This is a genomic window from Methylobacterium sp. J-001 (assembly GCF_022829565.1).
In the GTDB taxonomy this organism is placed as follows: Bacteria; Pseudomonadota; Alphaproteobacteria; order Rhizobiales; family Beijerinckiaceae; genus Methylobacterium.
On sequence record NZ_JAKSYN010000116.1, the window covers coordinates 1 to 50252 of the forward strand.

Here is a 50252-nt window from a genome sequence, read left to right on the forward strand (position 1 = left end):
TCGTCGATCTACAGGCAGCCATCAACCGCTACCTCGCCGAACATAACCTCGACCCGACCCCCTTCCGCTGGAAAGCCGACCCAGACACCATCATCGCGGCCGCAGCACGGGGGCATCAAACGTTGGATTCAATCCACTAGCGGGACAATGCCGGAGAAGGACGTTCGGGCTGCGCCTCACTCTGCTGCGGTCGCGGAAACCTCATCCTGACCGGTCGAACCGAATTGTGCGGCGTGCAGGCGGCGGTAGACACCGTCGGCATCGAGCAGCGCTGCGTGTCGCCCCTGCTCCACGATACCGTCCTCGCCCAGGACGACGATGCGGTCGGCGTCGCGGATGGTCGCGAGCCTATGGGCGATGATTAGGGTGGTGCGCCCCCGGGCGAGGTCGGTGAGCGCCTGTTGGATCTCGCGCTCGGTCTGCGTGTCGAGGGCGGAGGTGGCCTCGTCGAGGATCAGGATCGGCGGGTTCTTGAGGAACACGCGTGCGATGGCGATGCGCTGCTTCTGACCACCGGACAGACGCACGCCGCGCTCGCCCACCACCGTATCGAGCCCCTCAGGCAAGCTGTCGATCAGCTCCCCGAGCCGGGCACGCCGGGCAGCCTGATCGATCTCGGCCTCGGTCGCATCGAGACGGCCATAGGCGATGTTCTCGCGGATCGTGCCGGCGAACAGGAACACGTCCTGTTGAACGATGCCGATCTGCCGCCGCAGCGCCGAGAGGCTGAGGGCACGCACGTCGATGCCGTCGATCGTCACCCGGCCTGCTTCGACTTCATAGAAGCGGGGCAGCAATGCGCAGAGCGTCGTCTTACCGACGCCCGACGGACCGACGAACGCGACCGTTTCCCCGGCCGCGATCGCCAAGTCGAGGCCGGCGAGGATCGGCCGGCCGCGATCATAGCCGAACCTCACCCCCTCGAAGCGAATGTCGCCGCGTAGGGTTCGTGTCTCGATCGCATCCGGACGGTCAACGATGTCGGGCGCAGTGGCGAGCAATTCCTGGTAGCGGCGAAAGCCTGCGACACCCTTGGGGTAGGTCTCGATCACCGCGCTGATCTTCTCGAGCGGGCGGTAGAACACGCCAACCAGCAGGAGGAAGCCGACGAAGCCGCCGGCCGTGAGGTCGCCCCGGACCACGAAAGCTGCGCCGCCGAGCAATACCGCGATCTGGACCAGACGTAGGCCGAGGTAGTTGATCGACAGGCTGGCCGCCATCAGCCGATAGGCTTCGAGCTTGGTGTCGCGATAGCGGGCATTGTCGCGAGCGAACAGGGTGCGCTCGTGCTGCTCGTTGGCGAAGGCTTGGACGACCCGCATCCCGCCGACATTCTCCTCGATGCGGGCGTTGAACGCGCCGACCCGGCCGTACTGAGTCTGCCAGTTGCGGGTCAGACGCCCGCCGTAGCGCAGGCTCACGAAGGCGATCACCGGCAGGATCGCGCCGGTGATCAGCGCAAGCGTCGGATGGACCCAAACCATCAGCGCGAAGGCGCCGATGAGCGTCATCACGGCGATGAACAGATCCTCGGGCCCATGGTGGGCGACCTCGCCGATCTCCTCGAGATCCTTGGTCACCCGGGCGACGAGGTGGCCGGTCTTCTGGCCGTCGTAAAACCGAAACGACAGCTTCTGCAGGTGGTCGAACGCGCGAGCCCGCATCGTGGTCTCGATGTTGATGCCGAGCACATGGCCCCAATAGGTCACCACCACCATCAAGCCGGCATTGGCCACGTAGACCAGGGCGAGGCCACAGGCCGCCAGCACGATCAGGCCCCAATCCTGCTGCGGCAGGAGCCGGTCGACGAAGGTTTTCACCGCGATGGGAAAGCCCAGTTCCAGCAGGCCGGAGAGCACGGCGCAGCCGAAATCCATCAGGAATAGAGCCCGATGCGGCCGGTAATAGGCGAGAAAAGCCTTCAGCATGGGAGCGGATCAGCGATCCTTGGCGCATTCGATGGGGCAGAGCGCCCCGCACGATGGAACGCCCGGAAGGCGATGACGCAGGCAGCAGGCCCGCCGCCGCCGGCAGCCCGATGCGTCCGCACACAGAGCCTGGGCGAGAGGGTTCCTACCGCAGGCGAGCGCGCCGCGCCATCCGAGCCGCATGGCACCGGCCGCGCAAGCCCTCTCGTCCCCGCAACCCAATTCCCCGGCGACGTAGTCGAGAATCACCGCGGCGTTGCCCCAGAGGACCCGGGGGGCGATCCCGCACCGGGCGTGACACATCTCAACGAAGGGGCGCAGATGATCCTCGACCAGCCCAGCGAGTCCGAACGCGCACCCGGACCGGCAGTCCGGCATATCCGCCGGCACCAGCAGACGGACGGGGCGTCCGGCGGCGTCGAGTTCGAGACGTGTCGTATCGAAGGCGAGCGGCAGGGGGCGCCCGAGGAACACCAGGGCGGTCAAAGCCGGCGTGGCGAGCGCAGCCAGATAGAACTGGCTCCAGTAGGAGACGAGGACGCGGCGGTCGACCGGCCCGTACCCGGCCCCGAAGGCCGACAGCGTCGCATCGAACACCGACGGATCGCGCAGTCTCGCTACGGGCAATGCCGAGGCATCTCCTGGACCGACGGCGACGCCGCCCCGGTAGGCCGCCAGCGAATCGGGAACGCGCGCGGCGACCTCAGCGATCATCGCGGACGCCCTTCATCGGCACGCAGGGTCCGATCCACCGCGATCACCAGCCACGCTACCGCCGCCGCGTAGAACGGCAGCGTCGCCCCGAAATAGCTCGGCCAGCCAACCCATCCGGCCAGCGCCGGGGCGGCAACCCGCAGAGGCATCGCTGCGAAGAAGGCTGCGCCGAACAGCAGCGCGTAGTCCGTGGCCGGCCTCGGCCCCTGCGCCCAACGGTAAATCATGTTGAACACGGGCACGCCCAGGATCCCGCCGCAGACGAAGTTGAGGATGGTTGCGGCGACCGCGAGTTCGATCGCGCCGGCAGCGCAGGCTGCCGCCATCAGGCCACCGGAAACGAGGACGCCGAATGCCCCGCTGGCAATCAGCCGCACCGTGCCGAAACGCGCAGCGAGGCCGCCCGCGACCAGCGCCATGACCAAATTGACCGCCGGCAGGACGGTTCCGGTCAGGAAGCCGACCTGCGCGAGCGAGACGCCGAGGTCGAGCAGGGCCAAGGTGTTCGGTCCCGACAGAAGATAGGCGGCCGCGAAATAGGCACCGAGCACCAGAATGCGGGTTGCGAGGGCTCGCAAGCGCGCGAACGACCCCGACCATCTCTCCGGTGCCCCACCGACCCCGCGCAGTCGCGCCTCCGGGTAAGCGAGGATCGGGAGAAGGCACAGCGCGTCGAGGGCCGCACAGGCGAGGACCGCCACGCGCCATCCCAGCCAATCGTAGGATCCGACCAGAACCCCAACGCCCAGGATGCCGCCCAGGGACGCGCCGCAGAGCTTGGCCGATGCGACGAAGGCGCGCCGCTCCGCCGGCACGGTCTCCACGACCAGAGCTTCCAGCGCGATGTCCATTGTGGCGACGCAGGCACAAGCCGCGACCGCCAGCAGGAGCAGCGCCGCTAAAGGCCATTGCTCGCCGAAACTCAGGATCCCGAGCAGCAGCACCGTCATGCTCTGCGCCGCGACGATCCAGCCGATCCGGTGATCGAGGTACGGCAGGCGGATCCGGTCGAGGGCTGCGGCCCAGAGGAAGGTCAGCCCCACCGGCAGGTTGATGAGCTGCAGCAGGCCCACCTCGGCCAGTTCCAGGCCCCGGACCCGTAGGATCAGCGGTGCTCCCCCAGACAGGAAGCCCAGCGTCGCGCCAAAGGTCATGTACAGGCAGAAAAACGGCGCCAACGGCCGCATGCCGGATAGGGATGCGGCGAGATGCACGCCGATATAGCCGACAGCTGACCGGCTCAGCGCCTGCAGCATCGTCTGCCTCGTGGCGGCGCGGGACACCGGCCCGTTACACGGTGCCGCTCGGGTTCCGATGCGTTCCAGTCATTCCAGTTTATAATCAAACTAACTCAATATTCTACTTCCGCTTATCGATTTTAGACCTCATGCAGGCCATCGATCAAGGCACAAGACACCGGCAAATCCATAGCAACCGGCCTCCAGAAACAGGCCCTCCGTTACCGGTCATCTCGTGCAAAGACGGCTGTGTATCGGAGTACCCTGAGCGGCCCGGCTGCGACGGAATACCGGAGGGCGGAAAACGATCCGTGGCCTGCGGGCCAAGGCGGCTATGATTGGTGGCGTCAAAAAAACGCCGCCACGGTTCACGCCGTGCAAGTCCATCCGCGACGAGATTGAGGGTGAAACAGGCCCGTCGAACCGGTTTTCAAAGGACCTCGACGCGGGTTCCGACCGGTACGCGGTCGTAGAGGTCCACCACATCCTCGTTCATCATCCGGATGCACCCCGAGGATACCGATTGGCCGATCGTCCCCGGCTCGTTGGTCCCATGGATGCGGTAGAGCGAGGAGCCGAGATAGAGGGCGCGCGCCCCCAGAGGATTGGCCGGGCCGCCGGCCATATGCCGTGGCAAGTCAGGGCGGCGGGCGAGCATCTCCGCCGGCGGCGTCCAATCAGGCCATTCGGCTTTGCGGCTGACTGTCTTGAGGCCGCTCCAGGCAAAACCCGGACGGCCAACGCCGATCCCGTAGCGTAGCGCCCGCTGACCGGGCTGCACGAGATAGAGGTGCTTGGCGGAGGTATCGATCACAATGGTTCCGGGCCGTTGCGGCCCGGCAAACGCGACCTCCTGGCGACGGTATTCCGGACCGACCTCCTGGGCGATGCGGGTTGGATCCGCCTGCCCCAGTCCATAGACCTGTTGCAGCGGGGCGGCCTGGATCGGCTCCGGCTCGGCCGGCAGCAGGTCACCGGAATATGCGGCCACCCGCTGCGGAGCTGTCGCGCGCTGCGGCCAGCCGCGGCCCCCTCCCCTGGCTTGGCCGGTCATGAGATATTCGATCAGGCCGCCGCCATAGCCACCGTCTTCGGCGTAGCGTGCCTGTTGTGCCGCGGCGGGGCCACAGAGCAGACCCGCCACGAGAGCCGTACACAGACTGAGACGGACCGGACCACGCATCGTCGAACGCTCCCTCGAGGATTCAGACCCCGATTCGCGTAAGATCCACCGACAACCGGCCATTCCCGTGAATCAACGTGGTGAATCACGTCCGATGCCGATCACATGCGCCGACGACGCTGGGTTAGCGTGAATCGTTAGTAAAGCCGGGGGCTCCGCAACCTCTGATAGGTCAAATGCCCCCAGTGCATACGATTTTGCGACAGACGAGCTTGGCAGTCACAGTCCGCTAACCGATTGTGATAGAGAGTCGCCACCAACGATCCTTAAGGCTCACGCCCCGACGATGACCCAGAAGCGCTATCGCATTGAAGACAGCCTCGGGCTTCCCGGGGTTTTGCCCGCAGCACCGGGTCCGGACGTTTCGAATGAGCGGCTGGACCAGATCCTGAACGCGATCCTTGACCTGCGCCGCATCACCCAGATGAGCGCGGATGAGACGATCGAGACGTGCCGGCGCGAGTTGCATGACGCTCTGGCGATGCGCTCCGAACTCGATTTGATGAAGGAGGCGATCACCCGGACCAAGTCCGAGCTGGCGACGCTCCATCGCTCGGAGAATAGCGGCAAGGGCATGCGCCGGGCAGCGGACGAGCTCGACGCCGTGGTCGAATCGACCGAACGCGCCACGACGCAGTTGCTCAACGCGGTCGAAGAGATCGAGACGAATGCCGGCATGCTGTACACGGCGAATCTGCCGCCGGGCATGAAGCAGCACGTCGATATCATCCAGGAGCGGGTGATCTCGGCCTACGAGGCCTGCAACTTCCAGGATCTGACCGGCCAGCGGATCAACAAGATCGTCGGCGTGATGAAGTTCATCGAGGAGCACCTCGATCGGCTGATCACGGCCTGGACGCAGCTGGACAGCTTCCGCGATCTCATCACCGTCATGCCGGTCCCGACCGCGCTGGACGACGAGAGCAGCCTGCTCAACGGGCCGAAGCTCGACGACGATCCGGGACACGTCGACCAGAACGACATCGATTCGCTGTTCGACTGATTCGGCCAGGCGGGTTCGGCGCGGCAATTTTGTCGGACGACCCGGTGCCGCTCGGGGCCAGGAACGCTTAGATCTGCGGTATGAACCGCAGAGCCCTCTCAGACCTGCCCCCCGACACGTTCGACGACGGCCGCGACGCCGAGCGTGACGAGAACGCCGGCGAGGTCGAGGCTGCGCTGCCCGCCGAGGATTCGCCGGAGATCGATTTCGATTTCGATCCGGGGGCGGTTCAAGCCGGCACCGAAGTGATCCGTCGCTTCTGGTCGACGCTGCCGAACTCGCCCGGCGTCTACCGGATGTTCGATCATCGCGGCGACGTCCTCTATGTCGGCAAGGCTAAGAATCTGAAGGCGCGCGTCGGCTCCTACGCACGGGGCCAGGCGCATTCGAACCGTATCGCCCGGATGATCTCCCAGACGGCGGCGATGGAGTTCGTCACCACCGCCACCGAGACCGAGGCGCTGCTCCTCGAAGCCAACCTGATCAAGCAGCTCAAGCCCCGTTTCAACGTGCTGATGCGGGACGACAAGTCCTTTCCCTACATCCTGGTCACCGCCGACGGCCCGGCGCCGCAGATCGTGAAGCACCGGGGCGCACGGCGTCGGAAGGGCAATTATTACGGTCCCTTCGCCAGCGTCTGGGCGGTCAACCGCACGGTGAACGCCCTGCAGCGGGCCTTCCTGCTGCGCACCTGCACCGACAGCTATTACGAGAACCGCAGCCGGCCGTGCCTGCTGTTCCAGATCAAGCGCTGCTCCGGCCCCTGCACGGGCGAGATCGGGACCAACGATTACGCCGCGATGGCGGATGCCGCGCGGGCGTTCCTGGCGGGCAAGTCCAACGCCGTCAAAGATCGGATGCGCACCGAGATGCAGGAAGCGTCCGAAGCGATGGAGTTCGAGCGCGCCGCCCGGTATCGCGACCGGATCGCGGCGCTGTCGGCGATCCAGGGGGTGCAGGGCGTCAACACCCAGGGCGTGGAAGAGGCCGACGTGTTCGCCCTCGACGAGCAGGCCGGGCAGTTCTGCATCGAGGTGTTCTTCTTCCGAAATTTCCAGAACTGGGGCAACCGCGCCTACTTCCCGAAGGCCGATCGGTCGATGACCCCGGAGGAGGTGCTCGGCTCGTTCATCAGCCAGTTCTACGACGACAAGCCCGCGCCCCGCACGGTCCTGACCAGCCACCCGATCGAGGACGCCGAGCTGGTCGCCGCCGCCCTGTCGAGCCGCGTCGACTACCGGGTCGAGATCCACAAACCGAGCCGCAGCGAGCGCAAGAATCTCGTCGAATACGCCCAACGCAATGCCAAGGAGGCGCTGGCCCGGCGGCTGGCCGACACGGCGTCGCAGGGCAAGCTGCTGACGGCCCTGGGCCAGGCTTTCGGCATGGACCGGACCCCGCGACGCATTGAGGTTTACGACAATTCGCACATCATGGGCACGAACGCGGTGGGGGGTATGATCGTCGCTGGCCCGACGGGGTTCATGAAGACGCATTACCGCACGTTCAACATCAAGTCGGAGGAACTCACCCCGGGGGACGATTACGGCATGATGCGTGAGGTCCTTCAGCGGCGCTTCAAGCGCCTCGTCAAGGAAGCGCCGCGCACGGAGCGCGAGGCTGCCGCGGCAAGCGCAGAGGGCGACGCGCAGGAGCCGATTCCCGCCCCGGCCGAGGAGGGTGAGGCGTTTCCCGCTTGGCCGGATCTGGTGCTCATCGACGGCGGCAAGGGTCAGCTCGACGCTGCCCGCACGGCGCTGGACGAGATCGGCGTGTCGGGGGTTTCGTTGATCGGCATCGCGAAGGGCCGCGACCGCGATGCCGGTCGTGAGACGTTTTTCGTGCCGGGCCGGCCGCCGTTCAAGCTTCCACCGCGCGACCCGACCCTCTACTTCGTGCAGCGGCTGCGCGACGAAGCCCACCGCTTCGCCATCGGCAGCCACAGGGCCAAGCGCAAGCGTGAGATGATCAAGAATCCCTTGGACGAGATCGCCGGCATCGGGCCCAGCCGAAAGCGCGCGCTACTCCACCATTTCGGAACCGTGAAGGCGATCGAGCGCGCCGCCTTCGAGGACTTGGCCAAGACTCCCGGGGTGAATGCCGCGACCGCCCGCGCGGTCTACGATTTCTTCCATGCCGGCGCCTGAGGATCACGCCGTCACGGCCGTGCCCGCGGTCGAGACGTTGACGCACGGGCCAAGCTCTGATTTCACCCCGGCCATGAACGCCGTCCTTCCTCGACGCCGGTCGCCGGCCTGGACGCTCGCGAATTGCCTGACCTACGGGCGCCTCGTCGCGGTGCCGGTGATGGTCGCGTTGCTGTTCTGGCCCGACTCGCACACCGCGCGTTGGACAGCCCTGGGTGTCTTCGTCGTGGCGGCGATCACCGATTACCTCGACGGGTATGTCGCGCGGACCTACCATCAGAGCTCTGCCCTCGGCCGGATGCTTGACCCGATCGCGGACAAGTTGCTGGTCTCGGCCTGCCTGCTGATGCTGACGGCCGATCATACCATCGTAGGCTCGTCGATCTGGGCGGCGATCGTGATCCTGTGCCGGGAGGTGCTGGTGTCCGGCCTGCGCGAATACCTTGCCGAGCTGAAGGTCGGCGTGCCGGTCAGCAAAATCGCCAAGTGGAAGACGACGGTGCAGCTCGTTGCCATCGGCTTCCTGGTGGCCGGTCCGGCGGGCGAGCGAGTTCTGCCCGGCACCGAGCCGATCGGCCTTGCTCTACTGTGGCTTGCCGCCGCCCTCACGATTTGGACCGGCTGGGACTACATGAGAGCCGGGATCAAGCACGTGATCGACGACCCGCGTTAGAGCATCATCCCGAGCGCCGGCTTCCGGCATTCGGACCATGACGATGCTCTATGGACGCGATCGACGATCCCCTTCTGGCACGGGGACACGATGAAGCTCGTCTATTTCGCCTGGGTCCGCGAGCGGATCGGCCGCGCCGAGGAGGAGCTGGCCCCGCCGCCGGAGGTCGCCACCGTCACCGATCTGGTGACCTGGCTGCGCGGGCGCGGCGAGGAATATGCCTACGCGTTCGAGGATCCAGGCGTGGTCCGCGCCGCAATCGACCGGGCGCATGCGAAGCCGGACGCGACGATTGCAGGCGCCCGTGAAATTGCGTTCTTCCCACCGATGACCGGCGGTTGAGAGTTCGGAAAGCTCGGCACGTAGTCCGCCGGTCTTGAAACCGGGGCGATCCCGCGCTTTTTGGCAACGTCGCTCCGGCCGCGTTCCAAGCCGAACGGCGCGTGGGCCGAGCCGCGTTCGCTTACGGGTTCGGCCCGCTTTCCGGCACATCGTCCGCCGAGCTGGAATTCACCGCTCAGGTCGGTGTTTCAACCACCAGAAATTGCGGAACGCTCAAGCTGGGGCCGCCGTTACTCGGGACCGAAATCGGAACCGGAGTTCTCCTATGCGCACCGCCCTCCTCACAGCCGCTGCCCTACTCAGCCTCGGCGCGGCCGCCCAAGCCCAGACCACCGTGATCGAACGCGACCGGCCCGCCGTCGTGGTCGACCGTCCGGCCTCCGAGTCGAAGTCCGTCACCGTTCACGATCACGGCGACGGCTGCGTTACCAAGACGGTGCGCAAGGAAAACGATATGGGGGATTCCAAGACCGTGAAGAAGGAGAGCTGCGACTGAACGGGCTTCGTTTCCCGGTGATCGCCGGCTGAAGAGCGTCGTCTAACCCGCAAAGCCGGCCCTGCTGAAAGAACGCAGCGGAACAGTAACTTGGGACTGTACTCGATCGGATTGCGATCGAGTACAGCGCTCGGTAGCGGGCGACGCCGTCCGCCCCAGCCGGGAAGGATACGCGGATGTCGAGCGACGCCCAGATCGTCGAGACCCTCTCGAAGGTCACCACCGCCACGATCACAACGATCCTGTTGAAGAAGGGGCTGCGCAATGTCTGGCTGCGCGGCACGCGGCCTCTCAGGCCCGGCCAGCCCCGGATCGTCGGCCGCGCCTTCACGTTGCGCTTCGTCCCGGCGCGCGAGGATCTTGCCACCCCGGAATCGTGGTCGTCCCCGACCTCCACCCGGGCCGCGATCGAGGCGATGCCGTCCGGCTGCATCGCGGTCGTGGATGCGATGGGCGTCACCGATGCCGGCATTTTCGGCGATATCCTCTGTGCCCGCATGGCGAAAAAGGGCGTCGCCGCCTTGGTTACGGATGGCGTCGTCCGGGACGTCGCGGGCGTCCTGGGCACCGGCTTGCCGGTCTGGTGCCAGGGCGCGGCGGCCCCGCCCTCCGTGGCCGGTCTGACCTTCGTCGCTTGGCAGCAGCCGATCGCCTGCGGCGGTGTCGCGGTGTTCCCCGACGATGTGATCGTGGTGGACGAGGACGGCGCCGTACTGATCCCGGCGGCCTTGATCGACACCGTGGTGGAGCTTGCTCCCGAGCAGGAGCGCTTCGAGGGCTGGATCATGGAGGAGGTCGGTAAGGGCGCGGCGCTTCCGGGCCTCTACCCGCCGAACGCCGAGAATAAGGCGCGCTACGAGGCCAGCAAGGCCTGATCTACGAGGCTTTGCCACGGGCACCGAGCGGACGGATCGCCCGTCATAGCTCTACCATGACGAGGCCCTTAAGGCGGCCTTCACAGGCGTCGTGCAGGGCGCGGGGCGCATTCTCCAGCCCTGCGACCTTCGAACAGGCGAAATGGAGCCCCGCCTTTCGCTGCCAGGCGATCCAGTCCGGGAACGCCTCGGCGTGGTCCCGGTCGGCGCTGTATCCGCGTAGCGTGACATCCTTCAGGATCAGCTGGAACGAGTCGAGCTGCACCGGGGCGACGATGCTGGCGCCCGCGACATTCAACTCGGCGGTAAGCGCGCCGAGCAGAACGAACCGCGCCCCCTCGCTCGCAGCTTCTGCCGCGGCAGCGAGCTGCTCGCCGCCGACCATGTCGACGAACACATCGACGCCCTCCGGCGCGGCCGCTCTCAGCTGATCCGCGATCAGGCCGCGGTCCCGCAGGATCACGGCGTCGTAGCCGAGATCGCCCGTCATCCAGTCGGCCTTCGCCTGACTGCTTGTGCTGCCGATCACCCGCGAAGCACCGAGCCTGCGGGCGATCTGTCCGGCCATCGACCCGATCGCTCCAGCGCCGCTCGACACGAAGACCGTGTCGCCCGTCCGAACCCGGATGCCGCGCGTTAGAGCGGCGTAGGCCGTCCAACCATGGCCGAGATAGGCCGCCGGTTCGATCGGCCCCCGGTCCAACGCCATGCAGCGTCCTGCATCGACGACGGCATAATCCCGCCAGCCGAGGGGATGCGAAACGAGCGCGCCGATCGCGAAGCCGCTCCCGGTTGGGCAGGCCACGACCTCACCGATGGCGCCGTCTGCCAGCGCATCCCCAGGCTTGAGCGCAGGGAAGGGAATGCCCTCGACGGCCTGCGCATCCGGGTTCGCCATCAGCCGAGTCGAGATGGAGATGCGGAACCAGCGATTGCGGACGACCAGATCGTTCGGGCCGGCTTCGGGTAGGGCGGTCTCCACGATGCTGAGATCGCGCGGCTGGATCATTCCGTTAGGATAGGCGTGGAGCCGGACTTCGCGGCAGCGCTTAACTGTACGGTCCATGGCGTGTTCCAGGATGCGGTTTACTGGCCGCGTGCAAAGCAGCGGCAACCAGACCTAACAAAATGACTGGCGGTCAGTCAATTTCGATTTGTCAGCTTCCGCTTGGCGTTATCCTTGCCGCTACCAGACCACACCCAGCCCCTTTCAATCCCGGCGATATCGGGTCAGGCAGGGGGCGAACGCCCGCCCGTCATGAGATCGCTGCGTGCCAACCAAGCCCAAGCCCAGGACCACGTCCAGGACCAAGCCTCCCGAGGAACGGCGCGAGGATCTGATGAACGCGGCGGAGCGCATGTTCCTCGATCAGGGCGTGGCCTCAACCACGATCGAACAGATCACGACCGGGGCGGGCGTGGCAAAGGGCAGCTTCTACCTACACTTCGACTCGAAAGAGGATGTGGTCGAAGGTCTGCGCCGGCGCTTCGTCGGGCGATTGCTGGACGCGATCGAGGCCGCGGTCGAAGAACAGCCGGATGAGGACTGGAGCGGGAAGCTCGCGGCCTGGGCGACAACTTGCGGCAGCGTATACGCCGAATGCGTACGCCTGCACGACATCGTCTTCACCGACGTGCCGCCCCCTACCCAGGACGGTTTGGCCGATAACGTCCTGATCGACAACCTGGCGCAGCTGCTCGCCGATGGCGGCGCCGCGAAAGCCTGGGCGATCGACGATGTGCGCTTCACCGCCGTCTTCCTGTTCAACGCCCTTCATGGCGTCATCCTCGACGCCGCCAGGACAGGGCGGGCAGACGCGATCCAGCGCAAGATCGTGGCGCATTGCTTTCGGCTGGTGGGCCTGGAAACCGCGTGATCGGCGCGTTGTGATCTGCCGGCTGACGAGCCCTCCTCGCGATCCAAGGCGCGCGCACCCCTCGGCGGTGGAGTCCAGAGAACGCATCGCCGGCCGGCGGGCTTCTCCGAAGCCTTCGTTGCGCCCAAGTCTTTCATGACGCGTTCGAAGTCAAAGGGCCTTCGTGTTAGTCGTTATAACAAAATATCGCATCAATGATTTTGCCTCTAAGTGAGGAGCGATCTTATCCGATCAAAAATCGATCAATTGGTATCTTGAGAAGGATAAATTCAACAGCAAGAAACGGGTTGCCCGCCCCAGAAGCGGAACACTAGGCTTGGATCAACCTGTTGGAGATCCGCCATGTCGCCCGCCGGGAACCGGTCCATGTCTGCGCCCGAATGGGCGATGCTGCTCATCCTGTCCGTCCTGTGGGGCGGCTCGTTCTTCTTCACCGGCATCGCGCTCTCCGGGCTGCCCCCCCTCACCCTGGTGGTCCTGCGGGTCGGGCTCGCCGCGCTGATCCTGAACCTCGTCCTGCCGTTGAACGGGCTACGCCTGCCCCGCGGACTCAGGATCTGGACGGCCTGCCTCGGCATGAGCTTGCTGAACAATGTCCTGCCCTTCTCCCTCATCGTCTGGGGGCAAACCCATATCGCGTCCGGCCTCGCCGCCATCCTCAACGCCACGACGCCGCTCTTCACCGTGGTCGTCGCCCACCTGCTCACCATTGACGAGCGGATGACCGGCAACCGGCTCGCGGGGGTGCTCGTGGGCTTGGGCGGCGTCGCCGTGATGGTCGGGCCAACGGCGTCGGCTGGACCCAGCGCCAGCTTCTTGGCGCAGCTCGCAGTGCTCGGTGCTGCCCTGTCCTATGCGTTCGCGAGCGTGTTCGGGCGGCGCTCCCTGAGTCTGGGCGTCCCGCCGCTCGCATTGGCGGCCGGACAGGTCACGATGTCTACGCTGGTGTTACTGCCTGTGGCGCTGACGATCGACCAGCCCTGGACCCTGCCGATGCCGAGCGCGCTCGTCTGGGGAGCGGTCTTCGGCATCGCGTCGCTGTCCACGGCGCTGGCCTACGTGCTGTACTTCCGGATCCTGGTGCGGGCGGGGGCGACCAACCTCTCGCTCGTCACCTTCCTGATCCCGGTCTCGGCGATCCTGCTCGGGGCGCTGGTGCTGGGCGAGCGTCTCGAGCCGCGGCACTATCTCGGGATGGCCCTGATCGGCGGCGGCCTGGCGGCGATCGACGGCCGGCTCCTGCGCCGCATCTCGCGGGCCACGCAGGAGCCGGCTGAACCCAATTCACGTGTCAGCGCCAGCCGGCATCGATGAAGTAATTGTGCCCGGTGCACATCCGGGCATCGTCGGAGGCGAGGAAGAGCACCAGCGCCGCGACGTCGGAGGGCTGGATCCGGCCGTCCAGGCACTGGGAGGCGACGATCTCGGCCTCGCCCTCCGGGGTGTACCAGCGCTCCTGGCGGGGCGTCTGGACGTTGCCGGGCACGATGGCTGAGACCCGGATGCCGTCGCGGCCGAGGTCGCGGGCGAGCACCCGGGTCATGCCCTCGATCGCCGCCTTGGCGGTCTGGTAGAGCGGCATGTCCTTCAGCCCGAGATGCCAGCTGATCGAGCCGAAGTTCAGGATCACGCCGCCGCCGGCCCGGCGCATCGCCGGCACCGCGGCCTGGGCTGCGAAGAACAGGTGACGCAGATTCACCGCCATCCGGTCGTCCCAGTAGGCGGGCGTGACCTCGTCGAACTTGTGGCGGTCATCGTTGCCGGCGTTGTTGACCAGCACGTCGAGGCCGCCGAGCGCCGTTTCCGCCTCCGCCACCAGGGCGCGGACCGCCTCGACATCGGTGAGATCGCAGCGCCGGTAGAGCGGCTTGTGCGCCGCGCCGGGGGAGAGCCGCGCGACCAGCGATTGCGCAGGCTCATCGGCAATGTCGCAGAACGCGACGCGGGCGCCCTGGGCGACGAAGGCTTCGACCAATCCTGCACCGATTCCGGAGGCGCCACCCGTCACCAGGATGCGTTTGTCGCGAAGAGACGGGTAGATGGCGGAGGCGGACATCGGCAATTCTCCGAAGGCTGAGGCGCCGCAGATTCGCGAACGCTGCGAAGGATCTTCGAAGAGTCGACGTTTAGCGCATCGTGACGATCCCGTCCTGATCGATGGGCTCGATGCCGGCGGCCACCAACCATTGGCGAAACGTTAACGCCTTCGGAATCACATCGGCGCGTCTTCTAGAAAGGAACACGCGATGCCGCTTCGCCTCGAACTCAAGCCGCTCGAACGGCTGATCATCAACGGCGCCCTGATTCGCAACGGCGACCGACGCTCGACCTTCCTGATCGAGACGCAGTGCAAGTTTCTGCGCGAGAGCGAGATCATCACGGAGACCGAGGCTGACACGGCCTGCAAGCAGATCCACCTGACCCTGACGGTGATCTACCTCGCCGACGATCCGGCGTCGGGCATCGACCTGTTCTTCCAGCAGGCCGCAGAACTGATTCGCCTGGTGCCGGCGGCGGCGGCGCAGATCGCCGCCATCGCCGAGGCCGTCGAGGCCGGGACCTTCTACCCGGCGATCAAGCTCGGCCGGAAGCTGGTCGAGTGGGAGAGCGCGGCTTTGGCCCGGGCGGCCAAGCCCGCGGAGTCCGGCGCGGCCGCCTGAGCGCGCCGCAGCGCCGGCCTCAGCCCGGATTGCCCTGAAGGCCGGCCGCGATCTCGTTGTTGATCGCCACGAGGTTGGCGATCTTCTCCGGGGTCGGTTCGATCATCGTATCGACGCAGTTGCGCAGCACGAACACGCCCAGGTTGCCGATGCCCTGCTTGATATCGGCCGGCAGCGGGTTCTCGTCGGCAGTCGCCTCGGTGGCCAGGATGGTCCAGACGCGCTGGTTGAACGACAGGGCCTCGTTGAGCCGCTTGGTGTCGCCGCTGGCGAGCGCGTGGCTGGCGCCGATCAGCTGCTGGGCCGCCTTGATGAGGACCGCCGATTCGGCTTCGCGCGGCGTCAGTGCGGACCGGGATGTCCGGGCATAGGCGTTGGCGGCGTAGTTCATAGGCAGTCCAGCCCTGTCATCGGACCTGCCGGACAGGCAGGCTTGCGTGTAGCTGTCGCAGATCAAGTGTTAAGGCCGCGTGAGCATCCGGTCCGCCATGATCCCGCCGGGTTGGACAGAGACCAGGGACAGTGGTCGCGGAAAGCCGACCCCCGGATCGCGCCAGAGATGTTGAATTTCTTCCTCGGAACTGTGGCAGGCGCGCTGATCGCGGCCGTGCTGACCATCGCGGCGGCCCGGCAACCGGAGATCCAGGCGCGGCTGGGGCTGAGGCCGGCGCCCGTGGTGGCAGCGCTGGCGGCCGTCACCAGGCCGCGCGAGCCCGATTGCGTGAAGCCGCCCGAAGCTCCCACCGTCGGCAGTCGCGACATGCTGTTCAATCGCCAGCGGTTCTGGTCGGTCGCGCCATGATCCGATGAGCGATCGCTCTCGGAACTGCCGAACTCTTCGGAAACGGAATGAGCGGTCTTTCAACCACCACCTCACATCCTGAAGCCTAAGCGCAGTGTGCAACGAAAGAGAGCTTCAGGAATCGAGGGGCCAACGCGAGAACTCTATCGAAGCTCGCTTCGCGCGCACTTCAAAATCAGGGCGTGGATGGGACCCCACCTGTGGTTTGGCCGCAGCACCAGTCTCCTCAATCCCGCCAGCCCGAAACCCGGTCCCGCACGGCGATGCCAATGAAGCGCCAGGACTCGATGAAATAGCGGCGAAACAGCCGCCGCGGCGCGCAGAGGAACCGGAAGACCCATTCGAGGCCCAGCCGCTGCATCAGCCACGGGGCCCTGGGCACGTAGCCCGCCGCCACCGAAAGGGCATCGCCGACGCAGAACACCACCGGGCTGCCGAGTGCCCGGCCCTGGCGATCGACCCAGATTTCGGATTTCGGCGCGCCGACGCCCATCACCAGCAGGGAGGTGCCGTGGGCGCGGATCCGGTCGGCCAGGGCGCGGCCGTAGGTTTCGTCATCCTCGAAGCCGAAGGGCGGCACCGCGCTCGCCACCGCACCGTCCGGGAGGCCGGCTGCCTGGAGGCGCGTGGTCAACGTGTCGGCGGCGTCCTGGCGGGCGGCGACGAAGAACACCCGGCGGGCGAAGGGCGGCGGGTCGGCCAGGATGCAGGCCAAGAGGTCGTGGCCGGTGATCCGTTCGGCCGGCCGGCCGCTCGCCGCCCGGGCGAGCCAGACCAGGGGCATGCCGTCGAGGGTCCGGGCCGCGGCGCGCCCATAGGCTCCCCGGAAATCCGCATCCTCGGCGAGCTGGACGATGTGGTCGACATTGGCGGTGACGATCGTGCGCGGACCGTCCGCGTCCCGCGCCGCCACTGAGGCGACGATCGCCGCCGCCGTGCCGGTGTGGAAGCTGTAGCCGAACAGCCGTACGGTCGTGGCTGGGTCCGACACCGCGCAAGCGGGCGCGGCCGACGGTTCCCCCACGGCCCGGTCTTGCCATGCCGCCTCTGGATCTGCCGGGCCCGGGGCCTCGACATCACGCATCGGCGGCCCGGAAGCTGGTCCCGGGGCGGACGGATGCGCGCCGGAACCGGCGGCGGTCGCTGTCGGCACCGAGCACCAGTGCGATGGCGCCGCCGAGCAGCAGGCCGAGCACCAGGGCGACCGGCAGCACGATCTTCGGCGAGGGTGGGAAGGTGCGCTGGCGGGCCGGCGTCGCCACCGAGATGATCCGGACGTTGGTGGTGTTGAGCCGCTCCTGCTCGCTCGCCTCGCGGGCGCGCTTCAGATAGGCCTCGTAGACGCCCCGGCGGGCCTCCAGCGTCCGCTCCAGCTCGCGGAGGCCCACATAGGCGCGGTCGCTGCTGACGGTCTCGGTTTTCACCCGGTCGAGATTGGTCCGGATCGCCGCCTCGCTGGCCGCCGCCCGGTCGTAATCCTTCTGGGTCGTGTCGATGATCCGCTCCTTCTCGCGCTGGATCAGGCGCTGGAGGTCGCGCTGCTGGGCGTATTGCTCGGCCATGGCGGGGTGGCGCTCGCCGAGGCGGGTGGCGAGCTCGGCGGTGTTGCGCGAGAGCGTGGCGTATTGCTGCCGCAGCGCCTGCATCTCCAGGGATTGCAGCATCTCCGGCAGGGCCGTGCTCGGGTCGGACGAGCGCATCTTGCGGGCCTGGTCCAGGCGCGACTTCGCCTCCGCGGTCTTGATCGAGGCGGTGACGAGTTGCTGGTTCAGGTCGCCGAGCTGCTGGTCGGTGAGCAGCCGGCCGCTCGAGGCCACGAGCTTGTGGGCCTCGCGGTAGCGGACCACCTCGCCCTCGGCCTGCTCGACATCGCGCTTCAGGCTGCCGAGCCTGCCGGTCAGCGCGTCGTAGGCGCGCCGCGCCGTGTCGGTGCGGGCCGCGGCCTCCTCGGCGAAATAGGCGTCGCCGATCGCGTTGGCGATCTTGGCGGCCTTCTCGGGATCACGCGACTGCACCGACACGTCGATCACGAAGGTCCGCTCGGCCCGGCGGACGCTGAGCTTGGTCTGCAGCGTGTCGAGGGCGATGTTGACCGGGTCGCGGCTGGCGGCCGGCGGCACCATGCCGAGTGCCCCCTTGATCCAGGCGATCGTGGGATTGTTGCCGTCCGGCAACACGAACTCGTCGTCCTGGTCGAGATGGAGCTTGGCGATGACCCGGCGCAGGACGTTGTCCGACTGGATCACCCGCACCTGGCTTTCGGCGATGGAGACGCCGCTGTCGGCCTGGGGCTGGCGGGCGTTCACCTCGTTCTCGACAACCCGCAGGTCGCTCGGATCGACCAGGATCTGGATGGACGAGGTGTAGCGCGGCGGAATCAGGCCGAGCAGCGCGACCGCAGCCGCGACCATGAACAGGGCACCCAGCACGATGAAGCCGCTGCCCCGCCACAGGCGCCGCAGGATCACGCGCGCCTCGGTCCGGGGCTCCGGATGGGGCTCGACCTGCGGCAGCACCATGCGGACGGGCTGCTCACCGCTCATGCGTGTCGAGAAGTCGAACATGCGCCTCGCTCCCTGACCTGTCGGAGAGCGGCCGGTGCCGCCCTCCACCGCCCTCCCGCGCCCGTCCCCGTTCCGATCACTTGCGTGCCGTTCCGGAACAGGACCTCGCCGGAGGCGGCGTTGTCCTCGATACGGCAGCAATCGACATACCGAACCAGTACTCTCGCCTTGAACCGGACCCTGCAGCAGGATCCCTGTAGATATCGCATACGGAACTAGAACGCTCTGTCACGTTTTTGTGGCGCTAACAGGCCTGAACTTGTTGGGGACTACGTAAACGGATTCATGCACGGACGGTCGCGCCCGGTGCCGCGTAGGCATCCGCATCCCCCGCCAGGAAGCGCCGGAAGCGTTCGCTATCCCCGGACGCTGCGGCGTTCCAGTCCGCGACGTTCCGGCGGCTGGCCGCAGCCGCCCGAGTCAGACCGGCCTGCGCGATCCAGGACACGAGCGCGGATGCGGCGGACTCGGGCGCTCCGGGGCCGATCAGAAGGGCGGACTCGCCCAGCACTTCGCGGAACACGGGGGCGTCCGGAGCCACCACCGGCAGGCCGCCATGCTGGACCTCCAGCAGCGGCAGGCCGAGCCCCTCGGCTTTCGAGGTCGAGAGGAGGAGGTGGCAGGAACCGGCGAGAGCCCGCAGCTCTGCGTCGGACAGGTAGCCGTAGCGGTGCAGGAAGGGCGGCGGGTCGTCTAGGAAGGCGTGGCGACCCCATCCGACCCGCCCGACCAGGTGAAGCTCCGCCGGCACCCCGGCGCGGTTGAGGGCGGCCGTCAGCGCGAGGGCGGCCGGGTAATCCTTGCGCGGCTCGATCGTGCCGATCGCCAGCAGCCGCAACGGCGCACCCGGGGTGAAGGGAGCCGGCCCCGGCAGGTCGCCGAGGCCGAAGGCGTCGCGCACGGACGGGCGCAGCAGGGCGACCCGGGCCCTGGGCGCGCAGACGGCCCGCACGGCCTGCCCAGTGGTGCGGCTGTTCACGAACAGGTTCGGACACCAGCGGAGCGCCCGCGCGAAGCTCGGACTCATGTAGAGCCGGCTCTTGAGGCTCAGATCCTCCGGCCGGTCGAGCAGGAACGTGTCGTGGACGTAGAGCAGGCAGCGCTCGGCCGCGACCGCGCAGAGCGGCCCCGGCGGGAAGCCGGGGAACAGGAACAGCGCGTCCCGGTCGGCCAGGGCCCGAAGCGGCAGGCCGAATTGCTGCTGGCCGATCATCGCCGGCAGCGAGCCGCTGGTGACGGGGCGGACCTCGTGGGGCGCCAATCGGTCGGGGGCGAACAGATCGAGGGTGATCCGCTCGATCCCGGTGACGTGGGCGCGCAGATGGGTCTGGTCGAGATAGATCCGCTTGGTGCCGGGTCTCACGGCCGGCTCCGCCGCAGGGTGCCGGCGAGGTAGAGGCAGCGGCGCACGAGCAGGGGCATACGCCGGCCGAGCACCATTTGCTTCGCCCGCCGCAGCCGCCTCACCAGGGGGGGAGACGCGGCCGGCACCGTGCCGGTCGCGCCCGGCTGAAGCCGAGCGGCGAACGGGAAATGCCCGAGCATCGCGGGCGCGAAGCTCTGGCGCCCGGTGCCGGACAGCAATCCCCGCTCCCGCAACACCCCATCGAGCGACAGGGCGGCGGCGGCGGGACTGTGGCGGCTCTCCAGGGCGATCCGCGCGAAGGCGCCGAGCCGTGCCCGGGCCTCATTGTCCTCCACCAGCTCGGCGAGCGCCTGCGCCAGGGCGCCGGGCTTCATCGGGACCAGGCGGCCGGACACCCCGTCGATCACCGCGGAGGTGAGCCCGGAGGTTCGGTAGGCGAGCGTCGGCACGCCGCACAGCCCGGCCTCGATCGGGGTCTGGCCGAGGGTCTCGTGACGGCTGGCGGTGACGTGGAGATCGCAGGCGCCGTACCAGGCGGCCAGGGTCGCCTCGTCGGCGATCAGCCCCGGCGCGAACAGGGTCGGCAGACCGAGCCGGGCCGGATCGTCGAGCCGGCCGATCGCCACGACACCGACCCCCCGCCGCGCCACGGCCTGGAGTGCGGCGCGCAGATCCGAGAAACCCTTGTCGGGGCCGTCGACGATCACCGCCGAGATCAGGATCAGCACGTCGCCCTCCGGCAGGCCGAGCCGGCGACGCAGGGCGGCGCGGTCGCCGGGGCGGAAGGTCGCCGTCGGGAAGGCCAGACGGATTTTTATCGCCGGGGTGCCGGAAGGGGCCAGCTCCTGCGCGCGGGCCAGGGTCCAGTCGGAATTGGCCAGCAGCCACGGCCCTGCGGGTTCGGCCAGCACGGCGCGCTTGCGGGCCTGCATGCCGGCGATCCGCCCGGGGGCGAGCTGGGGATACTCGTCCGGGCCGGGACAGGCGGCGTCGCAGCCGGTGGCGGCCCGGGTGCAGTCGCGGGGATGGCAGCACCGGCCGGTCAGGGGGAACAGGTCGTGCAGAACCAAAGCGACCGGGCCGTGCCGGGCCAGCCGCCCGACCACGTCGAGGCTGCGGGTTGCGCCGTGCAGGTTGCCGGCAAGGACGAGATCGGGCGCGGCGGCCTCGATCGCCGCCTCGGCCCGCGGGAAGTCATCGGTCCATTCGGCGGCTTCCGGCCGGCCGCTGAGCGCGATCCCCGTCACCCGGTGACCGGCCAGCGCCAGGGCCTCGGCGAGCCGCCTCTGGGCGACGCCGGCACCGCCCTGGGTGCCGGTACCGGTGAGCGAGACGATCGACAGGCCTTCGGGCCCCGCCGCCGGCGCCGCGCCGACCCGCTGCAGCAATACCGGGCGTCCGATGCGCCGACGGGCGGGATCCGGTAGCGCCGACCAGGCGGCGAACGCGTCCAAGCGGCCATCGGCGTCGCGGATGGTGCTGCCCCGCAGGGCGTCGCGCATCCATAGCACCTCGCCGCCGGTGAACGGCACGCCGCCCGGCATCTCCGCGCCCGCGAGCCCCGGACTGTCCAACCCCACAACCGCATTGGCGAACAGGACCCGCAGGCCCGCCACCGCCGCCGCGCCGGTGAGCGCCGCTTCGAGGGCGAGGGCGATGAGGGCGCCGGGGGCGAGGAGATCGCCCGCGCGCAGCCACAGCAGGGCGTCCCATCCCGGCTCGGCCAGACTCGTCTCGATGGTGGCACGGCCGATCCCCGGCGGCACGAGGTCGTGCCGGAGCTCCGGGTAATCCTGGCGCAGGACCGAGGCGGCGGTCCCGGCCGCGTCCGCGCCCGCCGCCGTCACGGTGACGATGCGAATCCGCGGCCACGGGCGACCATCCGGCAGTGCGGCCGGCCGGGCCACGGCGGGGGCAGCGGGTCCGAACGGCCAGCCGGCGATGCCGTGGGCAGGCACTGAGGGTGCGGCGTCGGTCAAGTTCGGTTCGCGGGTCGGGCGGGGCGGGCAGTCTGGCCGCAAAGGGTGAAGATTGCCTGTCGCGACCCGCGGGCCATCACCCGTCGACGCGGACCCGGGCTGGTCCCGCGACCATTCGGCCGATGCGGGTCGCTGCGGCGTACCCGGCATCCCGAATGCGCGCCAGAACCGTCTCGGCTTGGGCTGCAGCGCAGGTCACCAGCAGGCCGCCGGAGGTCTGCGGGTCGGTGAGCAGGTGGCGGCGCCAATCGGGATAGTCCGCGGGCAGATCGACTTCGGCCCCGAAGGCGTTCCAGTTGCGGTGGGAGGCGCCGGTGACGAAGCCCTTCTGCACCAGCGCCTCGGCCCGGGGCAGGAACGGCAGGGCGCCGGCCTCCAGCACGAAGGTCAGCCCGGCCCCGCGGGCGATCTCGAGCCCGTGCCCCAGGATGCCGAAGCCGGTCACATCGGTCAGCGCGTGGACGGCCGGCTCGGCCGCGAGTGCCATGCCGATCGTGTTGAGCCGCGTGGTGGTGGCCACGAAGTCGCTGTAGTCGGCCGCGTCCAAAGCCTCCCGCTTGATCGCGGCGGAATAGACCCCGACGCCCAACGGCTTCGTGAGGATCACCGCATCCCCGGCCAGGGCGTCGGCGTTGCGCCGCACCGCCTCGCGGCGGCAGGTCCCGATCACCGCGAGCCCGTAGATCGGCTCCGGCGTGTCGATGGAATGGCCGCCGGCCACGGGAATCCCGGCCTCGGCGCATTTCTCCACCCCGCCCTGCAGGATCCGGGCGACCACATCGGGTTCGATCTTGCCCACCGGCATGCCCAGGATCGCCAGGGCGAAGATCGGTCGCCCGCCCATGGCGTAGACGTCCGAGATCGCGTTGGTCGCGGCGATCCGCCCGAACTCGACCGGATCGTCCACCATCGGGGTGAAGAAGTCGGTGGTGGCGATCACGCAGGTGCCGTCGTCCAGCTCCCACACCGCGGCGTCGTCGGAGGTCTCGTTGCCGACGAGCAGCCGCTCGAACGGCCCGGCGGCCGGCTGCTCGGACAGGAGCCGGCGCAGGATCGCCGGATCGAGCTTGCAGCCGCATCCGCCGCCATGGGCGAGACTGGTCAGACGGGGGGCATCGGTCATCGCGGGACTCCGTTCCGGATATCAATAACGCTTCGTCACCGCGTTGAGCCAGTCCGGCGGGGCGGCGGCGACCGCGAGACGAATCCCGGCAGCAGCGCTGCCGCGGCGGCGATTCCGAAGGCCGGCATCGTCAGGCGGACGCGCCCGCGCTGCTCCCCCCGGCCACCTTTCACGGACCGGACGATGGCCGATCAGACCCGTATGTCTCCCGGAGCCCAGCCATCGCACGGACGGCTCAGCGTCCATGCGGTCTTTCCGGGGCGGCACGGCGAACACGGGAATCCAGAGCCGCAGACAGACCAGGATCTGGCATCGCCAAGCATCCTGCCGTGGATGCTCGTTCTCTCATGATCCGGAACGACGATCCGAGTTATTCGGCCGGGATCACCTCACCGTTCGACCCATAGATCTGCGCAGCCACAGCATGGTTCGGCGGCCCGATCGCCGGGTGGTTGCGCGGCCGTGGCGGGAACCCCTGGCCCCCCGGTACATTGCGGCCGCAACGAATGGGTTGCGTGGGTGAGGCGGACAGGTGGCAATCTTCTTCACGGGAGACACCCATTTCGGGGACCCGCGCGCTCTGCGCTTCGACCACCGGCCCTATCCGGACCTCGACGCGCACGATGCCGGTTTGATCGCCGCCTGGAACGGTGCGGTGGGGTCGGACGACACGGTCTGGCACCTCGGCGATTTCGCCCTCGGCCCGAGCGGCGCGCGAATCCGCGAGATCCTCGATGCGCTCAACGGCGAGAAGCACCTGATCGTCGGCAACAACGATGGGCCCGACACCCTCCAGGCCCCCGGCTGGGCCTCCGTACGCCACTACACGGAACTTCTGGTCGAGGATCGTATGGTGGTGCTGTGCCACTACGCGTTCCGCACCTGGAACGGGATGGGCAAGGGCGCACTCAACCTCCACGGCCACAGCCACGGCAAATTGAAGCCGATCCCGAAACAGTACGATGTCGGCGTCGATCCGATGGGGCCGGCCCCCGTGGGTCTCTCAGCAATCCTCACCTCGCGCCTCCGCCGGAAGGCGTAGCCGGGCCGGAACCTTCACAGCAGCTTCACCGTTTCAGCGGACAGAGAGGGGATGGAGACGCTCCACCCCCGAGAAACCCGGCACCCCCGTCCGCGGGGCTGCACCAGAAACCTATACGTGAGTGAGCCCGTGAGTGCCCGTTCGGCCTCTCTGCTTCCGTCCGGCCTCGCCAAGACGGCGTTCGCCGGCGCCTTCTCGCTCCTCGCTCTGACCTCCTCGGCGCTGGCTTTGCCCGCGTGCCTGGAGGCCCAGCGCAAGGTCGACGAGGCCAATGCCCTGCGCTTCCAGGCGCGCCAGGAGGCGCGTCTGGGCAATCATGACCGCGTCTGCGACACGCTGGACGAGGTCGGCGACCGCTACGACGATGCCCGCGACGCGTTCGAGCGCTGCGGCGAGGGCGTGGTGGCCATCGATCTCCGCAGCGAGCTGCGCGGCCTTCGCATCGCCAAGAAAATCAATCGCTGCGACTGACCGGGTGCGCCCGCGCACCTCGTACGTTCAGGCCCTGCAGCATCATCCCGACACAAGCGACGCACGTCGCCGACAAGGTTATGCGCCGATGACCACCGCCCTGCTGTCGTCCGATCTCAAGGTTGCCACCACCGACCGCACCGGCCCGTCCTTCGCGGCCGCCCTGTGCGGCTTCATCAGCACCACCGTCGCCACGACGATGCTGCTCGTGCTGATCGGAACGCTCTGAGAAGCGCAAGGCTTCCGACATCGAAGGTCGTTACGAGGTGCTGGTAAGCCCCAAGAGCTCGGTCGATATAAACGCGATAGGGTTTCGGGTGCGATGGGGCACCCAGCGTCGCCCTCTCGAGCGTGGCAACGCTACTCTAGGCCACTCCGCACGCCGAGATTGGGCGCCGCACTGTGTTTTTACGCTGCGTTCACCGTGCCAGGCGAGGCGCGTTGATCCTTAGACCATGTAAAGATCAAGACCTCCGACCGCTGTCCGCCACCCTGACCATCCTCTTGGGTGTAGCCGTGCAACATAGCGCGGCGTGAAATCGAAGACCTCTTGGAATCGCTGGACCGCTGCGCTTACGACGGCAGCGTAAGAAGCATCTCCCGTGATGCTAAGGCGCCTTTTATGCCGTGGCCCTATTCCCAATCAGCCTAAGCAAACAGCTCCGGTTGCCGCAATTGCAGCGCGAATAACAGAAGCAGCGACTTCATGTCGGTGAGCGCGCCGCGTTGGGTCATCGCCACCAGTTCGAGGAGTGGGATCTCGTGGACCGCCACCGCCTCGCCCTCGGCGGCGAGGCCGCCGCCGGCGCCAATGCGGTCGGATTCGGCGTAGGCCGCCAGGAACAGGTCCATCCGCTCGGTGGAGATGCCCGGCATGGTCCAGGCGCTGGCGACGAGATCGAGGGCGCCGAGGCGCAACCCCGTCTCCTCGGCGGCCTCGCGCCGGACCTCGTCCTCGGGGGCGCCGTCATCGAGGAGACCCGCCGGCACCTCGACATGGCTCGGCGGACCGCCGGAATAGAGCACCGGCGCCCGGAACTGCGAGACCAGGGTCGCGACCCGTCGGACCGGGTCATAGGGCAGAACCGCCACCGCCCGGCCGTGATCTTCCATCTCGCGGGTGATGCGCGAGCCGTCGTCCTGCATCACCTCGGCCACGAGGTACCGGGCCCACCCCTCGTGCACGAGGCGCAAGCCCCCGATCCGTGGTGCCATGCCGTCTCCGCCTCAACTTTGGGAGCACAACGGATCGCTCAGGAATGCGGCGGCTTCGCGGAGGCTCTCAGGCGGAAGCACAGGCGATTGCCGTCCCGCTCGGCCGAATCCAGCCAGGCGCCCTCCTCCCGCACGAGATTCGGGATGTCGATCAGCGCCATCGGATCGGTGCAGGTGACCATCAGGACCCGTCCGGCGCCGAGCGTGCGCAGGGCCTTGCGGGTGAGCAGGACCGGAAGCGGGCATTTCAGCCCCGTGAGATCGAGTTCGACAGGCTTGGTGTCCGCGTCCGACAAACCCATGGCTCCCGATCCGGCACCCTCACCACTCGTGATAGCCGAGGAGCGGTCCGCGATACGTGTCGGGTGCGAACACATAATAGGTCGGGCCGTAATACCCGTATTCCATGTCGCGGCCCGGCGTCGGCGCATAGGCATAGCCGTAGCCGAACGGCACCGGATAGCCGTATTCGCCGTAATAACTGTATTCCGGCCGGACGGCCCGCGCCTCGGCGGCGATCCCGGCGCCCAATGAAGGGCGGCCGACCGGAGCGGCGCGCGGGGCGTGATACGGCCCCAGATCCGCGGCGCAGCAGACGCCGCAAGCGGTCACGGCGGATGCGATGCCGGCCATGAGAGCGGCGGTGAAGCGGATCATGGCGACGATCTCCTCGGTCAGGCGATTCGGCCTCGGAGGGATCCGATAGCGTGGCCTGCGGCAGGTTAGCCCTGTCGGCCTTGTTCGAAGCTTGTGGCGCACGTTTAAGGTGCGGCGGATGGCCGACCGTGTTCGCCGTGACGGCATCCGGCGGTCGGCAAACAAAAGCTCCCGATCTCGTGGAGGCCGGGAGCTTTCAGGGTGGTCCGGATTTCCGGCCTTACCAGCCGTAATCGTCGTAGCCGTAGGCCGGGTAGCCATAGGCGGGATAGCCGTAGCTCCGGACCGGGGCGTAGCCGTAGCTGCGGACCGGGGCGTAGCCGTAGCCATAGGCCGGATAGCCGTCGCCACCGCCGTAATAGCCGTAGCGGGGAGCCGCGCTGGCAGCCAGCGCACCGCCGATGATGCCGAGGGCGGCACCGGCCGCCACCGCACCGGCGACCCGTCCGCCATAGCCGCGGCGGTAGCCGTAGCCGCCGTAATAACCCCGGCGCCAGCCGACGGTGTCGATCTGGGTGCTCGGGCCGCCGACCTGCACGGCACTCTGCGCCGGCAGCGGCGCCGCCTCGGCGGCGGTGAACGAACCGGCGATCATGGCCAAGGCCGAGACGCCGGCGACGACGGATGTGGTGATGCGGGACATGGACACCTCCTCCACGCGCTGAACGATCGGCGTGAGAACCGTCAGGTATCGCACTTCGTTCCAGGCCACGGTGTGCGGCCGCACGGCACTCCGGATCCGCGGATCAGAACACGCATTCCGTGAAGGCCGGGCGGACGCAGGCGCCCCAGCGGCCCTCGTAATCGGCGAGCAGGTCGTCGGCCCGGGTACGCCCCGCGGTGACGATCGCCTCGAGGGGCTGAAGGTAGAGGGTCTCGTCACGCCCCTCGGTGTCGCGGCGCGCCCGGGCACGCAGGCCGGCGCGGGCGATGGCGAGCGCTTCGGCGGCGACCGCCCCCAGCGTCGTGTTGGCCACCGGGGTTGCGAGCCCGAGGCGCGGAGCGGTGGCCCGGGCGGCCTCGCGGTTGGACGGGCTCCAGCCCTTCACGAGGTCGAGAGCGGCGTCGAGCGCCGCTTCGTCGTAGAGCAGGCCGGCCCAGAAGGCGGCCTGGGCGGCGATCATGCCGGGATCGCCGACATCGGCACCGCGCATCTCCAGGAAGCGCTTGAGCCGGACTTCGGGGAAGGCCGTGGAGGCGTGGTTGGCCCAATCGGCCACCGTGGCGTACTCGCCCGGAAGCTGTGTCAGCTTACCGGCCATCAGGTCGCGGAACGAGGCGCCCGAGACATCATGGTAGATGTCGCCGCGCTTGACGAAATACATCGGCATGTCGAGCAGCCAGTCGACATAGGCCTCGTAGCCGAAGCCCGATTCGAACGCGAAGGGCAGCATGCCGGTGCGGTGGGGATCGGTGTCGCGCCAGATCTCGGAGCGGCGGGACAGGAAGCCGTTCGGTCGCCCGTCGGTGAACGGCGAATTGGCGAACAGGGCCGTCGCCACCGGCTGAAGCGCCAGAGAGGCGCGCATCTTGCGCACCATGTCGGGCTCGGAGGCGAAGTCGAGATTGACCTGCACCGTGGCGGTGCGGAGCATCATGTCGAGGCCGAGCGAGCCGACCTTCGGCATGTAGCCGGCCATGATCTTGTAGCGGCTCTTGGGCATGACCGGCGTCTCGTCGCGGCGCCAGCGCGGGCTCATGCCCAGCGTCAGGAAGCCGATATCGAGGGCGTCGGCCACACGCTTCGTCGCCGTGAGATGCGTGGCGAGCTCGGCCGCGGTGCCGTGGACATCCGGCAACGCCGCCCCGGACAGCTCGAACTGCCCGCCCGGCTCGATCGAGATCGCCCCGCCCTCCTCGGCCGAGAGGCCGATGATGTTGCCGAGGTCGAGGATCGGCTCCCAGCCGGTCTCGCGGGCCAGCCCCTCCAGCAGGGCGCGGATGCCGCGCTCGCCTTCGTAGGGCACGGGCTCGCGGCTCTCCCGGTAGAACGGGATCTTCTCGTGCTCCGTCCCGATCGCGAATCGCGCGCGCGGCTTCTCGCCGGCGGCGAACCACTCGATCAGCTCGGCGCGCGTCGTGAGCGGCGTGGAGTCGTTGCTGTCGCGCGCCATGCGCTGCCTGCCCGTGCCTGTGAACCATACGCCCGGAACGGGAGCGCGCCGGAATGCTCCGGCGAGTCCGTCCGGCTCAACCCCGTCCCGCGAGCGGAGACCGGACGGACACCCGTGCCGGCTCCGGGAGCGCGGCGCGGGGGCCATCCGCCCCGGGACATAATCGAGGCGCCGGGAACCGACAACGCGGCGCCGTGAACCGGGGCCCCGGTTCGCCCTGCTTCCGTGGAACAATCCGGCGGCCGGCCGCTCTCATGTGCGCCGGCACACATGGTTCCGACAGGCCCCGCCCTCAGCGCGCGTCGCCCAGCACCGCCTGGACCAGGGTCAGCACCGCCACCGCGGCGGTGTCGGCCCGCAGGATGCGCGGCCCGAGGGACAGGGCGACCGTGTTGGGCCGCGCCCGGATTGCCGCCCGCTCGTCCTCGGAGAAGCCGCCCTCCGGCCCGACCAGAACGGCGAGCGGCGGTGCCGCCGCGGGATCGGCGGCCTCGCGCAGCGCCCGGACCGGATCGCTCACCGGGGCGTCCTCGTCGCAGAACACCAGCAGCCGCTCGGGGGCGAGACCCGCCAGCGCCGGGCCGAGCTTCTCCGGCTCGGGACAATCCGGGATCGCCAGGATGCCGCATTGCTCGGCCGCCTCGACGGCGTTGGCGCGCAGGCGCTCCATGTTGATCCGCTCGCCCTGGGTGTAGCGGGTGATGACCGGGCGGATCGTCCCGGCGCCCATCTCGACCGCCTTCTGGGCGAGGTAATCGAGGCGGGCGCTCTTCAGCGGTGCGAACAGGTAGTGCAGGTCGGCGCGTGGCGTCTGCGCGCGGGTGCGCTCGGCGACGTGGAGGTCCGCGCCCTTCCGGCCGGTCTGAACGAGGTGCGCGCGCCACTCGCCATCCCGCCCGTTGAACACCAGAACGGGATCGTCTGGGCCGCGGCGCAGGACGTTGAGGAGGTAATTGGCCTGCGCCCGATCGAGCGGCAGGACCACGCCGGCGCCGAGATCCGATTCGACGTGGAGGCGCGGGGCGGTGAAGTCGTAGGCCGGCATGGCTGGGTGGTCGCGCGGTCGGGTGGCGCTGTCAACGCGGGCCGCGGGGCCGCACAGCCCGCAAACGTGTTGCGAAAAGGTTACGAAGGCCGGTTTTTGGCACTTCCCCCACCCCAGCATGGCCTCGCCGGTTTGCCGCTCGATTGACGCCACATTCCTATGGCGAACCCAAGGGAACGGAGTGGGGCCGGCGGTGCGCGGTCTCCGGCATGCGTCTGAGGGAGTCGCAGGATGGCATACGGGAGCTTGAGTCTGGGGGCGGCGGCGCTCGTCGGCGGCCTGCTGTTCGGCACGGCGGCCTTCGCGCAGGGCGCGGCGCCGGAATGCGGCACGATCCAGAAGACCCTGGCCGAGCGCAAGGCGCTCGTTTCCCGTGCCAACGCCGCCTCGACCAGCAAGAAGAAGATGACCCCGCAGGAAGCCTGCGCGCTGTTCGGCAAGCTCCAGTCCAACGGCGCCGAAGGCATGAAGTGGATTACCGCCAACAAGGAATGGTGCTCGATCCCGGATTCGTTCGCCGAAGGCTTCAAGGCCGACCATCTCAAGGTCAGCGGTATCCGTACCAAGATCTGCGGTGTCGCGGCCCAGGCAACCAAAATGGAAGCGCAGGCCCGCGCACAGGCGCAGAACGGCGCCAGCAGCGGCCTGCTCGGCGGCCCGGGCTTGACCGGCAGCTTCAAGCTGCCACAGGGCGCGTTGTAAGATCGTCTGAGAGGATCACGGGTCCGGCGCGGGTCCCTCCCCTCTGCGATGGCGGAGAGCGGGATTGCGCGTGGGACGACCGGAGATCCGACCGATGAGCGGCACGGCGGCAGAGGACGGGCGTCCGGCCGACGCGGTGCGCGGACACTGGGTCGAGCGCGCGGCGCCGCGGCCCTGGCGGCCCTATCTGCGGCTCGCCCGCATCGACCGGCCGATCGGCTGGTGGCTCCTGCTCCTGCCGTGCTGGTGGTCCTCCGCCCTGGCGGCGATCAAGGCCGACCTGTCCTTCCCCGATCCCTGGCACTGCCTGCTGTTCCTCATCGGAGCTGTGGCGATGCGCGGGGCGGGCTCGACCTACAACGACATCGCCGATCGCGACCTCGACGCCCAGGTCGAGCGCACCCGCCAGCGCCCCCTCCCGTCCGGGCAGGTCCGGCCGCGCCACGCGGCCCTGTTCCTTCTGGCGCAATTGCTCGTCGGCCTCGCGGTGCTGCTGCAATTCAACGAGCAGGCGGTGATCGTCGGCCTGTGCTCCCTGCTGCCCGTGGCGATCTACCCGTTCATGAAGCGGGTGATGCCGATGCCGCAAGCGGTGCTGGGGCTGGCCTTCGCGTGGGGCGCGCTGATGGGCTGGGCGGCCGTGTTCGCCCGCCTCGATGCCCCGGCGCTGCTGCTCTACGCGGGCACGATCTGCTGGGTGGTGGGCTACGACACGATCTACGCGGTCCAGGACATTGAGGACGACGAGATCGCCGGGATCCATTCCTCGGCCCGCCTGTTCGGCCGGCACGTCCGGGGCGCCGTGGGCCTGTGCTACGCGCTCGCCGTGCTGTTCATCGCGCTGGCGGCCTGGGGCGCGGGCGCGGGGCTCGTGGGTTTTATCGGGGTCGCGGGCTTTGCCGCGCATCTTGGCTGGCAGGTCTGGTCGCTGCAGGAGCGCGACGGGCGCGGGGCGCTGACTTTGTTTCGCGCGAACCGGGATTCCGGGCTCATCCTGTTCGCGGGCCTCTCGGCGGACGCGCTGCTGCGCAGCCTGACCTGAGGGCCTACCGCGCCTTCAGGTGCGGGCGATGATCTCGTTCTCGCCGCGGAAGATCTGCGGCCGGGCCGGCAGCCGGCCGGTCTTGCGACGGGTCAGGAAGCGCGGGCGGCGGGCGCCGAGGCCGGCATGCCGCCGACGGATGCGCACGCGTCCGAGGATCAGCCGACCGATCTGCTCGGACACCGGCACCAGCACGCCGTCTTCCCGGACGATCATCCGCACCAGCCCGGCCCGGGCGGCGATGTCGCGCCAGATGGCGACCACGTCGTCCTCGTCGAAGCTGCCGATCCGGTGCAGCTCTTCGCCGTCCGCGTCGACCAGGATCAGGCTGAAGCGGTCGGCGCCGCAGATCTCGGCATCCTCGGTTGCGTAGGCCAGGGCGACGCCTGCTGCCTTGCGGGCGCCGGAGATGCGACCGATCACCGGGAGCGGCGACGGGACGATATCGAAAGCGGCCAAAGCAGCGGCCTCACGGGCATCCATCGAAAGTCCTTCGCGACGTTCGTCCGTGAACGAGGAAGTGTTCATCTGTCCGGGTCCCTGGAGCAAGTGGCGACCCGCGCCGGGCCGTCCGTTATGCCAAGCAAAATCGCACCCGAACTCCTCCGCACAGCTTAATCACCGTCGTTAAGCGATTCTGGACGGGGATGTCATTTGAGGAATGCTCAATGCTTCCTTGAATGCTCAACACTTCCTTGCGAAGATCGGTCAGTCTCGATCCATCCCGGTGGCAGAGTGCGGATCCTTGTGGCCGTGCCGGTGGCGCCCTACAACGGGAGCGAGCGGGTGGGCTTGGCCCTCCGGGATCTCAGATCGTCTTCCGAGCCGGCTCTCCACGTCCGACCAGCCGGGCGGAGGCGCCGATGTGGCCCGATCCGGGCCTGACGCCGTCCATGCGGAGCGCAATGCCCGAGCCCATCTCCGACGCGGCCGTATCCGCCCTGATGCCGGACCTGCGCGCGGTCATGCGCGAGGCCGCCGACATCGCCCGCCCCTATTTCAAGCTCGGCGGCCAGACCTCCGCGCGGATCTGGTCGAAGGCCGGCGGGTCTCCGGTGACGGAGGCCGACGTCGCGGTCGACACCTTCCTGAAGATCCGACTGAGCGCCCTGGTGCCGGGGGCGGCGTGGCTGTCCGAGGAGACCGCGGACGATCCGGCGCGCATCGGCCACGACCTCGTCTGGATCGTCGACCCGATCGACGGCACCCGGGCGTTCCTGTCCGGCCATCCCGACTGGTCGATCGCAGTCGCCCTGCTGGCCGGCGGCCAGCCGCGGATCGGGTTCGTCCATGCCCCCGTGGGCGACGCGGATTACGAGGCGGTGCTTGGTCGCGGCGCGACCCGGAACGGCGAGCCGATCCGGGTGGACGCCAAGGAGGCGCTGCCGGGTGCACGCATCACCGGTCCGAAGCCGATGCTCGACCGCCTGGCGCGCGGCGCGGGCGCCGATGTGGATTTCACGCGGATCGACCGCATCCCATCGCTGGCCCTGCGGCTCGCCCGGGTCGCGGAGGGCTCGGTCGATGTCGGCCTCATCTCGGGCAATGCCCGCGACTGGGACATCGCGGCCGCCGACCTGATCCTGCGCGAGGCGGGCGGCGTGGTCTGCGACCTGAAGGGTCGGGCGACCACCTACAACCGGCCAGATCCGGTCCACGGCGAACTGCTGGCGACACCGGAGGCCCTACGGGATCCGGTCCTGGCAGCCTGGGATCGGTAGGGCACGCCCGTTCGGTTTACGCGCGCGGCCTTTTTCCCGGACACCCGGAACGCCGGTGGAAGGTGATCCGGGACCTCGCAGGCGAAGCGCCGCGCAGCGGCACGGTCTGAGAGCCGACGATGCCGCTGTGCAGGTTATGTGCTGAGCCCCAGGTCGTATTCCGCCTTGGCGCCGCTTGGGAGATCAACGGCGCGCAAGAGCCGCGCTCGATCTGACATCGAACGCGGCTCCATACGAGACGAGCGTTTGCGAAACCCCATACGGGACGCCGGCCCTCAGGCCGCCGCTGCCTCACGGATGATCACCGCGTTGGGAGCAAGCCCCAGACGCTCGGCGAGATGCCAGTGCAGTTCGCGTGGGGAATGATAGTTATAGGACCGATCGATCAGGTTGGTGAGATCAGCCCCGGTCTCAGTCGCGGACTTGGCCCGCGCCAGCCGCCCGACCCGGAAGGTCGGCGCATCGGTGACGGGGGAGCGGACGCCGCGGCGCCGCGTATATTCGAACATCATTATTAAGTGTGTCTTTTCTTTTCTGGACCGGACGTCTGTGCGCGCCCGGCGTCGTTTCTGCTGGTTGCCTCCGACGCCCCCGCGTCCCGGACGGTCTCGCCCGGGTGGAAGCGTCGGAAGGGGGAGCCGCGTCATGCGGCCGGTTCAATCCCGGTTGCGGATCAGGCCGCCTGGAGGTTGCCCGCGGCGTCCTTGCCGCTGCGCTTGTCCGTCAGGACCTCGTACGAGAGCCGCTGGCCCTCGACCAAGTTGCGCATCCCGGCCCGTTCTACGGCGGAGATGTGAACGAACACGTCCTTGCCGCCGTCATCAGGCTGGATGAAGCCGTAGCCCTTGGTCGCGTTATACCACTTCACAGTGCCGGTATTCACGTAGGGTACCTCGTTCGTCCATAGGTCACGCGCACGGCGAGAATGCCGCGCGATGCACCACGGTCTTGCTGGGTTGGCCAGTGTGGCAGGGCGCGAGACGCTGGTCGCTTGAACGCGCCGGTCTCGGTGGGAAAGCCCCCCGGAGCTCTATTTAGGCGCTGCCTGCGGCGGCAACAAGGCATCTTAAACGCGGCGTCTCGGTCGCAGGTCGAACGGGGCCGGCGGGACGGCGCGGCGCCCCCTGTGATTTCCGGCACTTCCGATGCATATACGGAACGCGGACAGACAGTTAAGGCGCGTGGCTCCCGGGCGATACATGGCAGGCATTTCGGTCTCGCTGGATGGCGCGAACATCCAGCTTTCCTTCCAGAAGGACGATCAGGCGACGGCGGTGGTGATGGATGCCCGCGCGGCCCGCGCCCTCGTGCGCGCCGTCGGTCAGTTGCTCACCGCGATCGACGACAGCGACGAACCGGACCTCGGCGAGGGCCTGGGCGACGAGGAGGTTGCGATGCTCGACGTCACCTCCTCGGCGATCGAAGTCGGCACCGACGAGGAAGGCCAGGCCGTCGTCGCCCTGCAGGCCGGCGCGCTGCCGCCGTTCCAGCTGCGCCTGACGGACGAAGAGGCCCGCCACGTGGTGACGAGCCTCTCCGAAATTCTCAGTGCCCCGCGCGACGTTCGCACCTCGCACGGCGGCCACTGATCACATCCGGGTGCCCGGATCGGTCGGCGCGCCGGGGAAGACGTCCGGCTCGGAGCCTGGGCCGCCCGGCTCGCCGATACCGGGATCATTCACCGGATAGGGCGTCCGCGGCCCGGTCGGCCCGATATCGGGCTCCTCTTCGGGCAACGGCGGCGGGGGCGGCAGATCGCCGGGCGTAGGCTCGGGGAGGCCGGGATTGGCCATGGCGGTCTCCTGATGGTTTTCGGGATGCCGCATCAACGGGCCGCCTTTCCATGGGTTCCGCGCGCCGGACTGCCATGTCGCGCGTCCCGGAACAGCCGCTACCGACTTCGGTTGATCGGGGAGACCCCCTCAAGGAGGCCCGCCATGACCGATATCCGCCAAGCCAAGATCCTGATCCTCGCCACCGATGGTTTCGAGGAGAGCGAACTGACCGTGCCGCAGGCCAAGCTCGCCGAGGCCGGCGCCACCGTGACCGTCGCCGCTCCGCAATCGCGCGAGAGCGAGGGCACGATCCGCGGTTGGGACAAGACCGATTGGGGTAAGGAGGTCGCAGTCGACCTCGATCTCGACCGGGTCGACCCGGCCGCCTACGACGCCCTGGTCCTGCCGGGCGGACAGATCAATCCGGACAAGCTTCGGCTCGAGCCGAAGGCGCTCGCGGTGATCAAGAGCTTCCTCACCTCCGGCAAGGTGGTCGCTGCGATCTGCCATGCGCCGTGGCTCCTGATCGAAGCCGGCGCGGCCAAGGGCCGCGATCTCACCTCGTTCGCCTCGATCCGCACCGACGTGATCAATGCCGGCGGCCGCTGGCACGACAAGGAGGTGGTGACCGATCAGGGCATCGTCACCAGCCGCAGCCCGGAAGACCTAGACGCCTTCTGCGCCAAGATCGTCGAGGAGATTCAGGAAGGCAGCCACGGCAGCCGGCAGCTCGCGGACTGAGGATCCGCGCGGCTGACGGCCTGACCGTCAGCCGCGCGCGCCGTCGCCCGTGACTTCCAGCACCGCGCAGGATCGGATCGACCGTCCGTACTCGTCCGTCCCGTCGATCGTTACCCGATGGGCGCCGGGCACGAGGTCGTCGGGCAGACGTGCGGTCCAGATATGGGTCGAGGGCGTCGCCTGGACCCAGCTCTTCTTGGTCTCGGGGTAGCGCGCGTAGAGTTCTGTTACGAACGGGTCGAGGCGTCGGGTGCGCGCCAGCGGCTCCGGCGCCCGGTCCCCGATCCGGACCGTCAGGGTCGTCCGGGGGCCGCCGTCGAAGACGTTGACCACGAGATTGGTCGAGGCCAGCGCGTCCTGCGGGACCGGCGGCCGCAGCGCCTGCATCGGATGGCTCGCCCGGACCATCTCCGGAGCGGCGGGGCGCAGCTCGCTCTCGAAAGCAATCCGCATCGTCGCGTCCGGCTCGCCCTGGGCGGGGACGAAGCGCGTCGTGTAGGCGGTGCCGCGGATCGAGAGCACGTGGAAGCCGTTCGGGGTGCCGTCGCGGCTGTCGGCGGAGGGGATGCCGGTGCGGGTATCCGGCCCGCTCCACCAGGAGCCGGACACGGCGGTCATCACATGGTGGTGGTGCCCCTCCGCCAGATAATGATGCTCGGTGGTGTGGGTGTGGCCGGCGAGGCTGAGCACCTTGCGGCCCGCCAACACGTCGAGGAGCGCCGCCCGGTCGATCGTCGCGCTGCGCGGGTCGTCGCCGGTATCGGTGACGAGCGGGATGTGGGTCGCCAGCACGATCAGGTCGTCCGGCGGGATCTCGGCCAGGAGGTTCTTCAGGAAGGCGAGAGTCCGCTCGCCGATATGGCCCCGGTAGGTGTTGGCCCCCACGGGGACCGGCGGCCCCATCCACTCGACATTGTCGAGCATCACGAACAGCGCGCGCCCGTGCCGGAATGCGTAATTCGGCGCCCCGAACACGCGCTTCCAGGTCTCGCGGCTGTAGCGGGCATCCGGGGCCTGCATGTTGAGGTCGTGGTTGCCCGGCAGGCTGTACCAGGGCAGCCCGATCCGCCCGACGATGCGGTTGGAGCGGCCGTAGAGCGACAGGTCGTCGAACAGCACGTCGCCCGTGGTCAGGCCGAAGGCCGCCGGGATCGCCATGGCCCGGGCGACGGCGGTGTCGCGCACATGGTCGAGCTCGAACCGGCTCTCGGGCTGCGGATCGGTGAACAGGATCACGTCGAAATCCGCGGGCTCGTCCACCCGGGTCAGGGTGAAGTCGATCGAGGCCGGCAGTGGTCCGGTGGGTGCGAGGCCCTTGTAGCGCAGGCCCAGGCTCGCGGGCGTGCCGCCGGGCTGGTGGATGTAGGAGTGCTGGGGCACGTTGTCGGCGTCCCGCGGCAGGGCGTAGCCCGGCGGCTTGATCACGAAGACCGTGCCGTCGCCGGGCATTGGCAGGCGATAGCGTCCCTGGCCATCCGTGCGCGCGACCTCGCGGCCGTTGGAGACCAGCACGCCGGGCAACGGCGCGCGCTCAGCGCCCGCCGCCTGGACGGCGTAGACGATGCCCGTGGCCTCGCCGGATTCCTGCGCTTCGGCGCGGCCAACCAGAAGCGAGAGGGCGGCGGCACCGGCCAGGGTCTCCCGGCGCGTGAGGCATCCGGCGGCTGGGATCGAATCGCGCGTCATCGGGGGCTCCTGCTCGGCGGCAAAGGCCAAGCAGAGGCGTTTGACCGCCCGATGACAGTACCGGTCCCCGAACGCGCGAGGCCCGCACCCCGGGCGGGGTACGGGCCTCGGACGAAACCGCAGGCGTGAAGCGCGGTGCGCTTACTCTTCGTCGCCGGGCTCGAAGGTCTGGGGCAGCGGCTCGGCGCTGGCGACCGGGGTCGGCGCCCCGATGGTCGAGGGCACGTTCACGCCGTCCCGCTTGTAGATGTCGTCGCGGAACTGCACGAGGCCGTCCGGGGTCGCCCAGGCGGTGATGTAGGTCCAGTAGACCGGCACCGGCTGCGCGATGTTGGCATCGACGCGCTTGCCGCTCTCAATGGCCTGCTCGACCTGCTCGCGGCCCCAGCCGGGCGTGTCCTTCAGGAGCCAGGTGATGTATTCGCGCACGTTCTGCACGCGCACGCAGCCCGAGGAGATGAAGCGGAAATCGTCGCCGAACACGCCTTTGGTGTTCGTGTCGTGCATGAACACGCCATAGGGGTTCGGGATGTTGATGCGCACGATGCCCATCGAGTTGAAGTCGGCACCCGATTCCTGCCGGTAGGTGTAGCGCGTGCCCTCATCCGAGTTCCAGTTGATCGAGCGCGGCGAGACCTCGCCGGTGCTCGACAGGATGTGGATCTTGTTGTCGGTGAGGTAGTTCGGATCCTTCTGCATCTTTGGGATCAGGTCCTTCTTCACGATGGAAGCCGGGACCGTCCAGGTCGGGTTGAAGTTGATCTGCGTCGCCTTGGTATTCATGATCGGCGACTGGCGGTCGATCTTGCCGACGCCAGCGGCGTGCAGCGTGACGACTTGGCCGTTCTCCACGGTCTCCACCAGGGCGGCCGGGATGTTCATGATCACGAAGCGCCGGCCGAGATCGCCCGAATAGGAGCGCAGGCGGACGACGTTGGTCTCGAGTTGGTGCAGCCGCACGTCGGCGGGCACATTCATCGCCTGCTGGGTGGCGAGGCTCATCGCGCCGGTCTGGCTGAGGCCGTGACGGGCCTGGAACCGCTTCACGCCGGCCGCGACATAGGAATCGTACACGCCCGAGCCGCCGGCGGCCGGATCGAGGTCGCCGGTGACGATCAGGCGTTGGCGCACCGCGGCCACCGCCGGGCCCTTGGCGCCGACGCGCAGGCGCTCGGCGCCGGAGACCGGGCGCCAGCCGCCGCGATTGACGATCTCCCGGTAGCGCTCGACCATCTGCTCGGTCGCCGACACCGTCTGGGGTGACAGGATCGGCACGGTCTCGCGCTGCACCTGCATGCCGGCCGGCGAGGCGTAATCCTGCGCCCATTCGGCTTGGGCATAGTTGCCCTGGTCCCGGGCCTCGGCGGCGCCCAGGCTGAGCGTGCCGAGCGCGGCCACGCCCAGGATGGCGGTGAACCGGTTTGTTGCCTTGATGCGCATCAGTCGCTGGCTCTTGTCCGGAGTTCGTCAGATCATGGCGAGAGCGGGTGTACTCGGTCGCCACGGTGTCGGGATGGGCTTAAGACTCCCTATCGAAGGGGCCGGATTGTGGCATCGGCGTGCGCCAACGCACGTCGCGGCCGGCTGCGGCGCGGCGACAGCAGTCACCAGAGGCCCTGTGTGGCAGAGATGCCACCGCCGGGCGCTCCAGACCGGGATCCTCCGGCCGGTGCCTCGCGCCGCCGCGGCGGTCGCGGGCCGCTGACTTCAAGAAAGCAGGACGCAAGCATGCCCATGAAGATGTTGTCCGCGGCCCTCCTCGGCCTCGGCCTGTTCGCAGGCGCCGCCCAGGCGGATCCGATCAAGGCCGGCGACCTCACGATCGAGACCCCGTGGCTGCGGGCCACCCCGAACGGCGCCAAGGTCGCGGGCGGCTACGTGCGGATCGTCAACACCGGCTCGGCCCCGGACACGCTCACCGGCGCCGCGGTGCCGTTCGCGAAATCCGGCGAGATCCACTCCATGTCGATGGAGGGCGGCGTGATGAAGATGGCCCCGGTCCCGGGCGGCCTGACGATCAAGCCCGGCGAGACCGTAGAGCTGAAGCCCGGCGGCTATCACCTGATGTTCGAGGGTCTCACCGGTGCCCCGAAGGCCGGCGACACCGTGTCCGGGACGCTGACCTTCCAGCGCGCCGGCGCGGTGCCGGTCACGTTCTCGGTAGCGCCGGTCGGCGCGAGTGCACCGGGCGGCGGCGCTCAGCATCAGCACCAGCATTAGCCTCCGGTCCGGCTCGTAGATCCATCGGTGTCACACGTTGCGCGTGTCTCGTAAGAGGCCGCGCAACTGAATATCGCGCGCTCTCACCCCGCTGTTCACGGGACGCTGGACTTGCACACGGGCATTTCCAGGCCTGACCGCAGGCAGCACGTATTCGCCGGCGTCCAGATCTCCTTTCGAATGCTTGCGCAGGGCCACGCCTGCCATATCTCTACAATCGGCCGGCTCATTAAGGTTAAGAAAGGTCTAACCCTGATGCCGCCGCGGTTCGGCGCTAGGATTGCGGCGTCGTCCGAGAGCCATGGCCGGAATGTCCCGGTCCGGGACGGCTAGGCCCGTCGGCGGCACAGGAGAGGCAGCATGAACGGCTTCGATGTCACGTTCCGAGACGATCGGGACTGGGTCGATTTCGGCAAGACCTACGTCAATTCCGAGGCGTTCAAGACGCTGTTCCGCGACGGCATGCTGCTCGTGGAGGAGACGGCGGCCTATCTCGATGGCGAGGGCCGGGACGAGTCGCGGCTGGTGTCGCGCGATGCCACGCTGAGCTACGCAGCCGAGAGCATGCGCCTCACGACGCTGTTGATGCAGATCGCATCCTGGCTCCTGGTGCAGCGCGCGGTCTCCGAAGGCGAGATGACCCCGGCGGAGGCGCTTCAGGAAAAGCACCGGGTCAAGCTCGGCAGCACCGAGCCACCCAAGCAAGCCGATTTCTCCCTGCTGCCGGTGCGGCTTCAGCAGCTGATCCTGCGGGCGCGGCGCCTGCACGCCCGCATCCTGCATCTGGATTCCCTGATCACCGACGACCGCCCGACGCCGATGCCGGTGGAGAGCCCGGTGGCGGCCCAGCAGGGGCTGCTCCGCATGGCGTTCCGGTTCCGTGAAGGGTGAGGGCTTCTGCGCGGTCGAAGCCTTCAAGCCCGACCGCGCGCGATGCTTCAGAAGGCCGGCAATTCCCCCGGCCGCTTCGCGGTGATGTAGGCCCGGATCGTGTCGTTCTGGTAGGCGTGGACGAGCTTGGGAACCCAGGGAGCGTTCCTGTCCGTCTCCCGCACCGCGATGAAGTTGTTGTACGGGTTGTTGACCGACGACTCGATCGCGATGGAATCCTGACCCGGCTTCAGCCCGGCGCCGACCGCATAGTTCGTATTGATGATGGCGGCGTCGAGGTCGTCGAGGCTGCGCGGCAATTGGGCGGCGTCGATCTCGCGGAACTGCAGCTTCTTCGGGTTGTCGATCACGTCGAGCACGGAGGGCAGGATGCCGACGCCGTCCTTGAGCGTAATCAGCTTCTGAGCCTGGAGCAGCAGCAGGGCCCGGCCACCGTTGGACGGGTCGTTCGGGATGCCGATTGACGCGCCGGTCTTCAGATCGCCCACGGCCTTCACCCGCCGGGAATAGAGGCCGATCGGCGAGACGATCGTGTCGCCCACCGCCACGATCTTGTAGCCCTTGGCCTTGATCTGTTCCTCCAGGAAAGGCTTGTGCTGGAAAGCGTTGGCCTGGAGGTCCCCGGCATCCAGGGCGGCGTTCGGCAGGAGATAGTCGGAGAAGACCACCAGATCGAGGTCGAGCCCGTCCTTGGCGGCGATCGTCTTCACCGTCGCCCAGACGTCCTCGGAATCGCTCATGATGCCGACCTTGATCTTCTCGGCCGCGATGGCCGGAGCCGCGAAGGTCAGTAGGATGGCGAGGGCGGACAACAACCAGCGTTTCATGAAAGACGATCCCGAATACGACGCTCGCAGCGTTCGAGCGCGTGCGTTGATGGGTTTGGGTTTCGTTGCGTCACGGACAGATGGCGCGCCGCGATCCGGCCGGGACCGACGGCAGCGACCGGATCCGAGGGATCGGGCGTCGCTGATGGTCGTTGGCCGGGCGGATCATCGACGCCGGGGACCCTACGACGGCGCGGCTTGGCCGGAAAAGTGGCCGGGGAGATCAAGCCTGCCAGCCAGAAGGGTCTCGATATGCCGACGCGGAAGAAAATTCCCTCGGAACGCGTCGAACGAGATCGGCCTCACTGACTGGCCCGAAACTTTGCGACGCCATTCCCACTGGAAAAACCATCGCCGGTGCTGAACCAAGCCCCCGCGCGCATAAAAAAACGGGCGGCCCCGCGAGGAGCCGCCCGTCCTGATTCGTACCGGCGCGAGCCGCCCGGGCTCAGCGCTTGCCGAGGTTGCCGAACCGCGAGTTGAAGCGCGAGACGCGGCCACCGCGATCGAGCATCTTCTGCTCGCCGCCGGTCCAGGCCGGGTGCGTGAGCGGATCGATGTCGAGGTTGAGGGTGTCACCCTCCTTGCCGTAGGTCGAACGGGTCCGGTACTCCGTGCCGTCCGTCATCACGACCTTGATGAAGTGGTAGTCGGGGTGCTCGGTCCCCTTGGCCTTTGCGGCCGCGTCCTTCGCCATGACCTGTCGTTCCTGTTCTGGCACGCCGGCGGGGAGCGCAGGAGGCGCCGCCCGGCCCGGAATGCGGAAGGTGTCAGCGGTTGCACCGAACCGTGGGTTCGTGGCAACGGCACGTCCAAGCCGACCGTGGTGGCGGCCCGCGGCCATTGAACACGCGCAATCGGATGAGGGGCGGCGTATATCGCAGCCTCTCTCCGGGAACAAGCGCTATGGACCGGGTGGGAAGAGACGCGTGAGGCGTGATGGCCCGTAAGACGAAAGCGGCCGCGGCCGGCCGGCCCAAGGCGCCGCTGAGCGCGCTCCGGCCACTCCTGCCCTTCGCCCTGCGCTACCGCGGGCGGATCGCCGCCGGTATCCTCGCCCTGATCTGCGCCTCGGGCTCGACCCTGGTGGTCCCGATCGCCATGCGGCGGGTGATCGACCACGGCTTCACGACCGACGGCGCGAACGTCATCGACGCCTATTTCCTGGCCCTGCTGGGCGTCGTGGCGGCCTTCGCCCTGTCGAGCGCGGCCCGGGTCTATACGGTCGTCACCCTCGGCGAGCGGGTGGTGGCGGATCTGCGCAGCGCCGTCTTCGCACGCCTGACGATCCTCGATCCCGCCTTCTTCGACCGTTCGCAATCCGGCGAGATCGTCTCCCGACTCACCGCCGACGCGACGCAGATCAAGGCGGCCTTCGGCGTCTCGATCTCGATCCTGCTGCGCAACCTGTTTCTGTTCGTGGGCGCGACCGCCATGATGGTGATCACCAGCCCGCGCCTCTCCGTGATGGTGCTGGCGGCGATTCCCGTCATCGTGTTCCCGCTGATCGTCTCCGGCCGCGGCGTGCGGCGGCGCTCCCGGGCCGCCCAGGACCGGCTGGCCGATGCCTCGGCCTACGCCGCCGAGGCGGTCGGGGCCGTGCGGACCATGCAGGCCTTCGGACGCTCGGGCACCACGGCCGCCAAATTCGCCGCCGCGTCCGAGGAGGCCTATGGCGCCGCCCGGGATTCGATCCGGGCCCGGGCTCTGCTCACGGGCGTTGCGATCTTCCTGATCTCGGCCTCGGTGGTCGGGGTGATGTGGTATGGCGCACAGGGCGTCCTCAACCACACGATGACCGGCGGCGAACTCTCGCAATTCGTGCTCTACGCGGTGTTCGGCGCCGGTGCGCTCGGCCAGCTCTCCGAGGTCTACGGCGACCTCGCCATGTCGGCCGGTGCGGCCGAGCGGCTTACCGAGATCCTTGCGGCCGAGCCGGCGATCCGCACGCCCTCCCCGGCCCTGCCGCTGCCCGAGCCGGCGCGCGGCGCCGTCAACTTCGAGGCTGTGCGCTTCGCCTACCCGACCCGACCCGGCCACGCCGCCCTCGACGGGCTGACCTTCGCCGCCGCCCCCGGCGAGCGCATCGCCATCGTCGGGCCTTCGGGGGCCGGCAAGTCGACGGTGCTGCAGCTGCTCCTGCGCTTCTACGATCCGCAGGGCGGCCGCGTGCTCGTCGACGGCACCGACATCGCGCAGGTCGATCCGGAGGCCCTGCGCGCCCGCATCGCCCTGGTCCCGCAGGATCCGGTGGTGTTCTCCGGGACCGTCTCCGAGAATATCCGCTACGGCCGTCCCGAGGCCGGCGAGGCCGATGTCCGGCGCGCTGCCGAACTGGCGAATGCACACACCTTCGTCACCGCCCTGCCCCAGGGCTACGACACCCAGGTCGGCGAGCGGGGCGTGACCCTTTCCGGCGGCCAGCGCCAGCGCATCGCCATCGCCCGGGCGATCCTCAAGGATTCGCCGATCCTGCTTCTCGACGAGGCGACCTCGGCCCTCGACGCGGAATCCGAGCGCGCCGTCCAGGCTGCCCTCGACACCTTGATGCGCGGCCGCACCACCCTGGTCATCGCCCACCGGCTGGCCACGATCCGGGCCGCCGACCGCATCCTGGTCCTCGACGACGGCCGCATCGTCGAGACCGGCACCCACGAGAGCCTGCTCGCTCAGGGCGCGCTCTACGCTCAGCTCGCCAGCCTACAATTCACCGACGCCCTGGACGAGACCGCCCGCGGCAAGGGACTTCGGACACGCGGCGAACGCATCCCCGCCGCCGAGTGATGTTCGGACTTGGGTGTGTAAGGTTCGGCGACGGAAGGTGTCTATCCGTCGCCCGGAACCGGGACAGGAGCGACAGCGCGGTGTAAAAACTCGGGATGACCCACCTCGACCTCGCCCGCTTCCCGCGCCTGCCGTTCCTCGCGCAGCCGACCCCGATCGAGCCTCTGGACGGGCTGATGCGCCATCTCGGCGCGTCCCTGAACGGCGTGCGGATCTTCGTGAAGCGGGACGACGTCGCCGGGATCGGGCTCGGCGGCAACAAGCTGCGCAAGCTCGAATACCTGCTCGGCGCCGCCAAGGCCGAGGGCGCCGACACCGCGATCACCGTCGGCGCGATTCAATCGAACCACGCCCGACTCACCGCTGCGGCCTCCGCGCAGGCGGGCCTGGCCTGCGAACTGTTCCTCACCCGGAGCGTGCCCCGCCAGGACCCGGACTACACGGGGAACGGCAACCGCCTGCTCGACGACGTGTTCGGCGCCACAGTCCACGAGCTTCCGGGCGAGGCCGACTCGCTGGCGGCTGCGGAGGCCCGGGCGGCAGAGGTGAAGGCGGAGGGCCGCCGCGCCTACGTCTTCCCCTCCGGCGGATCGAGCCCGACCGGCTGCCTCGGCTACGCCAATGCCGCCTCCGAGATCCTGACCCAAGCGGAGGCGATGAACGTCACCTTCACGCAGATCGTCACCGCCAATGGCAGCGCCGGCACCCATGCGGGCCTCGTCGCGGGCCTCGCCGCGATGGACATCGATCCGGTGCTCGCCAAATCCTTTGCCGTGCTCGCCGAGGAGGGCCGCGCCCGCGCCGAGGTGCTGGAGAAGGCCAACGCCACCCTGGCCCTGATCGGCGCGGAGCGCCGGGTGTCGCTGCAGGACATCAACCTCGATGGGCGCCATCGCGGCCCTGGCTACGGCATCCCTACGGAGGGCATGCTGGAGGCGGTCCGGCTGATGGCCCGGACAGAGGGGAAGCTGCTCGACCCCGTCTACAGCGGCAAGGCCTTCGCGGGCCTGCTGCATGACGTGCGCGCCGGGCTCTACCCGTCCGGCTCGTCGGTGCTGTTCCTGATGACCGGCGGCACACCGGGGGTGTTCGCCTACAAGGAGACGCTGGCCGGGCGGTAGCACGCCCCGGTCGCCGCGAACCGACGACGAGGCATCCGTTACTTACGCTGAAATCGACTCATATCGAGGCCGATATAGCCCGTGATATCGGTTGTCTTCAAAAGCCAGACTGCCATTACGAGCACCGGTAGAATTGCCACGGCAAGACTCGTCAGTAGGCCCATGCTCGCAAAAGTCGCGACGAAGGACATGGCGACCACAAGCGCGGGAACGCCGGTCACCTTCAAGTCGGACAGCTTCATCTCGCTGAACCGCGTTTGCAACAGCAGGTCCATCAGAACGCGTGCGCACCACGCCACCGCCGCTCCGGCGAGGCCGAACAGGGAAATCAGGGCCAGGAGGAGGCCGACGAACGGCAACAGCTCCAAGGCATGAATCTTCGCGACCGTGTCGGGGCGTCCCCTGGCTTGCAAGAGCGTCCAGGGGATGTAGCCGATGCTGTTGATCCACATCCCGACAAGCAGGATCGATGCGGCCAGATGCGCGTGGCTCGCGAATTCGGCGTTGATCCAGAACGCCAACGCCGGCTGCGCCAGGATGATGGCGGGTGCGCAAGTCAGCGCCATGAGGCCCGCTATGATCTCAAGGGACTTTTCACTGACACGTCGCGCATTGCTCGTATCGAGCACCGCCAGTCTGGGAAACACGGCCCGATTCAACGATGCCGGGATGATCAGAACCTTCGAGGCCATGCTGAAGGGAACGGAATAATACGCCGTCGCCTTCGGTCCGAGCGTCGCGCCGATGATCATCTGATCGAGGCCATTCAGGATCGGCGAAATCATATCCGAGATCGTGATCCATCCGCCATAGCGGAACAAGCCTCTGATATAAGCCGACCGAAAGACCGGCCGCCCAGCCGGATACATCCACTTCACGCAGACTAAGCCGAGCCAGCAGACGTTGAGGGCCCTGGCTATGACGGCCCCCAGGATGGCCGATGGGAGATCGTGATCGCCGTAATAGAAGAACAGCAGCGGCAGGGTTTGCAGGACGATCGACCCGACCGACTGCTGCACGTTCAATTCCAGGAACATCTCCTGGGATTGAAGGCACCCGGCGAAGACTCCGCCCAACAGGCCGACAGGGAAGAACAACGCGACCCATGGCAGGGACCGCACGATCTCGCTCTGCAACTCCAGAGAGTCGGCGAAGTGCGCGGCCGACGCTGACGACACGACGTAGAAACACATCGCCGAGAGCAGCCCCAACCCCAGGTTCAACCCGCAGGCGGTGTAGAAGACGCTGGTTCTCACAGCCAGCGGCTGATCGGTCAAGGACGACAATCGATAGGCCGTCGCCCGTGACAACCCGAGATCGAATACCCCGAAATAACCGAAGGCCAGCCAGATCAGCGAGATCAGGCCATATCGCGCCTCACCGACCAGTTTGATGTAAATCGGGACCGTTAGGAAGGCGATGACGATCGGCGCAATGCTGCCGGCCAGATTGTACATTGCATTGTGATGTATTTTTTTGCCGGCCATCAATTATTCGCCACCCGTCGCCCCATTCGAAGTACGCCGAACATCAAATCCTTCACAAGCAATCGCCAGCTCAGACCGCCTCGGCGATACGCTCGATACCCGCCTTGGCGTAGGAGTTTCAGGCAGCGCGAAAGACGGCTGAGCGGGCGATCGCGGGTATAAATGTCGATGCGATCCGCCTCGAACTGCGCGATCGCATTCCAGTATGAGGACGCCGCCCTGGCCTGATCGCGCAGTCGCGATGGGGAATCCGATGCGGCGAGGTCCATCAGGATTTTCGAACGGTGCGCCGCCACGGCATCGCGCCGGAGATTCTTATGGGCGGCCACACCCAAATACTTCGAAATTTTATGGAGTAAATGCGCCTTCAGATCAGGGGTCTCGTTTTTATCATGGCGGCGATAGAGAACCAAAGGCTGCGGATCGACAACGATTCGCCCGAGACTGGACGCGAGAAAATAAATCCATAAGTCGTGTGACAGGGATCCGTGCCACTCGAACGTGTGTCCACCACGGTCGTCCGCGTCGAACAGATCGAAGACGTCGCGTCGGAATACCATCGAGAACCCGTAAAAGACGCCCCACGGTGGGAGCGTCAGCGGGCCCAGAACGGACCTCGTCCGAACGCCTTGCGTGAATCGTCCCGCTGCCGCGCCCGTTGCGTCGACGATTGTTGCGCCATGCACATAGAGATCGGCGTCGAACGCCTCGATCGTTCTCAGCGACACTTCGAGTTTGTTGGGAAGCCAGATATCGTCCTGATCGCAAAACGACAGATACGCGCCTGTGGCCTGTTTCGTCGCGCTCAGGAAATTGCCGCCGTACCCGAGTCGCGTCTCGTTCTCGATGATCTTGACCGGGAACGGGGCCGTTTTCGCAAAGCCTTTGACGATCTCAATCGTGTCGTCGGTCGACGTGTCATCGGAGACGATCAACTCGGCGGGGAGATGCGTTTGCCTGGCGATGCTGTCGAGTTGCTCAGAGATAAATCGCCCACCGTTGAAGGTGGCCATAACCACCAAAACGCTGAATTTGGTGTCCATCGACAAATACAGGCGACCTTTAAGATACAAAGTGACCAGTTATCATTACTAAATGTCTATCAAACATGGAGGCTCAGGAGTCAATACGATCCTTGATCGTGTCCCGGCGACGTCCCATACGGCGCGCTTCGGTAGCGGCAGGTCGGGCCGGGAGATTAGATTCAGCGAACCCGTCGATCAGACTGCCGAATCGCGACCTTTCGCGCAGCCCGGGGGTTCGGACGGCCAGCCGCTACCGCTCGGTGAGCTTCATCTCGATCCGCCGGTTCCGCGCGTAGGCATCTTCGGTGGTGCCGGCATCGAGGGGCTGGAACTCACCGAAGGCGCCGGCCAGGAGGTGCTGAGCCGGGATGCCCTTGCCGGCGAGGTACTGCACCACCGCGATGGCCCGGGCGGCCGAGAGCGCCCAGTTCGAGGGGAACTGCGCGGTGTTGATCGGCCGCGCGTCGGTGTGGCCGTCGACCCGCAGAACCCAGGGCAGGTCCGCCGGGATCTGCTTGGCGAGATCGGCGATGGCCCCGGCGATCCGATCGAGCTCGGGGCCGGCCTCGGGCTTCAGCGTCGCCGAGCCGCCGGGGAACAGCACCTCGGATTGCAACATGAAGCGGTCGCCGACCACGCGGATGTCCGGGCGGTTGCCGAGGATCTGGCGCAGGCGCCCGAAGAAGTCCGAGCGGTAGCGGGCCAGTTCCTGGACTTTCTGGGCCAAAGCGACGTTCAGCCGGCTGCCGAGCTCGGCGATGCGGACTTGCGATTCGCGATCGCGGGTCTCGGAGGCGGCGAGCGCATCCTCGAGCGCCGCGAGTTGGCGACGCATGGCGCTGATCTGATCGTTCAGCAGGTCGACCTGGGACAGGGCCCGCTTGGTCGCGCCCCGCTCGGCCTCGATCTGCTTGTCGAGGGCGCCCGCGGCGCCCTGGCTGACGGTCGCGGCCTCGGCCTGGGACTTGGCCTGGTCACGCTCGGCCTCGACGCCGGCCAGCGTCGTGCGAAGGCTGCGCACCTCGTCCTCCTGGTTGCGGCGGTTCGAGCGCTCCAGGGCCAGCAGGTCGGTGAGGTCGGCGATCTGGCGGTTGAGCTTGACCAGCGTGGCGTCCCGCCCGGTTAGCTCCTGCGACAGGAAGAACTGTCCGACCACGAAGACGGTGAGCAGGAACACCACCGCCAGCAGCAGCGTCGCCAGCGCGTCGACATAGCCGGGCCAAACGTTGAGGGGGCGCCGGGACCGGGCCGCGGTCGAGGCCACTACACGCGCTCCCGGCCCAGCCGGTCGAGCACCTGCTTGAGTTCACGCTCGCGGCTCGCCTGGGCCTCGACCCAGTCGCGGATCATCTGCTGCTCCGCGCGCATGTGCTGAACGAGGCCCTGGATGCCCTCGGCGAGGTTGGTCATGGCCAGCGTCGCCGCCCGGCCGCCACCGCCTTCGGAGACGATGGCGGTCAAACGCTCGATCGCCTCCTTGAGGTCCTGGGAACCGGCGGCGGCGGGCCGGATCGCGCCCGCTGCTGCGGGCTCGGCCACCGCCTGGCCGGAGAGCAGCCAATCCTGCAATTCGTTGTGGAACCGGGCATGAGCCTGGCCGGCCTGCAATTCCAGGAAGCCGGTGATCAGCGAGGAGGCGAGGCCGAACAGCGAGGCCGAGAAGGCGAGGCCGATCCCGGAGAGCGGGACCGCCAGCCCGGATTTCAGCTCGTCGAACATCACCCCGGCATCGCCGCCGCCGCGCATGCCCTTGATTACCCCGCCCACGGCCGAGAGGGTGTCGATCAGGCCCCAGAAGGTGCCGAGCAGGCCGAGCAGGATCAGGATGCCGGCGATGTAGCGCAGCATCTCGCGACCCTCGTCGAGGCGCGCCGCGATCGTATCGAGGTAGCCGGAGGTGCCGGGCAGCAACACCCCGGTCTTCCGGGCCGCGATCATCGGCACCATCGGCGCCAGCAGCGTCGGCGGCTTCCTGGCCTGCGCCCCGGTCGCCACCGCATTGACGTAGCTGACCTCGCGGAACAGCCGCATGACCTGCCCGAAGGCGATCAGCACCGCGATCAGGAGCACCCCGAGAATCAATCCGTTGAGGCCGGGATTGGCCAGGAAGGCCGGGGTGATCTGCCTGAACAGGATGAACGCCAGGAAGCCCACCAGGATCAGGAAGATCACCATCCGACCGAGATAAATCCCGGGCCGTGCCAGCGGCTGTATTTTATTCTCGTTGTCGTCGCGGGCGGCCATCGGTCGCTCTAGCCTGATCTCACTGTGGAACCGCCGACAGGCGGGCTCCGTCGCAGCCACTGTGGGGGCAGCCCCGCACGCGATCAAGTCTCGCCACGGACACGCTTGTGTGGCGTTCGCGTGGTTCGGAGCCGATCCTGTCCGTGCCATGGCGGATGCCGCGGGCGAACGCGCGGCACAACCGGACCATTGGGGGTAGAGGCTGTTGGCGGCTCGATCGCGGCCGCCACGCGAGAAGGGCTTTGGTTCGATGGCGCGTCCCGCGCCGTCAACGCGAGCGCAGCGAAGCGACCCAAAGAAACGCTACGTTCGGAGATCGCCTGCTGTCTTGGCCTTCCTCGCTGCGCTCGCAATGACGGTGGAAGGGATTTGGCAGCGCGTCGAACCAGGTTCGCACAATTATTGCCGCCGCTCGGAAGTTGTGCCTACCGGTTCTGATAGTAATCCCAGACCAGGAAGGCCGGGAATGGGA

51 protein-coding genes and 2 pseudogenes are annotated in these 50252 nt (G+C 68.0%); 23 read left to right on the top strand and 30 right to left on the bottom strand.

The genetic code is table 11. The annotated features are described in order from the left end of the window. Positions 1–140 (top strand): annotated as a pseudogene (locus MKK65_RS13540) (IS630 family transposase); the annotation flags it as partial. 36 nt (positions 141–176) lie between these two features. Here the strand turns inward: MKK65_RS13540 and MKK65_RS13545 are convergent. The 4 genes from MKK65_RS13545 to MKK65_RS13560 form a co-directional block, all read right to left on the bottom strand. Further along, positions 177–1928, bottom strand: a complete 1752-nt coding sequence (locus MKK65_RS13545; RefSeq protein ID WP_243958219.1) for an ABC transporter ATP-binding protein — start codon at positions 1926–1928, stop codon at positions 177–179. A gap of 9 nt (positions 1929–1937) precedes the next feature. Further along, entirely contained in the window at positions 1938–2642 is a 705-nt protein-coding gene (gene fhuF / locus MKK65_RS13550) for a siderophore-iron reductase FhuF (protein ID WP_243958221.1), read from the bottom strand. Further along, a complete protein-coding gene (locus tag MKK65_RS13555) occupies positions 2639–3898 on the bottom strand; it encodes an MFS transporter (RefSeq protein WP_243958223.1) in 1260 nt (419 codons plus the stop codon). Before MKK65_RS13555 ends, fhuF begins: the two co-directional genes overlap by 4 nt. 412 nt (positions 3899–4310) lie before the next feature. Further along, positions 4311–5063, bottom strand: a complete 753-nt coding sequence (locus MKK65_RS13560) for a L,D-transpeptidase (RefSeq protein ID WP_058194741.1) — start codon at positions 5061–5063, stop codon at positions 4311–4313. Positions 5064–5349: 286 nt separating this feature from the next. Here MKK65_RS13560 and MKK65_RS13565 point away from each other — a divergent pair, with 286 nt between their 5' ends. The 6 genes from MKK65_RS13565 to MKK65_RS13590 all read left to right on the top strand — a co-directional run bounded on the left by MKK65_RS13565 (position 5350) and on the right by MKK65_RS13590 (position 10599). Further along, positions 5350–6066 (top strand): protein phosphatase CheZ, encoded by a 717-nt coding sequence (locus MKK65_RS13565; RefSeq protein WP_058194742.1) that lies wholly within the window; start codon positions 5350–5352, stop codon positions 6064–6066. 80 nt (positions 6067–6146) lie between these two features. Next, complete coding sequence (gene uvrC, locus MKK65_RS13570) at positions 6147–8213, top strand: excinuclease ABC subunit UvrC (protein WP_243958225.1); 2067 nt, start codon at positions 6147–6149, stop codon at positions 8211–8213. A 73-nt stretch (positions 8214–8286) separates the two neighbouring features. Then, entirely contained in the window at positions 8287–8886 is a 600-nt protein-coding gene (gene pgsA, locus MKK65_RS13575) for a CDP-diacylglycerol--glycerol-3-phosphate 3-phosphatidyltransferase (protein WP_201025828.1), read from the top strand. Between the two features lie 90 nt (positions 8887–8976). Next, a complete protein-coding gene (gene moaD, locus MKK65_RS13580; protein WP_058194745.1) occupies positions 8977–9228 on the top strand; it encodes a molybdopterin converting factor subunit 1 in 252 nt (83 codons plus the stop codon). A gap of 265 nt (positions 9229–9493) precedes the next feature. Further along, positions 9494–9724 (top strand): hypothetical protein, encoded by a 231-nt coding sequence (locus MKK65_RS13585; RefSeq protein ID WP_058194746.1) that lies wholly within the window; start codon positions 9494–9496, stop codon positions 9722–9724. 176 nt (positions 9725–9900) lie between these two features. Further along, positions 9901–10599 (top strand): ribonuclease activity regulator RraA, encoded by a 699-nt coding sequence (locus MKK65_RS13590; RefSeq protein WP_058194747.1) that lies wholly within the window; start codon positions 9901–9903, stop codon positions 10597–10599. 43 nt (positions 10600–10642) lie between these two features. On the opposite strand, the gene MKK65_RS13595 is transcribed toward MKK65_RS13590, so the two are convergent. Continuing rightward, a complete protein-coding gene (locus MKK65_RS13595) occupies positions 10643–11665 on the bottom strand; it encodes an MDR family NADP-dependent oxidoreductase (protein WP_243958227.1) in 1023 nt (340 codons plus the stop codon). A 274-nt stretch (positions 11666–11939) separates the two neighbouring features. Here MKK65_RS13595 and MKK65_RS13600 point away from each other — a divergent pair, with 274 nt between their 5' ends. Together MKK65_RS13600 and MKK65_RS13605 are read left to right on the top strand one after the other, a co-directional pair. Beyond that, positions 11940–12476, top strand: a complete 537-nt coding sequence (locus tag MKK65_RS13600) for a TetR/AcrR family transcriptional regulator (protein ID WP_243958229.1) — start codon at positions 11940–11942, stop codon at positions 12474–12476. A 342-nt stretch (positions 12477–12818) separates the two neighbouring features. Beyond that, positions 12819–13790 carry a DMT family transporter gene (locus MKK65_RS13605; protein WP_243958232.1) on the top strand — a complete coding sequence of 324 codons (972 nt, stop codon included), beginning with the start codon at positions 12819–12821 and terminating at the stop codon, positions 13788–13790. On the opposite strand, the gene MKK65_RS13610 is transcribed toward MKK65_RS13605, so the two are convergent. Next, positions 13768–14532 carry an SDR family NAD(P)-dependent oxidoreductase gene (locus MKK65_RS13610; RefSeq protein ID WP_243958234.1) on the bottom strand — a complete coding sequence of 255 codons (765 nt, stop codon included), beginning with the start codon at positions 14530–14532 and terminating at the stop codon, positions 13768–13770. The genes MKK65_RS13605 and MKK65_RS13610 overlap by 23 nt on opposite strands. Before the next feature lie 190 nt (positions 14533–14722). Between MKK65_RS13610 and MKK65_RS13615 the strand changes: the two genes are divergently transcribed. Then, positions 14723–15136, top strand: coding sequence for a flagellar biosynthesis repressor FlbT (locus MKK65_RS13615; protein WP_243958236.1), 414 nt, complete (start codon positions 14723–14725; stop codon positions 15134–15136). Positions 15137–15155: 19 nt separating this feature from the next. Here the strand turns inward: MKK65_RS13615 and flaF are convergent, their stop codons facing one another. Further along, the gene (gene flaF / locus MKK65_RS13620; protein WP_058194752.1) at positions 15156–15527 is read right to left on the bottom strand and encodes a flagellar biosynthesis regulator FlaF; all 372 of its coding nucleotides are present in this window, start codon (positions 15525–15527) and stop codon (positions 15156–15158) included. Positions 15528–15695: 168 nt separating this feature from the next. On the opposite strand from flaF, the gene MKK65_RS13625 reads away from it, so the two are divergent. Further along, the gene (locus MKK65_RS13625) at positions 15696–15938 is read left to right on the top strand and encodes a hypothetical protein (protein WP_058194753.1); all 243 of its coding nucleotides are present in this window, start codon (positions 15696–15698) and stop codon (positions 15936–15938) included. 226 nt (positions 15939–16164) lie between these two features. On the opposite strand, the gene MKK65_RS13630 is transcribed toward MKK65_RS13625, so the two are convergent. The 5 genes from MKK65_RS13630 to selD all read right to left on the bottom strand — a co-directional run bounded on the left by MKK65_RS13630 (position 16165) and on the right by selD (position 22970). After that, a complete protein-coding gene (locus MKK65_RS13630; RefSeq protein WP_243958238.1) occupies positions 16165–16929 on the bottom strand; it encodes a WecB/TagA/CpsF family glycosyltransferase in 765 nt (254 codons plus the stop codon). Positions 16930–17014: 85 nt separating this feature from the next. Continuing rightward, positions 17015–18502 carry a GumC family protein gene (locus MKK65_RS13635; protein WP_243958240.1) on the bottom strand — a complete coding sequence of 496 codons (1488 nt, stop codon included), beginning with the start codon at positions 18500–18502 and terminating at the stop codon, positions 17015–17017. Between the two features lie 283 nt (positions 18503–18785). Continuing rightward, positions 18786–19865, bottom strand: coding sequence for a glycosyltransferase (locus MKK65_RS13640; RefSeq protein ID WP_243958241.1), 1080 nt, complete (start codon positions 19863–19865; stop codon positions 18786–18788). Beyond that, positions 19862–21847 (bottom strand): glycosyltransferase, encoded by a 1986-nt coding sequence (locus MKK65_RS13645; protein WP_243958242.1) that lies wholly within the window; start codon positions 21845–21847, stop codon positions 19862–19864. Before MKK65_RS13645 ends, MKK65_RS13640 begins: the two co-directional genes overlap by 4 nt. Positions 21848–21923: 76 nt before the next feature. Beyond that, entirely contained in the window at positions 21924–22970 is a 1047-nt protein-coding gene (selD, locus tag MKK65_RS13650; protein ID WP_243958243.1) for a selenide, water dikinase SelD, read from the bottom strand. Between the two features lie 532 nt (positions 22971–23502). On the opposite strand from selD, the gene MKK65_RS13655 reads away from it, so the two are divergent. The 3 genes from MKK65_RS13655 to MKK65_RS13665 all read left to right on the top strand — a co-directional run bounded on the left by MKK65_RS13655 (position 23503) and on the right by MKK65_RS13665 (position 24712). Next, positions 23503–24012: a metallophosphoesterase gene (locus tag MKK65_RS13655; RefSeq protein ID WP_243958245.1), complete on the top strand. Its 510-nt coding sequence runs from the start codon at positions 23503–23505 to the stop codon at positions 24010–24012. Between the two features lie 129 nt (positions 24013–24141). Continuing rightward, the gene (locus MKK65_RS13660) at positions 24142–24483 is read left to right on the top strand and encodes a hypothetical protein (protein ID WP_082643435.1); all 342 of its coding nucleotides are present in this window, start codon (positions 24142–24144) and stop codon (positions 24481–24483) included. Between the two features lie 88 nt (positions 24484–24571). Beyond that, positions 24572–24712: a hypothetical protein gene (locus MKK65_RS13665; RefSeq protein ID WP_243958247.1), complete on the top strand. Its 141-nt coding sequence runs from the start codon at positions 24572–24574 to the stop codon at positions 24710–24712. Positions 24713–25131: 419 nt separating this feature from the next. Here MKK65_RS13665 and MKK65_RS13670 read toward each other — a convergent pair whose 3' ends face one another. From MKK65_RS13670 to MKK65_RS13695, 6 genes are all read right to left on the bottom strand, one after another. Further along, complete coding sequence (locus tag MKK65_RS13670; protein WP_243958249.1) at positions 25132–25698, bottom strand: NUDIX domain-containing protein; 567 nt, start codon at positions 25696–25698, stop codon at positions 25132–25134. 38 nt (positions 25699–25736) lie between these two features. Further along, positions 25737–26000: a sulfurtransferase TusA family protein gene (locus tag MKK65_RS13675; RefSeq protein ID WP_243958251.1), complete on the bottom strand. Its 264-nt coding sequence runs from the start codon at positions 25998–26000 to the stop codon at positions 25737–25739. A 19-nt stretch (positions 26001–26019) separates the two neighbouring features. After that, the gene (locus tag MKK65_RS13680; RefSeq protein WP_243958253.1) at positions 26020–26355 is read right to left on the bottom strand and encodes a hypothetical protein; all 336 of its coding nucleotides are present in this window, start codon (positions 26353–26355) and stop codon (positions 26020–26022) included. A 220-nt stretch (positions 26356–26575) separates the two neighbouring features. Continuing rightward, the gene (locus MKK65_RS13685; RefSeq protein WP_243958255.1) at positions 26576–26998 is read right to left on the bottom strand and encodes a hypothetical protein; all 423 of its coding nucleotides are present in this window, start codon (positions 26996–26998) and stop codon (positions 26576–26578) included. A gap of 103 nt (positions 26999–27101) precedes the next feature. Continuing rightward, complete coding sequence (locus MKK65_RS13690) at positions 27102–28469, bottom strand: glutamate--cysteine ligase (RefSeq protein WP_058194762.1); 1368 nt, start codon at positions 28467–28469, stop codon at positions 27102–27104. 292 nt (positions 28470–28761) lie between these two features. Further along, positions 28762–29514: a 16S rRNA (uracil(1498)-N(3))-methyltransferase gene (locus MKK65_RS13695; RefSeq protein ID WP_058194763.1), complete on the bottom strand. Its 753-nt coding sequence runs from the start codon at positions 29512–29514 to the stop codon at positions 28762–28764. A 231-nt stretch (positions 29515–29745) separates the two neighbouring features. Between MKK65_RS13695 and MKK65_RS13700 the strand changes: the two genes are divergently transcribed. Beyond that, positions 29746–30216 (top strand): hypothetical protein, encoded by a 471-nt coding sequence (locus MKK65_RS13700; protein ID WP_243958257.1) that lies wholly within the window; start codon positions 29746–29748, stop codon positions 30214–30216. A 94-nt stretch (positions 30217–30310) separates the two neighbouring features. Next, positions 30311–31258, top strand: coding sequence for a 4-hydroxybenzoate octaprenyltransferase (gene ubiA, locus MKK65_RS13705; protein WP_243958258.1), 948 nt, complete (start codon positions 30311–30313; stop codon positions 31256–31258). Positions 31259–31273: 15 nt separating this feature from the next. On the opposite strand, the gene MKK65_RS13710 is transcribed toward ubiA, so the two are convergent. After that, positions 31274–31741: a DUF6101 family protein gene (locus tag MKK65_RS13710; RefSeq protein ID WP_243958259.1), complete on the bottom strand. Its 468-nt coding sequence runs from the start codon at positions 31739–31741 to the stop codon at positions 31274–31276. A 422-nt stretch (positions 31742–32163) separates the two neighbouring features. Here MKK65_RS13710 and MKK65_RS13715 point away from each other — a divergent pair, with 422 nt between their 5' ends. Then, entirely contained in the window at positions 32164–32979 is an 816-nt protein-coding gene (locus MKK65_RS13715) for an inositol monophosphatase family protein (protein ID WP_243958260.1), read from the top strand. A gap of 275 nt (positions 32980–33254) precedes the next feature. On the opposite strand, the gene MKK65_RS13720 is transcribed toward MKK65_RS13715, so the two are convergent. Together MKK65_RS13720 and MKK65_RS13725 are read right to left on the bottom strand one after the other, a co-directional pair. Then, a complete protein-coding gene (locus MKK65_RS13720) occupies positions 33255–33491 on the bottom strand; it encodes an AsnC family transcriptional regulator (protein WP_243958261.1) in 237 nt (78 codons plus the stop codon). A gap of 161 nt (positions 33492–33652) precedes the next feature. Then, positions 33653–33862: a cold-shock protein gene (locus MKK65_RS13725; RefSeq protein ID WP_243958262.1), complete on the bottom strand. Its 210-nt coding sequence runs from the start codon at positions 33860–33862 to the stop codon at positions 33653–33655. A 316-nt stretch (positions 33863–34178) separates the two neighbouring features. On the opposite strand from MKK65_RS13725, the gene MKK65_RS13730 reads away from it, so the two are divergent. Then, positions 34179–34568: a hypothetical protein gene (locus MKK65_RS13730; protein ID WP_058194769.1), complete on the top strand. Its 390-nt coding sequence runs from the start codon at positions 34179–34181 to the stop codon at positions 34566–34568. Here the strand turns inward: MKK65_RS13730 and MKK65_RS13735 are convergent, their stop codons facing one another. Further along, a complete protein-coding gene (locus MKK65_RS13735) occupies positions 34569–34772 on the bottom strand; it encodes a hypothetical protein (RefSeq protein ID WP_058194770.1) in 204 nt (67 codons plus the stop codon). It lies immediately after the preceding gene. A gap of 144 nt (positions 34773–34916) precedes the next feature. Between MKK65_RS13735 and MKK65_RS13740 the strand changes: the two genes are divergently transcribed. Beyond that, positions 34917–35495, top strand: a complete 579-nt coding sequence (locus tag MKK65_RS13740; protein WP_243958263.1) for a type 1 glutamine amidotransferase domain-containing protein — start codon at positions 34917–34919, stop codon at positions 35493–35495. A 27-nt stretch (positions 35496–35522) separates the two neighbouring features. On the opposite strand, the gene MKK65_RS13745 is transcribed toward MKK65_RS13740, so the two are convergent. Together MKK65_RS13745 and MKK65_RS13750 are read right to left on the bottom strand one after the other, a co-directional pair. Further along, positions 35523–37181 carry a calcineurin-like phosphoesterase C-terminal domain-containing protein gene (locus MKK65_RS13745; RefSeq protein ID WP_243958265.1) on the bottom strand — a complete coding sequence of 553 codons (1659 nt, stop codon included), beginning with the start codon at positions 37179–37181 and terminating at the stop codon, positions 35523–35525. A gap of 141 nt (positions 37182–37322) precedes the next feature. Then, a complete protein-coding gene (locus MKK65_RS13750) occupies positions 37323–38621 on the bottom strand; it encodes a murein L,D-transpeptidase (RefSeq protein ID WP_058194773.1) in 1299 nt (432 codons plus the stop codon). 342 nt (positions 38622–38963) lie between these two features. On the opposite strand from MKK65_RS13750, the pseudogene MKK65_RS13755 reads away from it, so the two are divergent. Together MKK65_RS13755 and MKK65_RS13760 are read left to right on the top strand one after the other, a co-directional pair. Next, positions 38964–39401, top strand: a pseudogene (locus tag MKK65_RS13755) (copper chaperone PCu(A)C); the annotation flags it as partial. 360 nt (positions 39402–39761) lie between these two features. Beyond that, entirely contained in the window at positions 39762–40292 is a 531-nt protein-coding gene (locus tag MKK65_RS13760; protein ID WP_058194775.1) for a DUF1465 family protein, read from the top strand. A 47-nt stretch (positions 40293–40339) separates the two neighbouring features. Here MKK65_RS13760 and MKK65_RS13765 read toward each other — a convergent pair whose 3' ends face one another. Both MKK65_RS13765 and rpmE read right to left on the bottom strand, forming a co-directional pair. After that, positions 40340–41119: a MetQ/NlpA family ABC transporter substrate-binding protein gene (locus MKK65_RS13765; protein ID WP_058194776.1), complete on the bottom strand. Its 780-nt coding sequence runs from the start codon at positions 41117–41119 to the stop codon at positions 40340–40342. Positions 41120–41567: 448 nt separating this feature from the next. Next, positions 41568–41816 carry a 50S ribosomal protein L31 gene (gene rpmE / locus MKK65_RS13770; protein ID WP_010682778.1) on the bottom strand — a complete coding sequence of 83 codons (249 nt, stop codon included), beginning with the start codon at positions 41814–41816 and terminating at the stop codon, positions 41568–41570. A 242-nt stretch (positions 41817–42058) separates the two neighbouring features. Here rpmE and MKK65_RS13775 point away from each other — a divergent pair, with 242 nt between their 5' ends. Then, positions 42059–43903 carry an ABC transporter transmembrane domain-containing protein gene (locus MKK65_RS13775; RefSeq protein WP_058194777.1) on the top strand — a complete coding sequence of 615 codons (1845 nt, stop codon included), beginning with the start codon at positions 42059–42061 and terminating at the stop codon, positions 43901–43903. Between the two features lie 95 nt (positions 43904–43998). After that, the gene (locus tag MKK65_RS13780) at positions 43999–45024 is read left to right on the top strand and encodes a D-cysteine desulfhydrase family protein (RefSeq protein WP_243958266.1); all 1026 of its coding nucleotides are present in this window, start codon (positions 43999–44001) and stop codon (positions 45022–45024) included. Positions 45025–45062: 38 nt separating this feature from the next. Here the strand turns inward: MKK65_RS13780 and MKK65_RS13785 are convergent, their stop codons facing one another. From MKK65_RS13785 to MKK65_RS13800, 4 genes are all read right to left on the bottom strand, one after another. After that, complete coding sequence (locus MKK65_RS13785) at positions 45063–46511, bottom strand: flippase (RefSeq protein WP_243958267.1); 1449 nt, start codon at positions 46509–46511, stop codon at positions 45063–45065. Next, complete coding sequence (locus tag MKK65_RS13790; protein ID WP_243958268.1) at positions 46511–47554, bottom strand: glycosyltransferase family 2 protein; 1044 nt, start codon at positions 47552–47554, stop codon at positions 46511–46513. Before MKK65_RS13790 ends, MKK65_RS13785 begins: the two co-directional genes overlap by 1 nt. Positions 47555–47786: 232 nt before the next feature. Beyond that, entirely contained in the window at positions 47787–48800 is a 1014-nt protein-coding gene (locus MKK65_RS13795; RefSeq protein ID WP_243958269.1) for a peptidoglycan -binding protein, read from the bottom strand. Next, positions 48800–49780 (bottom strand): MotA/TolQ/ExbB proton channel family protein, encoded by a 981-nt coding sequence (locus MKK65_RS13800; RefSeq protein ID WP_243958270.1) that lies wholly within the window; start codon positions 49778–49780, stop codon positions 48800–48802. Before MKK65_RS13800 ends, MKK65_RS13795 begins: the two co-directional genes overlap by 1 nt. Positions 49781–50252 lie beyond the last annotated feature (472 nt).

Bases quoted from the DNA above. Each gene is read 5' to 3' on its own strand.
- MKK65_RS13565 (WP_058194742.1), top strand. From the start codon at position 5,350: ATGACCCAGAAGCGCTATCGCATTGAAGACAGCCTCGGGCTTCCCGGG.
- MKK65_RS13685 (WP_243958255.1), bottom strand. From the start codon at position 26,998: ATGTCCCGCATCACCACATCCGTCGTCGCCGGCGTCTCGGCCTTGGCC.
- MKK65_RS13700 (WP_243958257.1), top strand. From the start codon at position 29,746: ATGGCATACGGGAGCTTGAGTCTGGGGGCGGCGGCGCTCGTCGGCGGC.
- MKK65_RS13690 (WP_058194762.1), bottom strand. From the start codon at position 28,469: ATGGCGCGCGACAGCAACGACTCCACGCCGCTCACGACGCGCGCCGAG.
- MKK65_RS13615 (WP_243958236.1), top strand. From the start codon at position 14,723: ATGCCGCTTCGCCTCGAACTCAAGCCGCTCGAACGGCTGATCATCAAC.
- MKK65_RS13800 (WP_243958270.1), bottom strand. From the start codon at position 49,780: ATGGCCGCCCGCGACGACAACGAGAATAAAATACAGCCGCTGGCACGG.
- MKK65_RS13785 (WP_243958267.1), bottom strand. From the start codon at position 46,511: ATGGCCGGCAAAAAAATACATCACAATGCAATGTACAATCTGGCCGGC.
- MKK65_RS13695 (WP_058194763.1), bottom strand. From the start codon at position 29,514: ATGCCGGCCTACGACTTCACCGCCCCGCGCCTCCACGTCGAATCGGAT.
- MKK65_RS13765 (WP_058194776.1), bottom strand. From the start codon at position 41,119: ATGAAACGCTGGTTGTTGTCCGCCCTCGCCATCCTACTGACCTTCGCG.
- MKK65_RS13775 (WP_058194777.1), top strand. From the start codon at position 42,059: ATGGCCCGTAAGACGAAAGCGGCCGCGGCCGGCCGGCCCAAGGCGCCG.
- MKK65_RS13590 (WP_058194747.1), top strand. From the start codon at position 9,901: ATGTCGAGCGACGCCCAGATCGTCGAGACCCTCTCGAAGGTCACCACC.
- flaF (WP_058194752.1), bottom strand. From the start codon at position 15,527: ATGAACTACGCCGCCAACGCCTATGCCCGGACATCCCGGTCCGCACTG.
- MKK65_RS13610 (WP_243958234.1), bottom strand. From the start codon at position 14,532: ATGTCCGCCTCCGCCATCTACCCGTCTCTTCGCGACAAACGCATCCTG.
- MKK65_RS13715 (WP_243958260.1), top strand. From the start codon at position 32,164: ATGCCCGAGCCCATCTCCGACGCGGCCGTATCCGCCCTGATGCCGGAC.
- MKK65_RS13710 (WP_243958259.1), bottom strand. From the start codon at position 31,741: ATGGATGCCCGTGAGGCCGCTGCTTTGGCCGCTTTCGATATCGTCCCG.
- MKK65_RS13720 (WP_243958261.1), bottom strand. From the start codon at position 33,491: ATGATGTTCGAATATACGCGGCGCCGCGGCGTCCGCTCCCCCGTCACC.
- MKK65_RS13680 (WP_243958253.1), bottom strand. From the start codon at position 26,355: ATGATCCGCTTCACCGCCGCTCTCATGGCCGGCATCGCATCCGCCGTG.
- uvrC (WP_243958225.1), top strand. From the start codon at position 6,147: ATGAACCGCAGAGCCCTCTCAGACCTGCCCCCCGACACGTTCGACGAC.
- MKK65_RS13555 (WP_243958223.1), bottom strand. From the start codon at position 3,898: ATGCTGCAGGCGCTGAGCCGGTCAGCTGTCGGCTATATCGGCGTGCAT.
- MKK65_RS13675 (WP_243958251.1), bottom strand. From the start codon at position 26,000: ATGGGTTTGTCGGACGCGGACACCAAGCCTGTCGAACTCGATCTCACG.
- MKK65_RS13730 (WP_058194769.1), top strand. From the start codon at position 34,179: ATGGCAGGCATTTCGGTCTCGCTGGATGGCGCGAACATCCAGCTTTCC.
- MKK65_RS13740 (WP_243958263.1), top strand. From the start codon at position 34,917: ATGACCGATATCCGCCAAGCCAAGATCCTGATCCTCGCCACCGATGGT.
- MKK65_RS13600 (WP_243958229.1), top strand. From the start codon at position 11,940: ATGAACGCGGCGGAGCGCATGTTCCTCGATCAGGGCGTGGCCTCAACC.
- MKK65_RS13595 (WP_243958227.1), bottom strand. From the start codon at position 11,665: ATGGACCGTACAGTTAAGCGCTGCCGCGAAGTCCGGCTCCACGCCTAT.
- MKK65_RS13665 (WP_243958247.1), top strand. From the start codon at position 24,572: ATGACCACCGCCCTGCTGTCGTCCGATCTCAAGGTTGCCACCACCGAC.
- pgsA (WP_201025828.1), top strand. From the start codon at position 8,287: ATGAACGCCGTCCTTCCTCGACGCCGGTCGCCGGCCTGGACGCTCGCG.
- MKK65_RS13625 (WP_058194753.1), top strand. From the start codon at position 15,696: ATGTTGAATTTCTTCCTCGGAACTGTGGCAGGCGCGCTGATCGCGGCC.
- MKK65_RS13605 (WP_243958232.1), top strand. From the start codon at position 12,819: ATGTCGCCCGCCGGGAACCGGTCCATGTCTGCGCCCGAATGGGCGATG.
- MKK65_RS13635 (WP_243958240.1), bottom strand. From the start codon at position 18,502: ATGTTCGACTTCTCGACACGCATGAGCGGTGAGCAGCCCGTCCGCATG.
- MKK65_RS13780 (WP_243958266.1), top strand. From the start codon at position 43,999: ATGACCCACCTCGACCTCGCCCGCTTCCCGCGCCTGCCGTTCCTCGCG.
- MKK65_RS13760 (WP_058194775.1), top strand. From the start codon at position 39,762: ATGAACGGCTTCGATGTCACGTTCCGAGACGATCGGGACTGGGTCGAT.
- MKK65_RS13545 (WP_243958219.1), bottom strand. From the start codon at position 1,928: ATGCTGAAGGCTTTTCTCGCCTATTACCGGCCGCATCGGGCTCTATTC.
- MKK65_RS13560 (WP_058194741.1), bottom strand. From the start codon at position 5,063: ATGCGTGGTCCGGTCCGTCTCAGTCTGTGTACGGCTCTCGTGGCGGGT.
- moaD (WP_058194745.1), top strand. From the start codon at position 8,977: ATGAAGCTCGTCTATTTCGCCTGGGTCCGCGAGCGGATCGGCCGCGCC.
- selD (WP_243958243.1), bottom strand. From the start codon at position 22,970: ATGACCGATGCCCCCCGTCTGACCAGTCTCGCCCATGGCGGCGGATGC.
- fhuF (WP_243958221.1), bottom strand. From the start codon at position 2,642: ATGATCGCTGAGGTCGCCGCGCGCGTTCCCGATTCGCTGGCGGCCTAC.
- rpmE (WP_010682778.1), bottom strand. From the start codon at position 41,816: ATGGCGAAGGACGCGGCCGCAAAGGCCAAGGGGACCGAGCACCCCGAC.
- MKK65_RS13585 (WP_058194746.1), top strand. From the start codon at position 9,494: ATGCGCACCGCCCTCCTCACAGCCGCTGCCCTACTCAGCCTCGGCGCG.
- MKK65_RS13735 (WP_058194770.1), bottom strand. From the start codon at position 34,772: ATGGCCAATCCCGGCCTCCCCGAGCCTACGCCCGGCGATCTGCCGCCC.
- ubiA (WP_243958258.1), top strand. From the start codon at position 30,311: ATGAGCGGCACGGCGGCAGAGGACGGGCGTCCGGCCGACGCGGTGCGC.
- MKK65_RS13745 (WP_243958265.1), bottom strand. From the start codon at position 37,181: ATGACGCGCGATTCGATCCCAGCCGCCGGATGCCTCACGCGCCGGGAG.
- MKK65_RS13750 (WP_058194773.1), bottom strand. From the start codon at position 38,621: ATGCGCATCAAGGCAACAAACCGGTTCACCGCCATCCTGGGCGTGGCC.
- MKK65_RS13670 (WP_243958249.1), bottom strand. From the start codon at position 25,698: ATGGCACCACGGATCGGGGGCTTGCGCCTCGTGCACGAGGGGTGGGCC.
- MKK65_RS13790 (WP_243958268.1), bottom strand. From the start codon at position 47,554: ATGGACACCAAATTCAGCGTTTTGGTGGTTATGGCCACCTTCAACGGT.